This window comes from Corynebacterium sp. HMSC076C10 (assembly GCF_001812455.1).
Lineage (GTDB): Bacteria > Actinomycetota > Actinomycetes > Mycobacteriales > Mycobacteriaceae > Corynebacterium > Corynebacterium jeikeium_D.
In genome coordinates this window covers 48,109-105,779 of record NZ_KV809090.1, presented here as the reverse complement: position 1 = coordinate 105,779, position 57,671 = coordinate 48,109, and the positions used below count along the sequence as shown (strand labels likewise).

The following is a 57,671-nucleotide window of genomic DNA, read 5'->3' as shown; positions in this document are numbered from 1 at the left end:
GTCGCTGAGACACCTTCCTTCGCTAAGGCTGCAAAGGGCGAGGACTCCCTGCCGCGTGAGTGCCAGATTGTTGCCGGCCCGAAGTCCGTCATCGATCCGCTGGCTAAGACCGCCAAGGACAACACCGGCTGCATCGCGTACTACACCAACGAGCTGGACCCAGCCACCCTGGTTGGCGACAAGAGCAGCGCTGCTGGCCAGAACCGCGAGGCCACCTTCGAGTTCACCGACCCGCAGGGCCAGACCAACACCTACGACCTGGACATCACCATCTCCGCTGACATTCTGGAAGCTGGCGCACCGAACCGCGGTGCTGACGGCATGATTGAATCCAAGTAATCGCAGCACAGTGGTGTTCCTGCGCTGTTCGCGCGCAGCGCACTTTTAGGCGCTGGTACAGCGCAGTCCTGTCCCGCAAATAACGCGAGGCGCTTCATCGAGCGGGCATGGGCGATTGGTCGCTTGATACGGGTCACGGCAGTACAGTCATCCTTGACACAAGTCATTGACACTGCCCTGGCCCGCTCTCGCGTATCTGGGGTAAATTTTCTCGCGACATTCACCGCAGACCGCACAACACACGTTGTGGAGTCTGTCGTGTCCCCCTCTCTTGAAGCAAAGGTGGTTGCACCGTGGCCAAGACCAAAGACGAAGCCTACGAATGCTCAGCATGCGGCTGGCAGGTGTCGAAATGGGTCGGCCAATGTCCCAACTGCAAAGAGTGGGGCACGCTAGAGAAGGTCACTATCCGCTCCAGCGGTGGGAAGTCCGCCTCCACGCTGGAGGACAAAATTGCCGCACGGGCAGCCAAGCAACGTCGCCGTAGCGCTGCCGCAACGGAGCCCGGCGCGCGGGGTGGTCGTCGTAAAGCATCTTCCACTTCCGTCGCGGCTGAAAGCCAGCGTCTAGCACAGCGCGCGCTTGACGACGAGGCGGAGGAACGTTTCCTCGCCGAGACTTCCGCAACAGATCGAATCCCCACTTCATCTTCCGAGTTGACCGCGATTACGGGGATTTCCGCCAAGGCTGCGCACGCGGTGCGCACGGGCATCGGTGAGCTGGATCGAGTGCTCGGTTCCGGTATTGTGCCGGGTTCGTTGGTGCTCTTGGCAGGCGAACCGGGGGTTGGTAAGTCGACACTGCTACTTGAAGTGGCCTACCGCTGCGCGGACGGCAATTTGGGGCCGACGCTTTACGTCACCGGCGAGGAATCGGTCGGTCAGGTGCGGCTGCGTGCCGAGCGCACTGGCGCACTGTCGGACTCGCTGTACCTGTCGGCAGTGTCGAATATCGAGGACGTCATCGATCTGACGCTGGAGCTCTCCCCCGGTCTGCTCATTGTGGACTCTGTGCAGACGATGCGTGCCGACGTCGAAGGTGCTCGCGGTGGCGTTGCTCAGGCCCGCGCCGTAACCTCCGCCCTGGCGGCGTTGGCGAAGGAGACCGGGACTGCGATTTTCTTGGTAGGGCACGTGACCAAGGACGGCAATGTGGCCGGCCCGCGCACGATGGAGCACCTGGTTGATGTGGTGCTCAACTTCGAAGGCGATAGGCACTCGGGGCTACGCTTCTTGCGGGGTCTGAAAAACCGCTTCGGCAGCACCGATGAGGTGGGCTGCTTCGAGCAGACCGCGGGCGGTATTGCGGAAGTTGAGGATCCCTCGGGGCTGTTTTTGCATCACCGAACGCCGACCTCGGGAACTGCAATTACCGTGGCTATGGATGGCCGCAGACCGCTGCTGGCGGAGGTGCAGGGTCTGGTAATCAACACTGAGGCACATAATCCACGACGCAATGTCTCTGGTCTCGACCCGAGGCGCGTGCCGATGGTCGCGGCCGTGCTGACTGAACACGGTAACTTCAAGCAGTTGGCCCGCATGGAGATGTACGTGTCCACCGTCGGCGGAATGACGCTGTCGGAGCCTGCCGCGGACCTGGCGATTGCGCTGGCACTGGCCTCATCCATGACTAAGCGGACCTTCCAGGACAAAACCATTGCACTCGGCGAACTGGGGTTGGCCGGCGAAGTGCGGCGAGTGACCGATTTGGAGTGGCGCCTTAAAGAAGCTCATCGAATGGGCTTCGACACGGCAATTGTGCCCAGAGGCGCAAAAGGCCCGGCAGGGATGCGGCTGCTGGAAGCAGGCACCGTTGCCGAGGCCATTGAGCTTGGGTTAGGAGCTAAGCGCTAGCGCATGTTGAACGTGTAGGCGTCAGAGTTGTTGTCACCAATCACGCCGTAGAAGATGTACGACCCGGAGGGAACTGGGACCCGGTCTTCTTCGGAGCACTTGTTCGGCGCCGAGGTCAGACGCGACCAGGTGGCGGCATAGTTGACTTCCTCGCCCGGTGCCAATACCAGTTCACCGTGGCCTTCGGATTCATTACAGTCCACATCCGACCAGACTCGCTCATACGTTGCCAGGTCGTACACCTCGAAGCGCAACTGCTGCTCATCGAGGTTCACGCGGCATTCACCGCCGGTGGGGTTGTGGACGGTGATCGCCAGAGTCGGCTGCTCATCGCCGTAGTTCGGCTGATCCGAGGTGGCTGTCACCTGCAGGTCTGCAAGGCTACAGTCCTTTTTGTTCGCAAGCGCCGCCTGAGCGTCATCCTTCGCGGAGTCTTCGCCTTCCTTGCCGCCCTTCTTGGCGTCCTTGTCAGACTTGTCAGACTTGTCGTTCTTCGAGTCCTTGTCAGACTTAGGCGCGTAAGGTTCCTTAGGCTGTTCCGGAGGGGTCACCTCTTTCCCGTCATCCCTGGTGACATTCACCGGTTCAGAATCCTCGCTGTCCCTGTTTACCAGTGCGGAAATACCCCAGCCCAGGAGAACGAGGATGATAACGAGCAACACCGCCGCGGCGATACGCCGACGCCGGTAGATTTCTGGAGGCAGCTTATTGGTCACACATTTAGGTTAGCGGGTTCTCACTGACTCCATGGGTAACGACGGTCTCAGCGCGTCCGTCCTCCAAGCGGTACCGCATACCGACAACGCCTACCTCGCCGGTCTCCAGTCGCGACGAAATCTCCGGGGAGCGATCAATAATGTGATTAACAATCTCGCGCACGTGGCGACGCTCAAATTCGTCGATTTCAGTCTCGCCATCCTTGCGAGCCGCAAGCAACGACGGGGTGACCTTCTCAATCAGCACACGCTGGAAACCACCCGGCAGTTCGCCACCATCCAGTGCATTCTTCGCCGCAGCCACAGCGCCGCAGGACTCGTGACCGAGAACAATCACCAGCGAAACTCCAAGACCATCAACTGCGAACTCCAGCGAAGCCAGCACCGACAGGTCAGTAATCTCACCGGCGGTACGGATCACAAATACATCGCCCAAACCCTGATCGAAAATGATCTCCACCGGAGCGCGGGAATCCGAGCAAGCCAGCACAACGGCCTTCGGCTTCTGCCCCTGCGTCAGCTGCTTACGACGAACCAAGTCCTGGCGAGGATGCGCCGTCTTGCTCTCGCAGAAGCGGAGGTTTCCGCGCACCATCGATTGCCATACACTCTCAGGAGTCCTCTCAGAATTGCTCATAGTTATATTGTGCAACGACTCCGCTGTTTATGGGAAAGCGAGAATGTAGATTGACCTCTGCAATTAACCAATCCGACGACTTCGACGAACACGTCGATGCCGCCTTACGCGATTGGTATCGCGCCAATATGCGGCCACTTCCCTGGCGTGAAAAAGGCACTTCACCATGGGCTGTGCTCGTCAGCGAAGTGATGAGTCAACAGACTCCCGTCGCCCGGGTAATCCCCTCGTGGCGCGCCTGGCTGGAAAAATGGCCCACCCCAGCCGATTTGGCAGTCGCACCCAAGGATGAAGTCCTGCGTATGTGGGGAAAACTCGGCTATCCCCGACGTGCACTCCGGCTGCGTGAATGCGCAGAAAAGATCGTCGAAAGGCACGACGGCGAAGTGCCGAGTGACGTGGACACGCTGTTAGCCCTTCCGGGGGTAGGAGACTACACCGCTCGGGCGGTAGCGGCGTTTGCTTTTGGCGCGCGCACGCCGGTGGTGGACATCAACGTGCGCCGCGTACTCCGGCGACACCGCCAGGGCACGTACCTTCCCGGCATCGCCAAACGCGCCGACATGGCGCTCGTCGAAGAGTTGCTACCGCTCGACCCCACGACTGCAGCCGAGACTTCCGTCGCGCTCATGGAACTCGGCGCTACCGTCTGCCGAACGACACCCGAGTGCGAGGCCTGCCCCATCGCCACCAGTTGCGCCTGGATCGCCGCCGGTCGCCCCGAACCCGAAGACCACGAAATCGCCGCTGCTAAACGGCGTGTGCAGAAGTTCGAAGGCACCGACCGCCAAGTCCGGGGCTTGCTTCTCGACGTGCTCCGCGCCGCCGACTCCCCCGTCGAACAGGCCGCTCTCGATGCGGTCTGGGATGATGCACATCAGCGTTCCCGCGCACTGTTTTCCCTGCTTGACGACGGACTTGCAGAGCAAACTCCCGATGGCCGCTTCCAGTTGCCCCGTTAAAGCCGAGGCAATGCTCCGGTAAAGACCAGATTCGAACAAGTGCGTTGCCTAGAATTAGGAGCATGAATGCCTCGCTCCATCGATCTCAGCGCCAACGCTGTCTCTTTGGGGCTAGTAAGCGCAGAATTGCGCTGAGCATGGTGCTCGGAATTTCTCTGATTGGCGCTAGCGCGGGTGTGCTCAGTGGTTGCTCAGCGGTCGATGGGCTAGGTTCGATTGACTTCGGCTCCTCAGATTCTGACTCTTCTACGGTGAAGCGATTGCCTCCGGGGCAGGTAATTACGCAGACGCCATTCCCGGTCAATGCGCCCGCACGCGCACAGCGGGTCGTGTTTTCCTCCACAGGTGCACGCGACCACCGCCAAACAGCGGTATCTGGTACCGTACTGCAGCCCTATGCCCGCTGGTCGGAGAAGTCCCCACGGCCGCTGGCGGTGATTGCGCCGGGGACTCTCGGGATGGGCGATAACTGCGCCAGTTCGGTTGCGCTGCGCTACGAAGCACCTCCGACGCCTCCGGCACCTCAGCTGCTGGCACAGGGATGGAATGTTGCCATCGTGGATTACCAGGGGCTCGGCACGCCCGGGGTACATCCGTACCTCAACCGTGAGGTTGCCGGGAATAACACGCTCGATATGGCACGAGCGACTATTGAAGCTTTACAACTACCTGCAGATACTCCCATTGCGCTCTTCGGCTACTCACAGGGCGGAGGCGCCACCGCTGCAGCCGCCGAGCTAGCCGATGAGTACGCCTCGGAGCTGAACATCCGCGCTGTCTACGCCGGGGCTATTCCGGCCGATCTCACCGACACTGCGCTTCATATTCGCGGCTCGGCGCTGGCGGGACTCGTCGGTTACTTCATGAACGGCTTGATTGCAGAGTACCCAGAGTCCAAAGAACCAATCGAGCGCATGCTCAGCCCACTGGGGCAGGACTTCCTGAAGCTCACCGCCGATGAATGCATTGGCGCCACTGTCGAACGTTGGCCTCGCAATGACACCAAGGCATTTACTGCCAATGACTTGGGGATAGCGGAGAATCTGCGCTCGCCCGAGCTCTCCCCCGTCGTTCGACGCCACGTGGACGAGCAGGCTCTGGGCACAAAGACTCCCAGTATGCCCGTGTTCGTTACCCATAATGCATTGGATGATGTGTTACCCGTGACGTCGGCACGCGAGCTTGTGCAGAAGTGGCAAAAGGCCGGCGCCGACATCACCTACGTGGAGGTCGATACTGACCTCGGTGATGGGACGCACGGCCTTGCCTACGTGCTCACCCACGAAGAGATGCTTGCGTGGGTGAATCAGAAAATGGGGTACTAGCGGCGACAACCGCCGCTTTCCTCCATCTAGCAAGTACAGCTACTTTTTCTTCCAGCGACCACGGAAGGTCAAGCCCTTGCCCAGTCGGACGGTGTAACCGCCACGGCTGTTAATGGTCACCGGACCGATACGCTTCGAACCAGAGACTCCCGAACCCGAGTAGTTCAGCCACGTGTCCTTGTCCAGGTTCTGCTTCTTGCGAAATTGGATCCCCATTTAGTTCTCTCCCTCGGAGTTATCAGATTCGGTCTCTGCCTCGGCAGTGGCCTGATCGACAGTAGCTTTGATGTCGCCAGATCCAAACGCTCAGGATACCGTCAGCACTGCCGAGAACGCCCGTCATCTTCCTCAGAATCGGCCAAGGCACCGCTCATCGGCATCAACGTTACCGACCTTGCCTCATATTGGTGAAGGTAACTTCGCCTTGCAGATGTCCTTGAACTCGCCGTCCCTGCGCCATAGATGCCTCAATCCGTTATTTGTGACCGCCCCTAGTGAGCTCATGAAACCGGCCACCGCCACAGCGCGCCGAACAATGACGACAGCTAGTTAGTGCAAACCGCCCAGGGATGCGAATGGCTCCTCGGCCTGGATGTCGTGCAAGGGCACGCGCACCCAAGGCGAATCACTGTGTGCGAGCAGCTCGGTGAGCCGTTGCGATTGATCCTTCATCGCAGCGGTGACGTCGGGCTCACCATCACTCGCCCAGATCATTCGACCCCACCAGAAACTTGCGGCTACGTCAGCCCACGACACGAAGTAGCGCTGCAGCGCCGCCACGGCCTTGTCTGAAATCTGAAGGAACTCTTCTGGAGAGATCCACCCCAGCTCCGTTGCCGCGCCACCAACGCTGTGAACACGGATTATGTCCCATGCGCGAGTAGTGGCGGGCAGTGCCGGGGCCGCTGCTTTGGCAAAGCCCTCCGAGCGCAACATCCGTACAAGGTAACGGAACTTATGTTCTGCACCACGCGGATCCACGCCTTGGACAACAAAGAAGTCTTTCAGAAACTCGATTCGCTCCTCCATCTCTGCCTCGAGCTCGTTCTCAGAGATGTCCTTCACTGCATATGCGAGCGGTAAAAGCAGGTCATTTTCCACGTGCTGGCCACCTTCGAGCAGAGCATCAATAACCTGATACGCTTCCTGTGCACCAGTGACCCCCCAGTTTTGCTCGAGAGATGTTTTGTAGTACTTGGCCGCCCTTGCGTTGATGGCCTCAACCCCTAGCGGGGTCGCAAACGCCTTATTGCTCTTGTACACCATTCCCCAAGAGTGGCGGCGCACCTCATCTTTGCTCGGCGCCGGTTCCGGCCATGGGAACTTTGTAAGGCGGTAGATCCAAGTATCATCAAACTTTGCTGGCGTGAACGTTGAGCTCATACCCACAGAACGTACCGAGGTTTCGGGGTTGAGTCAGCGTTACTTCACACACCACCCCACACCTGGGGTGAGTTATGTCATAGCACTGAACGGCAGGCGCGGTTTTTATTGTGTTGCTAGTCTCGTGTGCATGACAGGACCCCAAATTGCATTGACCGACCGGCCAGATCTCGGTGCCGCACTTGAACGTACCGGTAATTCCGGGATTGTGCGCACTGCCGCCGTCGCTGTTGTAGAAGGTCTTGGTGTCGACGAGATTGTGCTCGAGGCCGCCGCCACGAAAGCAAGTGGGGTGGATGGTGCCGCGTTTGTCACCAACCGCAGGATCCTCGTGACCGCCGATAAGAAGGATCCATCCCATTTTGAGTTCCTTGAACTTGACAACCTGGGCAACGTCACAGTTCTGCCTTACAAGGGCGGCTGGGCCGTCGTGGCCCAGCTCTACAACACATATAAAGTGTGGAGCGGTTTCACAGAAAAGGCTGCGAAACGTGTGCAATTTGCCGCCCAGTGGGCTCTGACCGCAGGCCGAGAGGCACGAACTGAGGCCTCGCGTGCAGTGTCGTCAACTGAGCTGTTTGAGCGATGGAAAGAAAACAAGCACCGTCTCAATCGCAATAGCTTGGAAGAGTTTGCAGAGTCGATGCGCTCCCTGTACTCCGACATTGATTCACGGTGGTGGACTGAAAAATGATTCGACTTGCATACCCGGGTTCGCCCGACCGCTTAAATGGGCCAGAAGACACATCACACATCGAGCAAAACCTGGCTATTGCGCAAAATGGCTATCGCCATTACATCAAGCATGGTTCGTTACTAGAAACTGGAGCGTCTCCAGCAAATACGACGGCCGCCTCAAGGTCGAACGCCAGCGCGGGCACGACAGGTGCCCAGACCAGCGGCGCATCGAAAGGTCTCAGTGTAAAGAAGCAGCTATTACTCCTTCCCTTAGTGATAGCGGGCATCGTGGTGCTAGCGATTGCCTACGTTGCAGCTAAAGACGCGCTCTTTAGTGACAAGTCAGACGAGTCCGCTGCTCCCGCACAGTCCGCCGCTGAAGCACCTGCCGATCCCGGCGCTTCCAACGGTGGCGCTACCGGTGCCACTGGTGGGGATACCGCTGGCGGCCTCACCCCTGCCGACCACGCACCCGAACCGATTGCTAGTTTCGTGCGGGCCTGCACAGACTATGAAGTGGTGTTTAGCTACTATGGTGCGGATAGCGCCCCTGCCCCACAGGCAATGGGTACCAACTGTTCCGTGGATACTACGAAGGCACCCGACGTTGGTTACGTAGTCTTCACCGATGACCCTGCCGCCACCGCCGCCGTTCGTGACGGCAAGCCCGTCTTGGATGCCGTTGAGATTCCGGCAGAATCAACGCGCGGTTCCACATTCAAGGCGCAGAGAGTGGAGTCCCTCATCACAGTTGCGGAAATCCTCCCAGAGGACCAGGGAATCGTTGAGTACATGATCAAAAATGATGACCCCGAAGTGGCAAAGAAAGCATTGGTCGACCTCGGCGTGGCCAAGTAGAACTACAACTATCCGCGCTTTTAGGAAAGACCGCATATAGACACACTGCCGCCCCAGTTCCTCCCATAATGGAGTCGGAACTGGGGCGGCAGTGTTCGTTGGTACTGCTAGCGGCTAAACCTCTTAGAGCGGCTGGCCAGCACCCGCACCAGCCGGTGGCGGGTTGTGGCCGTCGTTATCGGAGTCGACCTCTGCCTCGGCAGCGGCTTGGTCAGCAGCACCTTCGATGTCGTCGGCTTCAACGCTCAGGGTGCCGTCAGCATTTCCGAGAACGTCCTTGTCTTCCTCGGAGTCAGCCAGAGCACCGCCGTCGGCATCAACGTTACCGGCCTTGCCCTTGTTGGTGAAGGTGAACTTCGCCTTGTCGACGTCCTTGGACTCGCCATCCCAGCCTTCGACATCGATGAAGACGGTCTCGCCGAGACCAACCTCACCGTAGAGAATCTTCTCGGAGAGCTGATCCTCAATCTCGCGCTGGATCGTGCGACGCAGCGGACGGGCACCGAGCACTGGATCAAAGCCACGCTTGGCCAGCAGGTTCTTGGCGCGGTCGGAAATCTCCATGGTGATGCGCTTCTCGTCGAGCTGGTCGCTGACGCGGGCCAGCATGAGGTCGACCATCTGGACAATCTCAGCCTGGCTCAGCTGCTTGAAGACCACAATCTCGTCGATACGGTTCAGGAACTCCGGACGGAAGTGCTTCTTCAGCTCGTCGTGGACCTTGTCCTTCATCCGCTCGTACTTGCCATCTTCATCGGCCTCGCCGACACCCGAGAAGCCCATACCAACAGCCTTGGAAATGTCGCTGGTACCCAGGTTCGAGGTGAAGATCAGAACCGTGTTCTTGAAGTCCACCACTCGACCCTGCGAGTCAGTCAGACGACCGTCTTCCAGGACCTGCAGCAAGGTGTTGTAAATCTCCTTGTGGGCCTTCTCAATCTCGTCGAAAAGCACGACGGAGAACGGCTTGCGGCGCACCTTCTCGGTGAGCTGGCCGCCCTCTTCGTAGCCGACGTATCCGGGAGGAGCACCGAAGAGACGAGAAGCAGTGAAGCGGTCGTGGAACTCACCCATATCAATCTGAATGAGTGCGTCTTCCTCACCAAAGAGGAACTCGGCCAGAGCCTTCGACAGCTCGGTCTTACCAACACCGGACGGACCAGCGAAGATGAACGAACCGGACGGACGCTTCGGGTCCTTCAGGCCAGCACGGGTACGACGAATAGCGCGGGAGACAGCACTGACAGCCTCTTCCTGACCGATGATGCGCTTGTGCAGCTCATCCTCCATGCGCAGCAGACGCGAGGACTCTTCCTCGGTGAGCTTGAACACCGGAATGCCAGTCCAGGAAGCCAGGACCTCCGCAATCTGCTCCTCACCAATCTCAGCGATGGTGTCGGACTCGCCCGCACGCCACTTCTTCTCGCGCTCGCGGCGCTCTTCGCCCAGCTTGCGCTCCTTGTCGCGCAGACCAGCGGCCTTCTCAAAGTCCTGCTCGTCGATGGCGGCTTCCTTCTGGCGACGCACATCGGCAATCTTGGAGTCAATCTCCTGCAGGTCAGCCGGGGCAGTCATGCGCTTGATGCGCATACGAGCACCGGCCTCATCGATCAGGTCAACAGCCTTATCCGGAAGGAAGCGGTCGTTGATGTAGCGATCCGAGAGGGTAGCTGCGGCAACCAGTGCCTTATCCGAGATGGAGACACGGTGGTGAGCCTCGTACTTATCGCGGACACCGCGCAGAATCTCGATAGTGAGATCCACGCCCGGCTCCGGCACGTTCACCGGCTGGAAACGACGCTCAAGAGCGGCGTCCTTCTCGATGTGCTTACGGTACTCATCCAAAGTGGTAGCACCGATGGTCTGCAGCTCACCGCGAGCCAGCTTCGGCTTCAGAATCGAGGCCGCGTCAATTGCGCCCTCTGCAGCACCGGCACCGACCAGCGTGTGAATCTCGTCAATAAACAGGATGATGTCACCGCGCTGGTTAATCTCCTTGAGCACCTTCTTCAGACGCTCCTCGAAGTCACCGCGGTAACGGGAGCCCGCAACCAGCGAGCCCAGGTCGAGGGAGTAAAGCTGCTTATCCCTCAGCGTCTCCGGCACACGGCCGTTGACAATGTCCAGTGCAAGACCCTCCACGACGGCGGTCTTACCAACACCAGGCTCACCAATCAGCACAGGGTTGTTCTTGGTACGGCGAGAAAGGACCTGCATAATGCGCTCGATTTCCTTCTCGCGGCCAATAACCGGATCCAGCTTGCCCTCGCGCGCAGCCACGGTCAGGTTCCGACCAAACTGATCGAGCACCAGCGAACCGGACTGGTGGTTGCCTTCCTGCACACGAGCGCCGGAGGTGGCGCCGACCGGACGCTGCTCCGGAGAACCATCGGACTCATCGCCCTGGAAACCGCTGAGCAGCTGAATAACCTGCTGACGTACGCGCGGCAGGTCAGCGCCGAGCTTAACCAGGACCTGAGCGGCAACGCCCTCGCCCTCGCGAATCAGGCCGAGCAGCAGGTGCTCAGTACCGATGTACTTGTGACCCAGCTGCAGAGCCTCGCGCAGAGAGTACTCCAGCACCTTCTTTGCACGCGGGGTAAACGGCACGTGGCCGCTCGGCGGCTGCGAGCCACGACCAATAATGTCGACCACCTCAGAGCGCACAGCGTCCAGGGAAATACCCATGGACTCCAGCGCCTTGGCAGCCACACCGTCGCCTTCACTAATCAGGCCGAGCAGGATGTGCTCCGTGCCGATGTAATTGTGATTGAGCTCGCGTGCCTCATCCTGTGCCAGGACGACAACGCGACGTGCTCGGTCCGTAAACCTCTCGAACATCACTGCCCTTTCAAGTGTCTATTTTTGCCGTAATTCAATAAAGGTTGTTTCACCTAGCTTAAACGCGACGCGACACAGATTAATCCCTATAGCCGTACGCCAGTAGCGAACAGACTGGTCAAAAGAGGTACAACGGCGGTTTCATCCTGGAACGGACACCTAGTTGTTCACGCGGTCGTCGTGGCCGTCATCTTGGTCGTCGTCATCCCGGTCGTCGTCATCATCGTCGTGGTCATCATCATGATCGTCGTCATCGCGATCATTGCGATTGTCGTCCACGCTCTCGGTCGAAGTCACCGTAGTGGTCTCGACAGGTGCCGGATCGACGTCATCGCTATCGCCACATGCTGCAAGACCGAAAGCCGCACCGGTTGCGGCTGCTCCGACCACGGCAACTCGGGCTGCCGAAATGCGTAGGAAAGTTTGACTCTTGAGAGTGGACTTTCATGGGTTCCCCTAGGACATATCGAATGGCTTCACCCTCCGCTACGGCGACGAGGGCGAAGTTGAATTGGAACATCTCTCAAGAACTTTTTCTAGAGAAATTACCTCAAAACGGAGCCTCTAAGTGCGGCGACAACATCGCTCGAGATAAAAAAGCCCCACACCTTTGAACGTATTCCCTAGTCACGCAACATATCTTCACAATCATTCGTTTCTGATAAAAAAATTTTGCAAAAAGCTACACAAAAGTGACCTAGGACACTTATTCTTACTGTAAAAGAAACTAAATCGGCGGTCCTACCGATGAGGTTTCGCCTGATTAGGCCTCTCCGAAGACCACAGGACATGAACCACGGAAGATGAGTGACTATGACATCTGATCCACAGACCTCGATTCTCAATAAGGTGCGCAAAGCTTCGCGAGCTACCTCGGACCTCGTTCTCGGTCTCGCACCGGTGACGCAAGCTGGTGTCCTCGGCTCGATGGGACCCGGCGCGGCTGGTAAGGCATTAAATTCCATCTACCGCTGGGACTTCCTGCCAGCTGGTCTCCTCGGCATCGCAGCCGGCCGCGATCCGCACCACACCGCGATTATTGATGACGGCGGCTCGCTGACCTACGAGGAGCTGCACGAGCGCTCCACTGCCCTGGCGCGGGCACTCCGCCACGGCGATATTCAGCAGCGCAACCGCATCGGTGTGCTGGCTCGCAATCACCGCGGTTTCATTATGGCTCTGTGCGCCCACGGTCGCCTCGGCACCGACCTGGTGCTGCTCAATACTGGCGCCGCTGCCGAGCAGACTCTAGCTGTAATTCGCGAGCAGAAGATTGACTTCCTGTTCATTGATGAGGAATTCACTCACATGCTGCCGGAGGACTTCGATGAATGCCCGGTCGCAGTGTCGTGGTTTGAAAACTACGGTGATACCTCCTGTGTTCGCGAGGGCTGGACCTCCATGCAGGAGATGCTGAAGACTGCACCGCCGGCAAAGTGGCCGACCGCCGAGCTGCCAAGCCGCCCGCGCCGTGGCCGCGTTATTATTCTGACTTCCGGAACCACCGGCACTCCAAAGGGTGCCAAGCGTCCGGAGCCGCGCAGCTGGATGCCGGCATCTTCCATCATGAGTCGAATTCCGCTGCGTCAGCGCCGCCCGGCTTACCTTGCGGCTCCGCTGTTCCACACTTGGGGCTTCGCAACCGCACAGCTGTGCATCGCACTGCGTTCCACCATGATTATGCGCCGCAAGTTCGATCCAGCCGACAGCCTCCGCATTATCGAACAGCACTCTCCGCACACCATCTTCCTGGTGCCGACCATGCTGCAGCGCATGATTGAGATTCTCCCAGACAACTACGACATCGGCGCGACATCACTGAAGGTCATCGCATCCTGTGGTTCGGCCATTCCGGAGGGAATTGTCACCAAGACCCTCGAGCGCTTCGGACCGGTTCTCTACAACCAGTACGGCTCCACCGAGGTCAGCTGGGCAACCATTGCTACCCCGGATGAGCTCAAGGCAAATCCGACCACGGCAGGTCGCGCACCGCTGGGCACTCGTGTCCAGATTCTCGACGAAGACGGCAACCGCGTCGCCGACGGCGAGACCGGTCGTATCTTCGTGGGCAACAACATGCTATACGAGGGCTACACCCGCCCGGGTGCGGACAAGCAGGTCATCGACGGCATGGTCTGCACCGGTGACCTGGGTCGAATGGAAAACGGCCTGCTCTACATCTCCGGTCGCGAGGACGACATGATTGTCTCCGGCGGTGAGAACGTCTTCCCACGTCAGACCGAAGATGCACTCAGCCAGCTCGAGGGTATCCGCGAGTGCGCAGTCGCAGGTGTTCCGGATGAGCGCTTCGGTCAGGCTCTGGTCGCCTGGGTTGTCCGCGACGATTCACCTGAGGGCCGCGCCCTGACCAATGAACAGATTCGCACATACGTCAAGCAGCGCCTCAGCCGCTTCGCTGTTCCGCGCGAGACCGTGTTCCTCGATGAACTGCCACGCAACGCAGTCGGCAAGGTGGTTCCTCGCCACCTGCCGAAGCCGTGGGAGAATGCCGCCGAGGAGAAGGCTGCTTAGGGCGCAGGGACCGTCGTAAAGCGAGCGGCAGACACGAAAAGGACGCGGTAGAAACTTCCATTGTGGAAGTTACCGCGTCCTTTTTGCGTGTCCTAGAAAGAACCAGTGCTGATTAGCCTGCGTTCAAAACACCGTAGTCCGTGACGGGTTCACGGAAAATTTCTTCGCCGTCCTGGGTCACGGTTACCGCATTTGGAGTGACGGTATACGTGTAGCCACCATTCTTTGCGACAGCACGGTTCCCGGAGAAACTATCTACTGTGTATGCATCCGGACTATCCGAAATCTCACCGAAGTCACCGATGTAATGGCGCTGCTGGCGGTTATTGGAATTCTCGCAAATCACGGCCTTACCCGACGACGTCTCCGCCAGCACACGCGCGTAATACCCACCCGAGCAGCGAGCGGTACTGCCAACCCAACCTTTGGCGTCGATATCATCGCGATCCATACCGAACGCGCGGAGACCAAAATTTCCCCTCTGCGTAGTGGTAGGAGCGCTGCTCTCCGGCTGCTTCGTCGTTTCTGGCTCGACGGTCTGGGTATAGGTTTCCGTGTGCGTCTCCACCGGCGCCGGGGACGCAGTGCTTGACGACGAGTCCCCTGCCGCAACCGTATCGGGAGACTGCGGGGAATTATCGGAGGAATTATTCAGGTAGTACGCGCCACCGATACCGGCGACCGCTGCAAGTGCGACACCGACGATGCCCAAGACCACGTACAGACCGTTGTTGCTCTTCTGCTCAGGTGCCGGAGCCTGCTGATAAGCCGGATACTGCTGGGGGTAACCGCCCTGGTTCGGCCCCTGCGTTTGGTACTGGTACTGAGGCTGGTACTGGCCCTGGGCCCCGCCCTGCGGCTGCTCCCAGGCAGATGTTGCATAACCGTCCTGCTCCCAATCCTGCGGGGAGGACGAACGCGGGTTGTACTGGTCGGTCATCGCTAAATTCCTTATTACTTCAGAGCCACACTTGTGCTCGGCCAATAACGTGGCGGCTTGCGACTACGCCCACAGCGGAACTTGCCACTACGTATTTTCCATTAACACTATGCGTTGCCCAGCGTACCCTGCTTGAAGCTAGCACTAGCTCAGAGCGGCACTTTGTTCTTGAAGAAATTGACGTAGTTCCGATCGGAGATCTTTCCCAGCATAAACTCTGGCTCCAACCCGAACATCGACCAACGAGTCTTCGTGGACCAGGACAGAGACTGAGGTGTCGTAGTGCGGTGGTAGCTAATTTGGTAACCGTCAGTGTGAACTCGGATCTGCGTGTATCCACCCGGATAGCCGAGTGCCGCGCCCCGCTCACAGAAGTCCGTATCCCCGTAGTCAGCGATACCACGGCGGCTGCGGTGCGTATGACCAGCGAACACGCCTTTGGCACCCGGCGTGGCGGCCAGAATCTCCTGGAAAATCTTGGCCTGCTGCGCCTCGACCATGAATGCCTCACCACCGAAATGCGAACGCACCGCATCCTGAGTAAACGGGTGATGCGCAAACAAAATTGTCGGACGCTCTGGATCGTCTGCGAGTTCGGCACGCAATGCACGCATCTGACGCTCATTAATACGTCCACCTGCATAACCAAACTCGGCGGTATCAACACCGATGAGGCGCACTTCGCCGACGCGAGTCGACCAGTGCTGCTGCGTCGGCACAAGACGCTGGCTGAAGTAATCCGGAACCGCGGTCTTGCCCTTGCGGATTCCGCGTCCACGGAAACCATTGATATTGGGTAGCCCGGGCGGGTGCACATCGTGATTACCACGGGTGACAAACCAGTTTTTCCCAAACTCACCGAAAGTATCCAAAACCCTGATGAGTTCGTCATACTCCTCAGGGCGGTTGCTATCCGTGCAATCGCCATTGATGACGAGAGTGTCTAACCCGGCAGCCTTTACCGTGTCCACCAGACCCTGCAATTGCATAGAGGCAAAAGGCTGCTCTCCCGGACCGGAGGAAAGACCGAGGTTGCCAATGCGAATGCCGTCATGATTGGGCTTACCAATGTGTGTGTCATTCGTCAGCGCGAACGTCGCCAAATGTGCACCCTCCAGCGCTGGCAGAGTGCTTACGACGCCTGTCTTCTCCGGTGCCGTTTTGCTCATGGTGATATTCAGCGACGGAACCGCGCGACAGTTGTGTGACCAGCACTCAAAGCGATACTCCCGTCCCGGCTCCAACCCGTCAATGACCACATGGTGGTAGCCCGACTCTGAGTACCCCTCGTGCACGAGCTCTAACTGCGTTGAATCCGCAGGACCAAGCAGCACCCGCTCATCCGAAGGAACGGTCGGCTTAATGAAGCCATACGCTGTCTGCACTCCCGGAGCATATGTTGCCCATGTAAATGCCACTGACGTGTCTGTGACAGTGATGACCTCCAAGTCGCTAGCCAGTACCTGCCACGACTTGGAATCCGACTGGGTAAGCCCCAGACCCGACGTGACGTACTCCAGGCCGTACGCTCCCGAGGTTTTCGCGACGGCCATTGAACTTGCAGCAAGAGTTGCAACAGATAGGTAGGCCCGGCGGGAAATGCTCATGTCCAATAAGCCTAGAACCTAAAGATGAAAATTAGATGAACTCTCCCTCTAATCTCAGAAAAATAGGAACGCAACGACAAGAGACACACGGCCAAAACAGCGCAAAATAAAACACCGCCCTACCAAGTCATGGCAGGACGGTGTTTTAAGAAATGTGGCTTGAGCATCTTTGTGAGCTTTTACCGGCTCACCAGTATGTAGATTGCTCTGAAACTGTAACTACTTCAGTTCCTTGGAGGACAGGCCCAGGGTGCGGCGAGCAACGACCAGCTGCTGAATCTGCTGGGTACCTTCGAAGATGTCCAGGATCTTGACGTCGCGGGACCACTTCTCCAGCAGGTTACGCTCAGAGTAACCGAAGGTACCTGCCAGCTGAACGGCACGGAGGCAAATCTCGGTGCCTGCACGGCCGGCCTTGGCCTTACACTCGGAAGCTTCCAGAGTGTTCGGCTGCTTGTTGTCAGCCATCCACGCAGCGCGCAGAGCCAGGAGGTATGCAGCCTCCCAATCGGACTCCAGCTTCAGGTACTCAGCTGCAGCAGCGCTCTGGGTGTGTGCCGGTGCATCGTAGTCAATCTCGATGCCAGCCTCTTCCAGGATGCGACGCAGCTCTTCCAGCGAAGCACGGGAGACACCGATGGCCATACCCGCAACCAGCGGACGAGTGTTGTCGAAGGTCGCCATTGCGCCGGCGAAGGACTTCTTAACATCAATGTCCGGGGAACCCAGCAGGTTCTCCTTCGGAACGCGGACGTTGTCCAGGCGGAGCACTGCAGTATCCGAGGAACGAATACCCAGCTTCTCTTCCAGACGCTCCACGGTGAAGCCCGGAGTGCCCTTCTTCACCAGGAAGGATTTGATGGCAGCACGGCCCTTGGACTTGTCCAGGGTCGCCCACACAACGACGGAGTCGGAACGCTCACCAGCAGTGACGAAGATCTTCTCACCGTTGATGACGTACTCATCACCATCGAGCTTGGCGGTGGTGGAAACTGCGGAGGAGTCAGAACCAAAGGACGGCTCGGTAATTGCCATGGAAGCCCAGGTCTTACCGAAAGCCTCCAGCTGCTCATCAGTAGCAACAGCTGCGATGGCTGCGTTACCCAGACCCTGGTACGGCAGAGACAGGGTCAGACCCACGTCACCCCAGCAGGTCTCAATAACGTTGAGCAGCGAAGCCATGTTGCCACCGTTCTTTACACCGGTGCGCTTCGGCTTCTTATCGTCGCCACGTCCACCAGAAGCACCGGAGAAGCCACGGCCACCATCTGCCATGCCGTCCATCATGGAGGCAAGGGTGTCGAGTTCCTTCGGGTACTCGTGCTCAGCGAGATCGTACTTACGGGAAATCGGTCGGAAGATCTCAGCGGCGGCCTGATGCGACTGGGACGCGCCCGCCTTGAGGAACTTCGGCAGTTCGAGGTTAATCATTTTCTTTCCTCTTAATTCTTTTCGGCTGAAGTATCTAGCGGTTTACAGAACGACGATGCCTTCGGCGACACCAATTGCGCGGAGGTCACGGTACCAACGCTCAACCGGGTGCTCCTTGGTGAAGCCGTGTCCACCGAGCAGCTGCACACCGTCGGAACCAATCTTCATGCCCTTTTCCGTGGCGAAGGTCTTAGCCAGAGCTGCCTCGCGAGCGAAGCCGCGACCCTGGTCAGCGCGGGAAGCACCGCGGAGGGTGATCATACGGAGACCATCGAGCTCAATCTTGATGTCGGCGACCATGAATGCCACTGCCTGACGGTGGGAAATCGGCTCGCCGAATGCCTGACGCTCGTTGACGTAAGGAATGACGTAGTCGAGAACTGCCTGAGAAGTACCCATTGCAAGCGCGGCCCAGCCGAGGCGGGAACGACGCAGAATGTCGAGGTATGCCTCTTCACGATCTGCAGCCGAGGTGCTAGCACCGCCGAGAATGTTCTCAGCCGGAACCTTGACATCCTTCAGGATGACACGGCCCATTGCGGCACCGCGCAGACCCATGGACGGGTCAGCCTCAACGTGGAGGCCCTCAGTGTCGGACTCAACGATAACCAGAGCTGGCTTACCCTCGAGCTCAACACCGATGATGAACAGCTCAGCTGCGCCGGCGTTCGGAACGAAGGACTTCACACCGTTGAGTACCAGCGAATCGCCTTCGCGCTTCGCGGTGGTTTCAGGCTTGCGCGCGTCGAAAAGCGGACGCGGCTCTGCGAGAACAACAGCGGCAGCCGGGACGTTCTCGCCAGCGAATGCCGGCAGGTAGGTCTTCTGCTGCGAGTCAGAGCCGTGAGCGGTCAGGGTGGCAGCGACACCGGCCGGAGCCAGCACAGCCAGAGCCAGACCCATGTCTCCGTAGGACAGAGCCTCTGCGACCAGCGCGTTGGTGGTGACGTCCTCACCTGTAGCGATGCCCTCGAAAGCCTCCGGGACGTTGATCATGGTGACGCCCAGCTCAGAAGCCTCAGAGACGAGGTTCTCCGGCGGAGTTGCCTCGTGGTCGGACTTGTAAGCAGCCTCGCGCAGACGAGACTCAGCGAACTCCTTCACCGTCTCGACGATCATCTGCTGATCCTCGGTCGGGGTGAGGTCGAAGAGCTTCTTTGCCTTCTCCTCGGCTGCGGCCTCCTGTGCAGCCTGGGCTTCCTCAGCCGGACGCTCCGGCTTACCGGAACCGGAAATCTTCTTAAACTGACGGTTCGCGGCACCAAGGGTCTTAAAACCGGACTTGGTGGACTGGTACACCACGCGGTCGATCTTTGGCTGAAGGTCGTACTTCTGGGCGAAGTCCGAACCAGTAATCGACGTGATGAACCGCATTGCCGCTCCGATAGCGTCGCGACCAGGGTTATTGCGGCCGACAGTCGAATCTTCGCGGTTCTTCTTCTCGCTCATGTGATCATGGCCTTTCGAGTCAGAACTATTACTGGCATAACAATAAAACAATCACGTGACCGTTGTCACAAGAATTGAAAAAACATTGCCAAGTAACAGAAAACTTTCAGGCTTCTAACTTGTCAGGCGATAACGCGGTTAACAACGTAGTTGCGATCAGAGAGCTCACCAAGCAGAGCCTCGGGCTCGAAACCGTACATCGCCCAACGGGCACGCGCAGTCCACGCAAGCGCATCTTCGCTGCTCAAACGGTGAAAGTTAACCTGGTAGCCACCGGAGTAGACATGCAGCAGTGTGTAGCCACCGGGGTATGCTTTGCACGCGCCGGTCTCCAAATAATCAACGCCGGCCCCAACATCACCGCGAGTACGCTTTGCACGGTGGGTGTGACCTGCCCCCGCGAAGAATACACCCGGAGCGTCGTTAAGCATCTGCTGCAAGCGTCGTGCATCAACGCTGTTGAGAATGAAGGTGGGCCCGGCAGCATGTGTCCAACCAGCCTCGGAGGTAATTGGGTGATGAGCCAGCACAACTGTCGGCTTACTGGGGTCACGCTGCAATTCCCGCTCCAGTGCATCGAACTGTTCCGGGCTAATTTCGCCGCCGGACTCATCCAACTTCGATGAATCCAGCCCTATGACACGGACCGGCCCCTGCTGAGTCACCCACAGTTCCTGTCGCGGACGCCCCAGGAGAACACCGAAGGGATCGCGATGATTCTCGGTACCCTCCAAAACCGGGAATTCGTCGTAGCCAGCAGATGGATCGGCATCCGGCTTATGCGGACGATCATGATTGCCGCGGGTGACAAACCACTGCCGCTCCTGAGCACCAAAGGTATTCATAATCTCGGCAAATCGACGCACCTCCGCCGGACGTGCTTCCGACGTGGCATCACCGTTGACGAAAACCTTTTCAATCCCCATCCCGCGCAGCTCGGCGAGAGCAGCTGTCAGCATGACCTCGGGGTACGGTCCGGCACCCGGTTCAGAAAAGATAGGCGCGGGGAAATTGCCGGTGATAATACCATGCCCATTTTCGCCAATATGCGTGTCATTGAGGATGGCAATCGTGGTCAGGTACTCCCCTTCCGGAGCGACCAACGTCGTGAACTGTCCAGTTTGCTCGGGTGTATTGGGGAGGTTTCGGGTAATTAATCCCGGCTCGGCGACCAGCCCATTCGATCGGCATTCGAAACGGTACGTGGTTCCAGGGCGCAGCTTATCGACGGTCACAAAGTGGTAGCCAACCTGCGTCTCGTCCTTATGTACCACGGGTAGCTCGCCGCCCTCATCGGCATCGACTGGCACTAGCGCAACTTCAGTGTCGGCCGGCGCCAGTGGAGCCAGCTTCCCCCACGCTGGATGTGGGCCTGCATACGTCGCCCACGAAAATGTCACCGACGTATCGGTCACGGTCACGACTTCCAGGTCCGTCACAACAAGGCCGCTGGTCAACCCGGTGAATGGAAACGGCGCCTGGTTCGGGGCCGCCGATGCAACTGCTCGCGTCCCGACGCTATTGACGGCCACCGTTACGGCCCCTGCACTCGCTGCTGCTCCCGCTGCTGCTCCCAAGCGCAATACGGATCGCCGATCAATTTTCTTATTCCCATTTACCGAATTCACGGGTGAAGAAATTACGGGATAAAAATAATCCCGGTGATAACACCGGGGATAACTACACATGAATTCAGTCGCTTACGCTTCCGGCTTCACGATCGGGAACAGCACGGTTTCGCGAATGCCAAGGCCGGTCAGGGCCATCAGCAGGCGGTCAATGCCCATGCCCACACCGGTCGTCGGCGGCATGCCCTGCTCCATTGCGTGCAGGAAGTCCTCATCCAGAACCATGGCCTCGTCGTCGCCACCGGCGGCCAGTCGCGCCTGATCCTCAAAGCGCTCACGCTGGACAACCGGGTCAACCAGCTCGGAGTAGCCGGTAGCCAGCTCGAAGCCACGGACGTAAAGATCCCACTTCTCGGTCACGCCAGGCTTGGAGCGGTGCTGACGAGTCAGCGGAGAGGTCTCGACCGGGAAGTCGCGGACAAAGATAGGACCGTCGAGCTGGTCTTCACAGAGCAGCTCCCAGATTTCCTCAACCAGCTTGCCGTGGCCCCAGCCGCCCTTTTCCGGAACCTCAAGTCCAATCACATCGGCGATTGCCTTTAGCTCCTCGACGGTCGAGTCAATAGTGACTTCCGGCTGACCAGGGAACTTGCGAGCAAGTGCCTCGTTCAGCGACGGGTACATCTCAATCTGCTTCCACTCGCCGCCAAAGTCGAACTCCGTACCGTCGGCAAGCGTAACAGTCGTCGAACCGAAGACCGCGACGCAGATTTCCTGAATGACCTCGCGGACGGTGCGGGCGGAGTCATCGTAGGTGCCGAATGCCTCGTAGTACTCCAGCATCGCGAACTCCGGGCTGTGCGAGGAGTCGATACCCTCGTTGCGGAAGTTACGGTTGATCTCAAAGACTCGCTCCATACCGCCGACGACGCAGCGCTTGAGGAAAAGCTCCGGCGCGATACGCAGGTAGAGATCGATGTCCAAAGCGTTGGAATGAGTCACGAACGGACGTGCAGCTGCACCGCCGTGCAGAGTCTGCAGCATCGGGGTTTCGACCTCGAGGAAACCGCGACGCTCAAGGGCGTGGCGCAGCTCGCGGATGACCTTGATACGAGTCAGTGCGTTAGTACGCGCCTGCTCACGCATAATCAGGTCCGTGTAGCGGTGACGCACGCGACTGTCCTCGGACAGATCAGCGAACGACACCGGCAGCGGACGCAGAGCCTTCGAGGCCATCTGCCACTTGGTAGCCATCACGGACAACTCGCCGCGGCGCGAAGAAATTACGCGGCCAGTAATGAGGACGAAGTCGCCCATATCTACGTCCGACTTCCAAGCAGCCAGGGCGTCCTCGCCGACCTCAGCCTTGGAAAGCATGGCCTGCAGGGTCGTGCCGTCACCCTCCTGCAGAGCGGCAAAGCAGAGCTTGCCGGTGTTACGAATAAACATGACACGACCAATGACGGTCACGACATCCTGAGTCTCCTCGCCAGCCTCGAGGTGGCCCCACTCTTCACGGACATCCTTGAGGGAATGAGTACGGGGAACCTCAACCGGGTACGGCTGAATTCCAGCCTCGAGCAGGCGGTCACGCTTCTCGCGGCGAATGCGCAGCTGCTCAGGAACGGTGGCGGTGTTTTCAGGGGTCTTCTTCGCGTCAGTCACGGCTATAAAGGTTAGCCGACTACACCGCCGACCTGCTACTCGCCCGCCCCTTTGCGAAATACTCGGCGGGCTACTCCCCCGCCTGCCGCCAACCTCGACGAATATCCTCCACAATTCGAGGATGAGCAAGTGTCGACGGTTCCAATTGTTGCGGACCGTTATCGGCACCGAACACGGTCGCAGCCCGGGCCACGTCAGGAGTGAGGAATTTCAGCGGCGGGGCGTCGTCGTAAAGCTCGAGCGTAGGAGGCTCAGGCTCGGCCTGCGCGAGTACAAACCCCCAGTCCCCGAAGGTGGGAACATGCACGTGGTACGGAGTGGTCGACCAGCCTGCGGCGCGAATCGAACTGTCGGTGCGCCAGAAGGCCTGCGGCGTCGAAAACGGCGAACCCGACTGCACCACCAGCTTTGCGCCCGGCGCGGCCACCGTGCGGATCAACCCGTAGAACTCCTGAGAGTAGAGCTTGGCCAGCACTGCGTTGTCGGGATCGGGAAGGTCTGCATAGATGGCGTCGAACTTCTGCACCTGCGCCTTACCACGTGCCTGCTCGTGGAGCCATGCGAAAGCATCCGCAGCAATCTTCTCCACTCGGGGATTGTCCAGGCTGCCACGGTTATCTTCCCGCAGCACAGTGCGGGCGACCTCGATGACGTCCGGATCCAAATCGACCTGAACAATGCGCTCGATGTTGGGCATCCGCAGCAGCTCCCGGGCAGCCAACCCATCGCCTCCGCCGAGGATCAACGCCGACTTCGTTTCTTTACCCACCGCCGGGTAGACCAGCGACTCGGTGTAGCGGTACTCGTCACGACTGGAGTACTGCAATCCCCCGTCGAGATAAAGCCGCCGGTCCCCGCCAAATCGAGTGACGACGATGTCCTGATACTTCGAGTGCTTGGCGAAAACAATGGGCTGGGCGTAGAGCGACTGCCGGGCGGTCGCCTCAATGTCCCGGATTCCGGCCAGTAACGCTACCAACCCAACAAGTGCCGCGACGAGGGCGGCGACAGATGCGACCAGTGCCCGGCGGGTCAACATCTGCTTCAGTAGCAGCGCGGCGATTATCAATGCCGCGGTGACATTGATCAGTCCAGCGATGGCAGTGGCCTTCAGCATGCCCACCGTAGGCAGGAGCACAAATGGCCAGATTAAACCGCCGACCAAGGCTCCGAAGTAGTCCGCAGCGTTGAGATTCGCCAGCACGCGACCGGTGTCCTCGGCGGAGGACGTCCGGCCGGTCTGCAGAAGTGTCATGAGTAACGGCACCTCGGCACCAACCAGCGTTCCGATTATGAAAGTGGCGGCGACTAATGCTCCGAGGCTCTCACCTGTAACCGAAAATACCCAGTACAGAGCGGTTGCGGACACACCGCCGAGCAAACCCAAAGCACACTCGATACCGAGGAAAGACACCGCGGCACGGCGCACAAACGGCTTCGCCGCCACGGCGCCAAAACCCAGCGCTGCGACATAACCGGCCACAATCAGGGAATTCGCAACGACGTCGCCGCGGCCAAGAGAAGCCGACAGCGCCAGTAGTGCCAGCTCATAGACCAGGCCGCAAGCAGCACAGGCCGCCACAGAGCCCAGCAGGAGAGCCCGCCAGCGCCGGGAAGTCGTGGTGGTCTCCATCTATGACAGCGCCACCGCGTTAATCACACCGATAACAATGAAGGTGGTCGCAGCCAAAATCGCTCGGGGGCGTACCTTCGCGTCCATTACGACATCGCGGAAGCGCCCCGGAATCAGAGCTTCCAGCACCAGCAGCGATGCTGCCTGCAACACAATGCCGAGTGCACCGTAAACGAGGGTCTCCCCCAGGCCAATCATCAGAGCGTCGTCGGATGCGCGGATTACCGAAACGACAATGCAGGCCAGCGCAATCTGCTGTGAGCCCGCTATCATCGCGGCGCCCGCACGGTTTTCGAGAAACACCAGGTCGCGCAGTTTCCCAGGAGTAATCAGATCAAGGACAATGAATCCAACTACGAGCACTAGGGCACCCGCAAGGAAGTAACCGACGGTGGCCGGCACTCCGACGGCCAGATGCTCGCCCACAGTTGAGGCCACGACCGACTGCGCTGGCTCCGATGTCTCCGACTGCGCCGTGAGGATAGCCGTCCCGGTGGTGTCCATGTACGTTACTGGTCCCATGTTTATTTCGCTCCTCCGAATGATCCGGCCGATCCACCCGAACCGCCGGAGGGGGCGGAGGGACCGAAACCGGGGCCGAGATAGATGAAGTGCCCACCCGAATAGCGGCCACTAAGTGATTCTCTGGTTATCAGGCACGTGTCCTTTGACCCTGCCTCAGGGGTCTGACGCGAAACGATGAACAGGTGCTTCTTCGTCCTCAGGTACGCTGCCCCGCCATCTTCGTTGTAAGCCTGTGGCTTAATCTCTTCTTTCAGCTCACGCCCCACCTCAATGGGGTCGCGGTCGCCACAGGTCCAACGTCGATCAATTCCGCTGCTGACCTGCGTCGCAGATGCTGCGCCGGGCGCGGACTGATAGCGCTCGCTAATCCTCTCTTCCGCAGATTTCCCGCCGACGAAGAAACCGGCCAGAGTGACCACAATGCCGACAACGATCAGTGCGTAACCAATACTTCCGCGTCCCATAGACTCAGGAACCTCCCTTTACGCGGTCTGCCTCGGCCCCATGGTTACCAGCGACGGCAGTCCAAGTATTCGACGTCCACACGAGCTGCCCCGGCGGGTAGCCGTGCCACGTATCCCAGCGATACCCCTGCTCAATCGGCTCTGCAGCCAACACAGTCAGCGCGCCGGGCGAACCGGGGAACTCCGCGACAACCGAATGAGGATGCCCTGTACCGAACTCGCGACGTAAAGCATCTGCGCGCTGAACGAAGGCTTCTGGCGAGAGGTTCTCCACACGAGCTTTCACCATCACTCCCGCCTCACTCAGGGGCACGCCGTGTGCCGCGGTACAGGAAATCTCCTCGGTAAAGCACGGGTTCTCCCGCTTACCGACGAAAACCACATGCGACGCTCCGAGGACTCCGAGCGTCAGCGGCGGTGTTGTGCCGTCGGGGTGAGAGATAACCGCCTCGCAGAGGGTGTCCGGGACTTGGCCGTCAAAAGCAATGCGGAGTTGCTCCGCAGCAGTGTCTTTGAACGGCACATCTAGAATTGCCAGCGACATAGCGACCGCCACTAGCGATTGTCCGCGTCCGGATTATGGTCCGGCGCTGCCATGACATCAATCTCACCGGGGAGAATCCTAATACCGGTGGACGCTTCCCACATCGAGTCACCGTAGCGTTCCAGTCCGAGCAAGCGACCGTCACCGGATTTGTAGTCGACGAAGTCCGTAGCCCCCTCCGGCGGCAGCCCAGTGGTGCCAATCGCGGTGTAGCGGGCGGTTCCCCGCTCCTCCTCCCAGTACTCCACACCGTCGACAACGACGGGATTAGTTGGTTCGAAGCTACCCGGAAGCTTGCGCCACCAGGTGAGGATGACTTCACCTTCATCTTCCTCAACGCCGAACCAAGAACCATCCGCCCCACCATCGACGAGATGTTCCCACCAGCGGAACGGCCCCTGAGAGAGCTCAAGGGATCCGCGCACAACATGGGAGGCACCACCGTAGTTCAGGATTGCGCCCGGCGCGACAGAGGTTGGACCGTACTTACGGTACTCATCAGTCATCAGCGGGTCGACGAAGCGCTCCCGATCAGAACCCGGAACCTGAGTATTCCGACGCGCTACAACAACGACGATGACCCCGATGACAACGAGGATGATGCCGATTATGACAATGCTGTTCACTAGGATTAATCCCATCGATAGTGTGGTGACGCTAAGTAAACGCCCGATTACTAACTTTCTACCGAATACAGTCGCGGCGCGCCGTCGAACATTATTTTCGTTCGAGACGCGCCGCGATAGGTCTACGCGCTAATCCGCGCGTTTCTGCTTAGCTCCTTGCCAAGGGCAACCTACACACCAATCTTCTTGCCATCAGTGCGTACAACCTGAACGACGGCCGGGCGTGGCTGCTCCTTGCCACCGTCCGGCCAGTGCGAGGTCGGGTTGGTGGTCGGGTCCGGGTTGTCGCCGACTGGATGACCCTGATCCGTCTCGATTTCGCCCGGGTGCTGGACGTTGACCATCACGCGGTTGGAGAAGATCTGCGGACCGCAGGTCTCTGCAGCAACCGGAACAGTCAGGAAGCACTTGGTCTCACCACGACGCTCGCCTTCGACAGCAACGGCGAACAGGCCGTCGTTGGAGTCCAGGGCGTTGCCGTCGGTGGAAACCCACAGGTTGCCGTACTCGTCAAAGGCGACGTTGTCCGGGCAGGAAATTGGCGAGACCGATTCCTTGTCGAAGCCACCGAAGTAGGTGTAAGCCTCGTTCGGGTCACCACAGACCAGCAGGAGGTTCCACTTGCCCTTGGTGCCGGCGTGGTCATCTTCCATCTCCAGAACAAGGCCATTCTTGTTCTCGGTGATTGGTGCGACCTCGACGGCGTCGGCAAGCGGGCGCCCTGCACCATCCTTGCGTTCCTTGCCCTTGTCGTCCTTCGCGCCCGCCTTACCGCGGTACTTGTTGTTGGTCAGCGCCGCGTAGACCTTACCGGTCTTCGGAGACGGCTCGATATCCTCCGGGCGGTCCATACGGGTCGCACCAACCTTGTCACCGGCGATGCGGGTGTAGATGCAGACCTCTTCGGCGGTCATGCCATCAACGTGGGACTCGTGCTTGCCGTCTGCCTTGGCGGTCATCAGCGGAAGCCACTCAATGTCACCGTCGAAACGGCCGTCCTTCGGCAGCTCACCGGAGCCGTCAATCTCGGACTCGGAATTACCGTTGAACTTACCGACGTAGAGAGTGCCCTCGGACAGAATGCCCATGTTGTGCTTGAGGTCCCCCTCCTTAATCTTGCGGGAGGAGACGAACTTGTAGATGTATTCGAAACGCTCGTCGTCGCCGGAGTAGCACACGACCGTGCCGTCGTCGGTGACGTAAATCTGACCGGCTTCATGCTTGAAACGGCCCACTGCGGTGTGCTTGACCGGGGTGGAGTTCGGGTCAGATGGGTCAATCTCTACCAGCCAGAAGAAGCGGTTCGGCTCATTCGGCTCCTTGGAGACATCGAAGCGGTCGTAGTACTTCTCCCACGCGCGGTCGGACAGCTCTTCATTCTTGACCGAGTAGCGCTTGAGCTTCTTAACTGCGTCCTCGTCCTTGAGCTTGCCAACGTTACCGAAGTACTGGTCAACGTTCTCCTCACCGGACAGGTAGGTACCCCACGGAGTAACACCACCGGAGCAGTTGTTCAAAGTTCCCTCGACCTTCATACCGGTCGGGTCGGCCTTGGTCTTCAGCAGATCGTGACCAGCAGCCGGGCCGTCAACTGTGAACTCGGTGAAGCCAGTGATGCGACGGTTACGCTTGTCGCTGAGAATTGGCTTCAAGAATCCCTTGTCATCCTCTTCCACAGCAAGGATGGTCTGGCCGTGGGCAGCCAGTCCGATGTCGACCTGCTCCTTAGTGGCATCTTCTTTCTTGTAGGCACGGAACATCATCGGCTCGGTGGTGTACTCGTGCGAGCAGACGTACAGCAGTGTGCCGTCTTCAGCCTTAATCAGGCCAGCGAAGTCATTGTTGAAGCCGAACTGCTTCAGCTGGTTTTCCGGAGTCTGCTTGTCAAAGTCGAACTCCGGGCCACCCTCGTGGATTGGGTCGCCCCAGCGAATCAGAACATTCTGCTCGTAGCCGTCCGGGATAACGACTGCGTCTTCCGTGTTCGGCTTGACGGCGTCGAAACGCATACCCTCCGGCGATTCACCCTTGCTACCGTCACCGGCAGCAGCGGTACCGGAGGCGTCGGAGCCACCTGCGGCGCTGCCCGAATCATCAGAGGAGCAAGCGGCCAGCACGGCGCCACCGCCGACCGCAAGAGCACTAGCACCAGTGACCTTCAGTGCCGCGCGACGGGAGAATGCGCGCTGGGAGAACGCCTCCTTCGCAACATCACCGAAGTACTGGTTGTCCGAGAACTCGTTCGGAGCATCGTCAGCACAGGCATTACCACACTTGTAAGTGCAGGTCAGAGAGCTGCGAGAGGTAGCAAAAGGATTTGTCAGCAGATTCTTGCCAATACGAACCACGGGGAGACCGCCTTTGTATAGCTTCGACTAGGTGAGGAAATGGAAAACTAAAACTTTTAGATCCTCTAAGAAGCTAAGGACGTTGCGTTACCTTTCGGTTTCTAAAAATCAACTCACCGATGAGCTTTAGCTGACGGTCTAATGGCTTGTGGTTTAACGCAAAGTAAACACTCTGGTGTTGCGGTTTTCCCGCTCGTCTTTTCTCTCCAACTACGCAGTCGAGCCCCAGCTCTGCGGGCTACGTGGACTAGCCCTGGTTCTCCGGGCTACGCGGATTCTTCAAATCAGAACCCTCCGGCACATCCGCCGGGTCATTGCCACTTTCCAGAATCTTGTTGTCCTCATCGACGAAGATGACATTCGGCTTGTACGTACGCGCCTCGGCGTCATCCATCATTCCGTAGCCGATGATAATAACCAGATCACCCGGCGATATCAGACGAGCGGCGGCACCATTGATGGAAATGATGCCCGAGCCGCGCTCTCCGGTAATGCAGTAAGTAGTAAGCCGGTTGCCATTATTGATATCGACGATGTCGACGGCTTCACCTTCAAGCAGGTCGGCCGCTTCCATCAAATCAGCGTCAATCGTGCACGATCCAACGTAGTGAAGATCAGCCTGAGTCACCGTGGCGCGGTGAATCTTGGACTTCAACATAGTGCGAAACATGAAAAAGGTAGGTCCCTTCCTGGATTCGTCCCCTGGATGCTTGCCTACCGCGGCACCCCTTAGCGTGGCAGGTTATTAGTCGGCACACTATAATACGACAACTTCCCAGCCACGAGAAACTACTTCTAAAAGCCGTCCTACTCGCTGTCCTGCTCAACGCCAAAGCCAGCGTTCTTCAGAGTTTCTCTGCTGGACTCATCTTTCAGACGAGCATCTCGAGCAGCACGAACCTTTTCCTGCAGCTCAGCCAGCTCAGCGGCCTCTTCCTCAGTCAGCTCGCCGTCCAGCCCCGCAGCCGACAGAGCCGCCGACGCAATTTCGGCGTCCTTCTGGCCGAGCTGACCGAAACCGTTTGCCGAATCCGGGCGCGGCGCACCAAGAATCAAGCCAACATTATCAATGAGACGAGTAGTGCCGACCTTCGCAGCAACCAGCAGGCGAGCTTCAGTCTCCTGGCCGTCGCCGCGCAACGCCTCGTCGGAAAGCGGGGCGAGCGCAGCGTCACGCAGCTCCAAGTAATCCAACTCGACTTCAGGCTGGCTGGCGAGCACACCACGCGCGGTTTCCAGCACAGCATCCGCACCACGGTCCGCGACAAAAGCACCGGCAGTCAGCGCAGCGGACAGGGTTACTGCGAGATTGCGCTGCTCCTCGGACAGATAGCGGTTGCGGGAGCTCATAGCCAACCCGTCGGCCTCGCGAATCACCGGTACACCGTGTAACTGCACCGGCATATTCAGGTCAGTGACCATCTGCTGCATCAGGCACAGCTGCTGGTAGTCCTTCTCACCAAAAACGGCATCAGTGCAGTTGGTGATGTTGAAAAGCTTGTTGACCACCGTCAACGCACCGGCAAAGTGCCCCGGGCGAGTAGCACCTTCGAGCTCCGAAGCCAGCGGCCCCGGCTGCACGGTCGTGCGGAAACCGTTGGGGTACATCTCCTTCGCGTTCGGCGCAAATACCAGCTCAGCACCGACAGCGCGGAGCTTCTCAACGTCTTCCTCCAGAGTCCGCGGGTAGGCGTCAAAGTCCTCCCCCTCACCGAACTGCAGCGGATTGACGAAAATCGACACCACCACAACAGCGCGCGGCAGCGTCTTCGCGGCCTGTACTAGTTCAAGGTGCCCCTGGTGTAGCGCACCCATCGTAGGTACGAGCACCACCGGCCGCCCGGTCTTCCGCAACGCACGGGTGACCTGCGCGATTCCCGCAATAGTCTTGTGAACAGTTGTCTCTCCGGCGGTATAACCCGTCATGTTTCCTCCGCGTTCAGATCTACCGGACCAAACTTTTCGCCCGACGGCAATACCTTACGCCACATCCCGGATGACCAGAACAGCCAGTCCGCTCAGCTCATCGGCGTAGGTACCGCAAAACCTCGTTGGCGCCGCGCAGCTCGGCGATGCGCTCGGCAAGGGCCAGGTAGGCGGTTCCCATTTCCGGTGCCACCGCTTCAATTTCACGTTCGTGCTTGACGACGGTCCCAAGGTCGTCCCGCGTCACCGGGCCAGTCAGCCCCCGGGAACCCCACCTCAAGGCATTGTCCAATGAAGCTTCCAGCAGTGGGCGGAGCAGCTCGGCGGCCTGGCCTCGACGCAGCTCAGCTAGGTCGGTGTCTTCGGCTGCTGTGTCTCCGCCGATAGTGGTTGCCAGCATTTCTACTGCATCGACCACAACTGCGCCCAGACCGTTTGAGCCATGGGCCATAGCCGCGTGATAGAGACCGCGGTGACGTTCGTTGATGAACACCGGACGACCGCCGAGTTCACCAATGAGCAGTTCACTGACTGTTTTCGCGAGCTCATCCCCGACCGTGATGCCCCATGGGCAGCCGGTCAGGAGCTCGGAGTCGTCGTCAAGCCCTGCGAATGTCATTGCGGGATGGGCGGCGATGGTCAGCGCGCCGGTGAGTGCGACCGGATCGAGCACGGCACGCCCGAGGGAACCAGAAGTATGCATGACGATGCGTCCGGGGCCGACATGGCGGGCGACGTCCTCGGCGACCTCTGCGATGGCGCGATCCGGCACGGCGATGACGATGAGCTCGCAGGTGGAAGCTGTGTCGGCAATGCTACTAACCTGTGCGTTCGGGAGACGTAGATGCGCTCGTGTGACAGATTCTGGTGAGCGCGCGACCACGTGAGTGACACGATGCCCACAGCGCTCTAACGCCTGGCCGAGCGCGACCCCGACTTTTCCGGCAGAAATAATCCCCACCGCCAACCGCGGAGCGGTTGTCCGATGGGGATGGGAATCATGCTGGCTTTGCGTCATGACTGACTAGGTTAGACCAAACCAGCTATGTGCGGTGAGTAGGCCGCGCACACTCGGTAAGCGACTAGGCCTCTTCGTCCTCGCGCTGCTCCCTCTTCTTGCGCATCTGCGCCATCAGCTCGGCAACCGTCAGGCTGCCCTTGTTGTCCTCAGCACGGCGCCGACCGTGGCTTGCAGGCTCCTGCGCCGTAGCCTGAGCCGGTTTCTGAGCTGGCTCTTCTGCGAGGTTCTCATCGCGAATGGCCTGCAGCTGGCGAGTCGGAGAGTCCGAGGCGTCGTCCGATTCCGGCGCAGCGAATGGGTGCCGTGCACCGTGTGCCTCGTGAGCACCGCCCTGAGAATCATCCTCTGCAGCGTCCTCGGCCGGGGTTTCCTGCCAGTTGATGGCGCGGAAAGAGTTAGTGGAGAACTTCTCCTTGGAAACGGTTTCGTCACCCTTGGAATCGGCGACTTCGTGGACGTCAACCGGCTGGCCAGACGGCGAGAATGTACGGCGCATGTCGGTAGCCTCGGCGTCTTCAACCGGCGAAGCGGAGGAAGCGGAGCCCGTGCCGCCGTGCTGGGTATGAGCGCCAACAGTGCCGTTAGCGGTCATCTCAGCGCGGTGGGAAGTCGCGCGTGGTGTCGGCCGGTCGTGACCGGTCGGATCCTTCATCGGCGAGGCCTGCTGTGGCGAGTCGAGCTCACGCAGACGCTCGGCCTGGGCGCGAAGAGCAACCTGCTCGTCGTCGAAATCCTCCCCCATGAACTCAGCAAGCTGGGCACGCAGTGCAAAGACCTCAGCGCGCAGCGCCGCAATGTTGTCATCGTTGTTGCCCTCAAGCGAGTCCAGGTAGTTCTGCTCGAGAATCAGCTCCTGCTCACGGTGAGTAGCCAGCTCGCGGTCAAGCTCCACCTTGTGCAGTTCCTCGATTGTCTCCAACCGCTTGCGCTCCAGCGCAATGGTCTTGCGGTATCGAGTCACCAGCACAGCCCCGATAACTGCCGACCACAACGCCAGCAGCACGGCAACCTTCATCCACCCGGCAGAGGTGGCAAAGAGCATGACGATACTGGCAATCACCGCGAGCACCAGCAGCACGACCATGAGAATAACGGCGGTTTTCTCCGTCATACCATCGGTAGAACTGAATTTCGTCACATCATTGCTCTGCTCATCTGCATATGCCGCATCAGCCCCGGAGTTAGCCCCAGCGGAGTAGCTTTCGAAAGCTGAAGAAGGCGACGGAGACGGAGACTCGGCCATATCCGACGAAGTAGCTGCCGCGTCGCCCTGAAAATATGCGGCATCACCCGAGCGCTTCAGGTCATTACCGGCGTTGGAGAGGTCAGTCATAACTCCCACCCTACCGAGTTAGTTCCCATTTCCCCGCTAGGAGGCGAAGAATTTTCGCCATCAGTTGGCAATTGGCAAACTTTTTCCAGCCACAGCCCCGCCGCAGCGAGCAAAATTCCGGATACTGTGCCGACAATCATGATCGGTCCGTCGGCCTGTGCAGCCGCAAGTTCCGTCCACTTCGGCAAGGCCCACAGCACGCCACCGGCGTACAGTCCTCCGAGAATCGCACCCAACCACGCGGATGCCGTACCGACCACCAGCCATCGCGACAACGTTAACGGCTGCACCTGGCTGCGATCCTGCCCGACCTTCCCTTCTTTCAATACCGACTTAATCCACCGCGCTGCTGCCACACAGACGGCTGTGAGCAACCAGGGAAACCCCAGGTCCCACCAACTTCGCGGCCCGAGCGCACCGAAAAACTGTGCCAGGATCATCCATGACGCCAGCGCGAGAACCAGCGCAGATGCAGCCAACGTAATCGGTGAGGTCGGTTTCATCTCTAGGCCTCTTCTCCATCCGCGCTGTCTGCTAGACGCACTGCGTTTACGTCTTCAGGTGCCAGCTTATCGACGAGTTCCGCGACCCGAACTCCCTCCAATTCGGCATCCGGGTCGGCATCGAGCCACGGCACCAGTACGAAGGCACGCTCGGTTGCCCACGGATGTGGCAGGGTCAGAGTCGAATCGTCAGAGATGATCTCCTCGCCGGAGTTCTTGTCAATGACCTGCACAATGTCCACGTCGAGCGCCCGTGGTCCCCAGTGAATTTCGCGCACTCGACCAGCGTCATTTTCCAGTTTCCAACCAGCTTCCAGCAGCTCCATTGGTGTCCGGGACGTATCGACAATGAGCACGGCATTGAGGAAGTCACCCTGCTCTACCCCACCCCAAGGTGGGGTGGCATAAATTTTTGAGGCTGCGACCAATTCATCGGCGAAGAAGGCCTGCACACCAGTTAGGTTTTCTCGCGCGCGGTCCATGTTCGCGCCGATAGAAAGAACGGCGCGAATCATGCCAACCGCTTCTTCCGCGAACGGCGGGCTGTTACCGCAGCGTCATCAAAGTCGAGCGGAATGGGCGCATGCGGTTTGTGAATGGTTACTTCCACCGCATGTAACAGTGGGGACAATCCGCGTTCGGCGCGGCCATCGTCGTCGGCAAGCACTGCTTCGGCAATCTCGGTCGCGACGGTTTCGATGAGGTTGCGCGGAGTGCCGGTCAAAATTCCGTGCGCTGTGGCTGCGATGTCGGCGTAGTTGACGGTGTCGTCCAGCTCGTCGCTGGCAGCGGCACCGGAGAAATCCAACCACAGGGTGACATCACAGATGAAGTCCTGGCCATCGCGGCGCTCGAAGTCGAGACAGCCGTGGTAGCCGCGGGCTTTCAGACCTTTGAGTTCAATGCGATCAGCCACTGTTTCTACTCGTCTCCTTCCAGAGCCGCCTCGGCTGGCGATTCAGCAGGAGACTCATCGTGCTGTGCAGCGCGGTTAGAGCCACCTTCCGGATAGTCGCCGGCCGCGGTGTAACCGGTCAGTGAGCGGCCAAGGTTCCATGCCTGCGCCACCCGCACTGCGTCGAGGTTGTCGGCCACATTGTGAACTCGAACCGCCCATGCGCCCGCCGCTGCGGACAGCGCGGAAATTGCGGTAGTCGCAGCATCAGCCTGCTTTGGCGCGCGAGCCTCACTGCCGACGGCGGCGGCGAAACGCTTGCGGGAGGCACCGACCAATACGGGGAAACCGAGGTCAATAAGCTCCGGCAGGCCGTGGAGGAGCGCCCAATTGTCATCGGCGTTTTTGGCAAAGCCCAGGCCTGGATCCAGGACAATATTTTCCTCGACGATGCCGGCGCCCATGGCACCGTCGACAAGCTGAAGCAGGTGCTCACGGACATCGGCGACAATGCCGTCCGGGTGAGTTTCGGCGCGTCCAGAAGCGGAGCCGAAGCGATCGGTCTTCCAGTGCATCAGGCAGATGGGCACATCGGCATCGGCGCAGGCTGCGTACATGTTGGGGTCTGCGAGACCGCCGGAGACATCGTTGATGAACACCGCGCCCTCGGCGATTGCTGCCTCTGCGACACTTGCGCGCATAGTATCGACGCTGATCAGGTGCCCGTCTGCCGCGAGCTCACGGACCACCGGCACGACTCGGGCAATTTCCTCATCCTCGGAAACGCGGTGTGCGCCGGGGCGAGTAGACTCGCCACCGATGTCGAGAATATGTGCGCCTTCAGCGAGCAGCTCGTGCGCATGGGCAATCGCCGCGTCGAAGGTCTTGTACAGGCCGCCATCGGAAAAGCTGTCCTCGGTGACGTTGACAATGCCCATCACTTTGCAGAGCTGATTCTCGATACCCATCTCCGCCGGCTGTCCTGCCTGCGCTTGCAAGGGGGATTCAGTCACCTTGTTGTCCAGCCTTTCCAATCGACCATTTAACTGTTGCGTTAGCTCTTGCGGATGAGCGCCATTGCCTCTGCGCGCGAACGGGCATCCGTCTTGAAGCCACCGCGGACGGCTGAGGTCACCGTGCGCGCACCCGGCTTGCGGATACCGCGCATGGCCATGCAGAGATGCTCCGCTTCAATGACGACGATCGCCGAGGCCGGATCCAGCCGCTCCACCAAGGCATCCGCAACCTGACTGGTCAGCCGCTCCTGCACCTGCGGGCGCTTCGCATAGCCATCGACCAGACGAGCGAGCTTGGACAAGCCCGTCACACGACCGTCCTTGCCCGGGATGTAACCAATGTGGGCAACGCCGAAGAACGGCACCAAATGGTGCTCACAGGTGGAGTAAATCGGGATGTCCTTGACCAAAACGAGTTCCTGGTGATCCTCATTGAAGGTCTTTGCCAGCACCTCAGACGGATCTTCAAACAGGCCCGCGAAAACCTCACGGTAGGCTCGCGCCACTCGCGCCGGTGTCTCCTTCAGGCCTTCCCTGTCGGGATCCTCACCGACGGCAATCAACAGTTCACGAACCGCAGCCTCGGCCCGCCCCTGATCGAATTCGCGCTCCATGATGTGTACTTATCGCTCCTCGTTGGTGTCCGGCTTGTCCTGCCAGGCGCTGTTGTCTTCGTTTCGCTTGACGACGCCGTCCTTATCCGAATCGTGCATCTGTGCACCCTTGTCATCGGAGTTGTCGGCGTTCTTCGCGTTTTCCGGACGTTCTGTGTGTTCCGGCTGCTCGTTATCCGGCAGGCGGAATCCGCGCAGCTCCTGATGCTGTCCCGCCGATGGCATCACCGTAGTCGGGGTGGCATCGCTGCCAGAGTTGTCCTGGCGGTGACGTCCGCCCTGCCTGTCCCACGGCATCTTCGGAGGGGCAGGGATATTCGCGGGGCCGTTGCCACCGTTGCTACCAATACCGGTTGCCTTCGAGCCGAAGTCCGGCGCACCTGCCGGGTAGTTAGCAGTGCCCGGGTGCTGGCCACGCGCGTTGCCCTGGCCTTCCTGCGAACCCGGCTGGTTCTGCCCCTCCGGGCGAGGAGTCGGCGCAGGCGCCGGTGCCGGTGCGGGAGCCGAACCGTGCGTGCTGCCGGTATCCTTCGGCGGCCAACCTGGAGCGGTCCAACCAGCCGGCGGTGGGGTGCCACCGTAAACCGGAACATTCGGTCGGTCCTGCTGGGCGCCCGGCAGACCCGGGGCACTAGCATTCCCGACACCAGCGGAGCCTGCCGGCCCCCGACCATTGCCGTTGTTGCCTGCGTCCTGGTTCTCCGGTTCGCGGCGGCGCACCGGCGCGAAGATGTTGACACGCTTCGGCGGTTCCTCGCCGCGCTCGATTGCCAACTCCACCGGAGTCTTCACCGGCTCGCGGCCATCGGCCGGGTGCTTAGTGTCGCTATCGAAGAAGTTCAGGCGCTCACGCGGAACGACATCGGTGAAGATAACTTCCAGATCCGGACGACGCAGAGTCTCCTTCTCCAGCAGTTTCTCAGCCAGAACATCGAGAGTGTCGCGGTTTTCCTTCAAGATGGCGTAGGCCTCGTCATGAGCCTTATTGATCAGCAAACGAACCTGCTGATCAATGGTTGCTGCCACCTCCGGAGAGTAGTCCAGAGAGCCGCTGCCACCGCGGCCAACGAACGGGTCGCCCTGCTCCTCCCCGTACTTCACCGGGCCGAGCTCCGGCGACATGCCGTACTCGGTCACCATGGCGCGAGCAATCTTGGTGGCCTGCTCAATATCGGCAGAAGCACCGGTAGTCGGCAGTCCGAAAACCAGCTCCTCGGCAGCGCGACCACCCATGGCGAAGACCAGACGGGCAAAGAGCTCTGGCAGGTTATACATGCCCTTGTCGTCCTCGGGGACGGTCAGCGCATGTCCACCAGTGCGACCGCGAGCCAAGATGGTGACCTTGTAAACACGCTCGATGTCCTTCAGCGCCCACGCAGCCAGGGTGTGGCCACCCTCGTGGTAGGCGGTGACCTTCTTCTCCTGCTCGGAGATCACCTTGGAGGTACGGCGCGGACCGCCGATAACTCGGTCGACTGCCTCTTCCAGCGCATCCGCAGTAATGATGTTGCCGTTGACGCGAGCGGTCAGCAGCGCAGCTTCATTCAGCACGTTCTGCAGATCAGCACCGCTCATACCGGCGGTGCGCTTCGCCAGCGACGTCAGATCCGCATCCGGCCCAAGCGGCTTGTTCCGGGCGTGGACCTTCAGAATTGCCTCGCGGCCCTTCAGGTCTGGTGCGCCCACCGGAATCTGTCGGTCAAAACGGCCCGGACGCAGCAGCGCCGGGTCGAGAATATCCGGACGGTTGGTCGCAGCCATGATGATTACGCCCTGACGATCACCAAAACCATCCATCTCCACCAGCAGCTGGTTCAGGGTTTGCTCACGCTCATCATGGCCGCCGCCCATACCGGCACCACGCTGGCGACCGACGGCGTCAATCTCGTCGATGAAGATAATGCACGGGCTGTTTTCCTTGGCCTGATTAAACAGGTCACGGACACGAGAGGCACCGACACCGACGAACATTTCAACGAAGTCCGAACCCGAGATGGTGTAGAAAGGCACTCCTGCCTCACCAGCGACGGCGCGGGCCAGCAAGGTCTTACCGGTACCGGGAGGACCGTAGAGCAGAACACCACGCGGAATCTTCGCGCCGAGCTCCTCGTAGCGAGCTGGGTGCTGCAGGAAATCCCTAATCTCGTCGAGCTCCTGGACGGCCTCATCGGCACCAGCAACATCCTCGAACGTATTGGTCGGAGTCTCCTTGTTCAGCAGCTTGGCACGGTTGCCACCAAAGCCGAACATGCCGTTCTTGCCGCCTTGCATGCGGCTGAAGAAGTACATGATGACGAAGAAGAAGATCACCATCGGCAGCAGGAAGCCCAAGGTGGACATCAGGAAGGAATCCTGCGTGACCTTGGTATCGAACTTCTCCATACCCTTGGCGGCGGTGACCTTGTCAAAGACTTGGTCGGTCGCACGCGCTGGGTACTTGGTCATCACCTTCGTGACGTCCTCAGTACCCTCGACCTCCACGCCCTTCTTCAGGGTGAGGCGAATTCGCTGTTCACGATCGTCAATCTGAGCTTCCGTGACATTGCCCTTATCCAACTGGGTCAGGGCAACGGACGTATCCACCTCGCGGTATTCCCGGGAATCATCCGCCAGCTGAGTAATAGCAAAGAGGATAATCAGGATGATGCCGGCAACGGTGGCAAACCGGAACACCTTTTTCTTGTCCATACAGTGGGTTCGCTTTTCGCTCTCTACATCTATTAGTTGCTTTTATTAATTGTACGCATCAACGAGTTCTTCTCGAAGACACATCAATGTCACAACGTGGGGCCAGGGCTCATGGCACCTGACCCCACAGTAGGCATAACGCATCGCAACCGAAAAAAGTTTCCAACTCCCACTTTTCATAGCTAGAAGACAGCTAGAACTGCGGGAGGGTACGCGCGCAATGCCCGTCGTAAAGCATCGGCACTGTGCAATAAGCGCCGAAGACAGACCTAGCCCTGGTAAACGCGCGGGTGAAGCGTGCCGACGTACGGCAGGTCGCGGTAGCGCTCGGCGTAATCCAGGCCGTAACCGATGACGAACTCGTTCGGAATGTCGAAGCCAACATCCGCAACATCCAGGCTGGTGCGCACAGCCTCTGGCTTACGCAACAGCGTAATGACCTCCAGGGAGCGCGGATTACGGTTGCGCAGGTTCTTCATCAACCAGGACAGGGTCAGGCCGGAGTCAATGATGTCCTCGACGATCACAACATCGCGTCCCTCAATATCGCGATCCAGGTCCTTCAAAATACGCACCACGCCTGACGACGAGGTGGAGTTTCCGTAACTGGAAACCGCCATGAACTCCATCTGGCTGGGAATGCTGAGCTGACGAGCGAAGTCAGTCAGGAAGAACACCGCACCCTTGAGCACTGCGACCAGAATCAGATCGCTGTCGGCATCCTTGTACTTCTCATTCACACGATGCGCCATCTCGGCAATGCGAGCATGCAGCTCCTCTTCGCCAATGAGAACTGCCTCTACCTCATCGCCGTAGGGGTTTGCGGGGACGTTGAAATCCTTCACATCATGCATCGCATTTCCTTTCCGCACTTCTATGGCGGCGTGTCGATGGAGCGTAACTGCCCCAGTGCAAGTTCAGGGTTATGGCAACCGATTGTTCTCAGCCGCCGGAAGTTGGATTGCGGCACCCTTCTTAAGGCACCGCGGGACGATTCATTACCAATTGTAGAGTGCCATCTTTTCGCTCAACGACCAACCTGGCATTTCTGTCGGCACCATCGCGACCGCGGGTCACCGGCACTTCGCCCTGTCCGTGATAGCGGTGCACCAGCGCCATCACCATGTCGATCTGTTTACTACTGGGCTCCGCACCCGCCTGCCTCAACCAACGTGCGAGGACGCGCACCGCGATGGCGTCGTCGAGCTCAGCCACCCCTCGCACAGACAGGCTCCCGCTTGCCGACGCCTCTTCCTCCCCCAGCAGCGCATGCAGAGCTGACTCGGCGTGAGCGTCCAAAAAGTCATTGTCGACTGCTGCAATCGCCGCAGTCTTAGCGAGATTTTCCGCAACTCCCGGACCCAGCCCCTGCTCCAGCAGCGGCAAAATCGTCTTTCGAACCCGGACGCGGGCGTAATGGTCGTCATGGTTGTGCGGGTCGTGCCAGGCCTTCAAGCCCAGCTCTTCGCAGCAGAGCTGAGTATCTGAGCGTCGCACACCGAGCAGCGGGCGCAGAATCCGAGTCCCGTCAGACCACGTGAGGTTGTCGCGGATGGCGGACAGCGCCTGCGGACCGCCGCCCCTGGCCAGCCGCAGCAAAACTGTTTCCGCCTGGTCGTCCAAGGTGTGGGCGAGCATCAGCGCCGCACCTCGAGATTGGGCGACTTCCCGTAGCACTGCGTGTCGTGCCAAACGTGCCTCGTATTCGGGACCACGGTCGGAATTGTTGTTGATATCGACCGCGATAACCTCGGCCGTAGCCCCCATCCCCCGAGCTATGTGGGCGGCGCGCTCGGCGACTTCAGCAGAGCCCTGCTGAAGCTGATGATCCACGACGACGGCGTGGACTTTACGCCCGGCCAGCGCACCCTTCGGCCCGAGAGCTTCCGCACAGGCCCCGGCGGTCAGGGCCAGCGAATCCGCACCACCGGAAAGCCCAATGACGACACCGCTGCCCAATTCCTGCCCCACCTGCTGCACTATCGCGCGGACAGCTTGCCGAATGATGAGGAAATGAGGGCTGCGGTCCGGCCAAAAAGGTCTAGCCAACGCGCCCACCACTTGCGATGGTTTCCATCGCGGTAAGCAGAATTCGCTCCTGGGTCGGGCGCGCAATCAGTTGCACCGGCAACCCAGAGGTCGGTTCCACAACGATGCCAGCCGGGAATCCCAGGTAATTCCACGTCGAGACGTAGGGAGTGAAGCGCAGATTGGACAGCAGGTTCACAATCCAGGGCATGCGATGCCACGCGCGAATTCGCGGTGGGTTCTTGGCCAGAGCCGGGGTAATCAAGATGGTGTCACCCGGTAGCTCACGCTCGATGCGAGCGCCATCGCGTGCCACTTGGCGGCCATTGATTGTGAAACGCAGCAAGCGACCAATGCCGGCGTGGACTCGATTGCGCCACTCCAGGTGATCAGGGCGCGGCTCGTCGCGAAGCTGATCCGCCACCCCCGCAGTCCAGCGCGCGAGCATCGGCAGTGGGTTCAGCGGGTACGGCATGTTCTTTTCCGAGACGGCAAAGCCCTTGTCCGCGAATACTCTCGCCGCCTGTTGTGCCGCATCGACGTACTCCGGTGCAGCTTTCAAACCGAATACGGGCGCAGTGGTGTCCACGCTGACTGCGAAGTTTTCAGGCAGGGTCTTCGCCGGGTCCTCCGCATCCACCATGCCATTTGTGAGGATCTTGGTGATCAGGCGCAAGTCATCGTTATTGACTGTGAGCACCCCTTGGACAGACATTCCGTACCAGTCATTGCCGCCCACGCGCCCCGGCATTGTTCCCGGGGTCGCCTTCAGGGTCGAAAGCCCGCAGCACGCTGCAGGGATGCGCAGTGACCCCATGCCGTCGTTGCCCTGCGCAAACGGAACCATCCCAGCAGCGACAGCCGCTGCGGATCCACCGGAGGACCCACCCGGAGTGTGCCCCGGCAGAATCGGATTGTCGACGGCCAGTCCCGGCAGCGTCGTCGTCCCCCACGTACAAAACTGCGGATTCACCGTAGTTCCCACCGCGATTGCACCGGCGCTAGTCAACTGCTGGACAAACGGGTTCTCTAGAGCGGTGTTTTCCTTCAGCGCGAATGGCACACCTGCGAGCGGCAACTCCGAGAGTTTCTCGCTTTGCTCGAGTTCCCGGGCAGCCTGCAGAGCCCTATCCGTCCACACTTCACGGAAGGCATGAATCCCTCCATCCAGTCTGGCGATAGCGTCGAGACTGCGCTGCACGCTGTCCACCGGGCTTAGCTTTCCCTCGCGAACCTGTGCGGCAATCTCGTGAACGGTTGGCAAGTTCCTAATCGCGGAAGTGTGAGAGGCCATTGCGGATTCATCTCCTCAAATTATTTTCAGTGGCAAATGAATCTCAGTTTAGATATCCGCAAGGGCGCTCGCTGCCTTATCGGACGCAGCTCTTGCCGGCAACAGGCTCGCCTCGTTGGAAATCAGTGCGAACGTCAGTACCTGTCCCGACTTCGTCACCACATATCCCGCCAACGCCGAGGCTTTATTCAGCGTGCCTGTCTTCGCACGGACGATGCCCGCCCCGGACTGACCAGCAAAGCGCGTCGCCAGAGTGCCGGACACTGCCGCCACCGGCAGGCTGTCCAACAGTGGGCGCAACCGCAACGCAGTGCTTTCCGACGACTCCTGCGACTCCGCCAATCCCCCCTGCTCGGCCGATTCCACCGGACCCGCGGCCGAATTGAGCACCTCGGAGAGATGCTGCGGAGAAATACGGTTATCCGTGCTCAGGCCGCTGGAGTCCGACAGCACCGCGCCATCGAGAGGAAAACCGTGCTCCGAGAGAGTGTCACGCACGGCACGTGCGGCCCCCTCAAAGGTCGGCGGCAGGCCGCGAGAGATAGCCACCTCACGGGCAATGGACTCGGCAAGCACGTTGTCGCTATAGTTCATCATCTCGTGCACACGGGTAACCAGCGGTGCCGACTGCACGAGCGCGACGGGGTCTGGATCCAGAGGCAGTGACTGACCATCCTTGGCCGCATCCCTCAGGCTGCCTCCGTTTTCCGCACCAAGCGCCTTGGCCAGTGCATCAGCGGCATCCGCGGCGGGCGTGGCGCTGCGCTGCGATTCTTCATTCGTCGAATCGATACGACCGGCGTCCATCATCACCGACTCCACCGGTGCGATGTAGCCGTCCTCCAGCCCCGCACGCTCCCAGGTCTCGTGGAAACTCTCGGTGAATAGAGAGTTGTCGAGATAAACCTTGCCGACCCCCTCCGGAATGACCACGGAAATCTTTTTCGCCAACTCAGCGATTGAAGCCGAGTCCTGGAAGAACCCTTCCCCGTCCTTGCTTAAGGTGGGGTCACCCCCGCCGTGCAAAACGATGTCGTTAGTCCCCGTAACCCGGGAGACGCGGGTGGAAACCCGATGATCTTCACCTAAGTCCAACAGTGCGGCAGCCGCAGTGAGAATCTTCATGCTGGACGCCGGCATGGCCACCGCGGTGTCATTGACCCCCCACAGCTTCTGGCCGGTCGAAGCATCGCTGACAATTCCATGCAGCTCACCGAAGGCTGGATCGGCCGCAGCAGCGTCCATGATGGCGCTGACTTTTTGGGCCAGAGCGCCGTCGTCAAGCGAAGACTGCGCCGCCGTCACAGGAGCAGAGACATGACTGACCGCGGGCGGTGCATCGACAACAATCTGACGATTGTTATTGACGACAACCGCTACGCCGCTGCCCGCTGCGATAACGAGAACACCGGCGATGGCACCGCCGATTTTCAGTCCGCGCGACTTCTTGGATTTGCCGGATTTTACGGAACTGGGCGATTTTTGCGTGCCCTTAGCGGCGGTTTTGGAGCTGTCAGAGTCGGTACTACCCACGGTCACAAACACCTTCTTCCTGAAAACAAAACCTCACTTAAGGTGCACAAATAAACGGTTTTGAGCGGGTTTCGCATAAGATAGCCGTCAGAGAAGTGTACACCGATTATAAGGAGTCATCGCCGTGAGCGTTGAGGTCACTATTGAGATCCCGAAGGGTCAGCGCAACAAGTACGAAGTCGACCACGAGACCGGCAAGGTCTACCTCGACCGCTACCTGTTCACCCCAATGGCCTACCCGGCCGACTACGGCTTCATCGATGAAACCCTCGGCGAAGATGGCGACCCGTTGGACGCTCTCGTGATCCTGCCGGAGCCGGTTTTCCCGGGCGTTATTGTCAAGGCTCGTCCGCTCGGCGTTTTCAAGATGACCGACGAGGCCGGCGGCGACGACAAGCTGCTGTGCGTCCTGGATGATGTCCGCTTCGATCACTACCAGGACATCGACGATGTTTCCCAGTTCACCAAGGACGAGATCGAGCACTTCTTCGTCCACTACAAGGACCTGGAGCCGGGCAAGGAAGTTTCCGGTTCGGGCTGGGGCGACAAGGCTGAGGCTGAGCGCATCCTGGCTGAGGCTATCGAGCGCCACAAGTAAGAGCCACAAGTAAAAATTGCGCTAGCCAATCTCCCTTTCTGGGGCTCGCACCTTTGACGCAGTTCCCGTGATTCAGCGCTACGGCCGTCGGAGTTTTCCTCCGGCGGCCTTTGTGCTTCCGGCGATAAGGCCAGATTGCGTATAGTGCGCACTATGGAAACCGTAAACGTATCCGAAGTACCCGAAGACGCACAGATCATTGACGTCCGCTCACAGATGGAGTGGGATGACGGCCACGCCACCGGCGCCGTTCACATCCCCATGGAAGAGATTCCGTCCCGCTACGGCGAGCTGGATTTGGATTCCGACATTTACCTGATGTGCCGCTCCGGTGGACGTGCCGCTCAGGTTTCTTCCTGGTTGGAGAAGAACGGTATCGACACCATCGTCATCACCGGCGGCATGATCGACTGGGAGCACTTCGGCCGCCCAATGGAGAAGGCCAACTAAACCAACTACAACTGCCCTGCCTACCCGCAGGGCAGTTTTTCTTTTATCTACCCACCCCAAAGCACAGACCTTCTAACAATCCGCAGGCAAACAGGGACATTATTAGTTGGCCATGTCCCATTATTGATGGTTCCCCAGATTGTCTAGTATGGGAAGTATGTCTGATTCATCCGTACTTTCCTCGGCGGACTCAGCCGACACCAGCGGTGGTGTGGCACCCGACGTAGACGCGAAGGTGCCTGCTGTCGACGCACAGAGCAGCACCAAGGCGAAGAAGGCTCGCAAGGGAGCGAAAGCCAAAAACAAGGCCAGCGCTAAGTCCAAGTGCAAGCCCGGCTCCGCAAGCGAACCCGCCGTCGCACCGGCCGCCCTGCGCAAATCCGCGTCCTGGTGCCTGGCACAGCTCGATGCGGCTGTCCGTGCCAGCGTCAACGCGACTCTTGGCCGCACTCAGATTGAGTCGATTTCCATCCGCGGTTATTGGGTTCTGGAGGCCATCGCCGATGGCGGCGACATGGCTCAAACCGAGCTGAGCGCGCTGCTCGGCATGGACCGCTCGGACATGGTTCGCCTGATTGACTCTCTGGAGTCGGCAAATCTAGTCGAGCGCACCCGAGACTCCAAGGATCGTCGCCGCCAGCTCATCGCACTGACAGAAACGGGCAACACCACCCGCGCATCTCTGCGACGCTCACTCCGCAGAGCCGAACGCGCCGCCGTCGCCGAATGCGCACCCGAGGTACGCGCGCTGCTTGCATCGCTTGCCGACGACTCCGCTGCAAGCCCCGAAACCGATGCCGGCGCGAAGAACCCCGAGACCACTACCCCAGAGGTCACGGCCACTGAGACAGACACCAAGGACATGGCGGAGAATAAGACGCAGGCGACGTCGTCAAGCGATGCCCCGCGTCCTAAACGTAAGAAGTCGAAGAAGAAAAAGCGCAAGAAGAAGAATAAGAAGGGGGCTCTCAAGTGACAACCACTGAAGCGAAGTTCCTACGCGCTACGGAACAGCCGCTTGAGCGCACACTCATTGACATTGTCCGGGCGACCGCGCGAAGGTTCCCCGAGGCTGAGGCCATCGATGACGGCGAGGTTGTCGTCACGTATGCGGAGTTGATCAACGAGATTGATTCCACAGCTACGTGGCTGTACGAACAGGGCATCCGTCGCGGCGACCGCATTGGTGTGCGGATGCCGTCGGGAAGCCGCGAGCTCTACCTGGCAATTTTGTCCATCATGGCCGCCGGTGCCGCCTACGTTCCGGTGGACGCGGATGACCCCGACGAGCGTGCAGAAATAGTCTTCGGCGAGGCCGGTATCGCCGGTTACTTCGATGCTGAAGGCCTGCATTTGGCTGGCTCCACGGCACGTAATCGCCCCCGCCCGCTGGACTCCGACGCCGACTCCGACGAGGAAGAGACGGAACCGACGCCGCCGAGCGCACGCGAGATCATCTCGCAGGAGCCCACTCCTGACGATGACTGCTGGATTATTTTCACCTCTGGCTCCACCGGCAAGCCCAAGGGCGTGGCGGTCACCCACCGCAGCGCCGCCGCTTTTGTCGATGCGGAGGCCCGCTGGTTCTTGGCCAACCACCCGGAAGGACCGCTCGGCCCGGATGACCGCGTTCTCGCCGGCTTATCCGTCGCCTTCGACGCCTCCTGTGAGGAAATGTGGCTGGCCTGGCGAAATGGTGCCTGCCTGGTGCCGGCTCCGCGTTCGCTGGTGCGCTCCGGCGTGGACCTGGGCCCATGGCTGATTTCCCGCCACATCACCGCTGTTTCCACAGTTCCGACGCTGGCCGGCCTGTGGCCCGCCGAGGCGCTCGACAGCGTGCGCCTGCTCATCGTCGGCGGCGAGGCCTGCCCGCAAGAGCTGGTCGAGCGCCTGTCCACCCCAGAGCGCGAAATGTGGAACACCTACGGCCCCACCGAGGCCACCGTGGTGGCGTCCGGCATCGAGCTGAAGCCCGGCAAGCCCGTGACCATCGGTTTTCCTCTGGACGGCTGGGACCTCACCGTCATCGACGAGGAGGGCAACCCCGTCCCACCGGGCACCAAGGGCGAGCTGGTCATCGGCGGCGTGGGACTCGCACGCTACCTGGATCCGGAGAAGGACGCCGAGAAGTACGCACCGCTGCCAGCCCTCGGCTGGGAGCGTGCGTATCGCACCGGCGACCACGTCATCATGGACGAGGCCGGACTGTACTTCACCGGCCGCGTCGACGATCAGGTGAAAATCGGCGGTCGGCGAATTGAGCTCGGCGAGGTCGAGGCGCACCTGGCTGCCCTCCCTGGCGCTACTCAGGCGACTGTCGTGGTGCAGAAGACCGGTGCTGGCGACTCCATCCTGGTCGGCTACGTCGGCGCCGGTGGCGACGCCGCAGCCATGGACTACGACAAGTGCATGGATACTCTCCGCGATGCCATGCCAGCCGCGATGGTGCCACGCCTGCACATCATGGATGAGCTGCCGGTTCGCACCTCCGGCAAGGTCGACAAGGCGGCGTTGCCGTGGCCACTGCCTGCACGTGCGGGTGAGGGCGACGTCGACAAGCTGAGCCCTGTAGAGAAGTGGCTGTCCGACATCTGGGCGGACGTGCTGTCCGTACCTGCGCCCGGCGCGGACTCGGACTTCTTCGCCCTGGGCGGCACGTCCTTGGCGGCGGCGAGCGTCATTGCGCGCATTCGCCAGCGCGCCCCGCAGGTCGCCGTGCGCGATCTCTACGACCACCCGCGCCTGGGCAATCTCGCTGAAGAGCTGGTCGCGCGCGGTTTCATCAGCGACGACATGCTTGCCGACGACACCAGCGACCCCACCGCGCACCTGGAAAAGGTACCCGAGCCGACGCCTGTCTCCCGTAAGACCCGTTGGGCCCAGGTGGGCCTCATGGTGCCATTGCAGTGGGCACGTGGCATGCGCTGGGTAACGTGGCTTGCGATTATCAACTGGGTTATCGGCGGACCGCTGGCGCTACCAGGCTGGTTGGTGGCCGTACTGGCCGTGCTGTTCCTGACCCCACTGGGGGTCATGCCCATCAACGCGGCGACGACACGCCTGCTCACGCGCAACATCACCCCGGGTGATTACCCGCGTGGCGGTTCGGTACATCTGCGACTATGGGCGGCCGAACGTCTGGCAGAGAGCTCCGGTGCCCACTCAGTAGCGGGTGCTCCGTTCGTGCTGTGGTACGCCCGCATGCTGGGCGCCCGCATTGGTAAGGGTGTGAATCTGCACGCGCTGCCGCCGGTGACGGGCCTGGTCAAACTGGATGATTACTGCTCGATCGAGCCGGAGGTAGACCTGTCCGGATACTGGGTCGATGGCGATGTCGTCCACGTCGGCGAGGTCACTATTGGCAAGCACGCCCGCATCGGTGCCCGTTCAACGCTGCTGCCCGGCGCGCGTATTGGCAATGACGCTCACATCGAGGCGGGTTCCACCGTCACCGGTGAGAAGAAGGTCAAGGCTGGCGCGCGCTGGTCGGGTTCCCCGGCTCGCAAGGTCGGTCGGTCCAAGCACCGCTTCCCGGAGGAAGTTCCGCCGGCTCGCCGCCACTGGGTGGCTATCTACGGTCTCACCGCTGTCTTGCTGACACTGGTGCCGCTGTCCGCTGCGGTCGCGATGGCTGCTGTCATCGGTTGGGGCACGGGGCTTATCGACGGCACCACCGAGCTAGCCACCTCGAATCTCTGGTCAACGCTGGGCAGTGCCGTGCTGTGGACTATTCCCGCCACCTTCGTCGGTGTTGCGGTGTATGCCCTGCTGACGCTGATTCTCGTGCGCCTGTTCAGCATCGGTCTGAAGCCGGGAGTGTTCCCGGTGCGTTCGCGCGTGGGTTGGCAGTCCTGGGCGACAATTCGCCTGATGGACGCTGCCCGTCACGACCTATTTTTCATCTACGCCTCCATGCTGACGCCGCTGTGGCTGCGTGCACTGGGCGCCCAAATTGGTCACGACAGCGAAGTCTCCACCGCGATCGGTATTCCGAAGTTCTTGCACGTCAAGGACGAGTCCTTCTTGGCTGACGACACCATGGTCGGCAGCTACGAGCTCGGCGGTGGTTGGCTGCTGGTGGGCGACTCCCGCATCGGCAAGCGCGCCTTCCTGGGCAACTCCGGCATCACGCTTCCGGAACGCAAGCTGGCGAAGAACTCGCTGGTGGCCGTGCTGTCCTCTACCCCGAAGAAGACCAAGTCCGGCTCCAACTGGTGGGGTTCGCCGCCAGAGCGCATGCGCCGCGTGGGCACCGTCTCCAGCGATGAGTCAGCGCAGACCTACCGTCCGACTACGGGATTGAAGGTCGCCCGCGGCATTGTCGAAACGCTGCGCATCCTGGCGCCGATGGTCTCTCTCATGCTGGCAACAATCACGTTGTTGAGTCTGCAGGGAATTGGCATGTTCACCGCGGAGTTGGTCACTGCAGGTGGCGTCAACGCTGCCCTGCTCGGCCTGGTGGTCGCGTGGCTGCTCTCCCCTGCCGTGCTGCTGATTGTTGGTGTGCTGGGGCTGTTGGTCACGGTCGTGGCCAAGTGGGTGTGCGTCGGCAAGCACAAGCCCGGTGATCACCCATTGTGGAGCAAGTTCGTCTGGCTCAACGAGCTGCAGGATGCATTCGTCGAAATGGTCGCCGCGCCGTGGTACCTGAACCCGGCGATGGCCACCGGCGGTATCGCACGCGCGATGCGTCTGCTCGGCGCAAACGTCGGCCACGGCGTGTGGCTGGAGACGTACTGGCTGCCCGAGACCGACCTGGTCACCATCGCGCGGGGTGCCTCTGTCGGCCGTGGTTGTGTCGTTCAGACGCACCTGTTCACCGACCGCGTGATGACGCTCGACACCGTCCACATCGGACACGGCTCCGTCCTAGGACCGCACTCAGTCGCACTGCCGGCATCTGTGCTTGACGACGGCTGCCGCGTCGAACCCGGTTCTCTCGTCATGCGCGGTGACCATGTTCCTGCGCACACCTCCTGGCGAGGTAACCCAATTGAGCCAGTGGTGGCCAAGAAGTAGCCCGGATTGAGTGGGGGGCTTAGGTAGGAGCCTGGTAGGCACAACGGGCTGCAAATGTGAAACTGTGAGAGTTTATGACACTTTCAAGCCATTTTTCGGACAATTTTTGCTATAAACGCGGTCAGTAACTCCATTGGCCCGCTGCCAGCCATAACCGAGGTCACTAACTCGCATTGGGGCTAAGTAGGGCTAAGTAGCAAAAGGTGCCCACCCGGCGACACGCCGAGCGGACACACTTTTTGCTACTTAACCCACTATTTATTTTGCGGCTATGCAGTTCGCGACTTACTCTGCTAGCTGCAACCGAGCCTGCTGAGCTGCGGCTACCAATACTTTCAGTGAAGCCGTAACCTCTTCCCAACCTCGGGTCTTTAGACCACAGTCCGGATTAATCCACAGCAGGTTGGGGTCAACGCTTTCAAGCGCATCTTCCACGAGCTGGTTGACTTCTCCGTCCGTCGGCACGCGAGGCGAGTGGATGTCCCAGACACCTGGACCAATCCCGCGAACGTATCCCTCATCTTTCAGCGCTGCGAGCACCTGCATACCGTTGCGAGCTGCTTCGATGGACGTGACATCGGCGTTGAGCTCATCGACGGTGTCAATGAGCTCATTGAAGTCCGAGTAGCACATATGCGTGTGAATCTGAATGTCGTCAGTCACGCCAGAGGTAGCCAGGCGGAAGGACCCCACAGCCCACTTCAGGTAGGCGGGCTGGTCCGCTTCATTCAGGGGCAACAACTCGCGAATGGCAGGCTCGTCGACCTGTACGATCTGCGCTCCAGCGGCCACGAGATCTGCAATCTCATCGCGCAAAACCAGCGCAACATTATCCGCAGTGTCACCGATTGGCTGGTCATCACGGACAAACGACCATGCCAACATAGTCACTGGCCCGGTGAGCATTCCCTTGACGGGAAGGTCAGTCATGTCTGCCGCTGCCTTGTACCACTGCACCGTCATCGGCTCTGGCCTGGTGATATCACCGTAGAGAATCGGCGGCCGCACGCAGCGGGAACCATAGCTTTGGACCCAGCCATTGGTGGTGGCAAGGTAGCCGTCCAGCTGCTCCGAGAAGTACTGCACCATGTCGTTGCGCTCAGGTTCACCGTGAACCAGCACATCGAGCCCCAGTTCTTCCTGCTGTTCAATGGCAGATCGAATTTCAGCGAGCATTGCCGACTCGTAGTCAGCTGGGGTCAGCTCTCCCGTGCGCAGCTGCGCACGTGCACGACGAATACTATTGGTCTGCGGGAAGGAACCGATTGTGGTGGTCGGCAGCGGAGGCAGGTTAAGGGCCTCAGCCTGAGCCGCCTGGCGAGCTGCAAACGGGGAACGAGTCCGGTCGCTGGCCTCGATTGCCGCCAAAGCTTCACGAACTTCAGGCTTAACAATCCGCTTCGACTCTGCCCTCGATGCCAGTGCGGCCCGGGACTCACTCAACGCCTTCAAATCCGCGGCATCGAGTTGGTGGTCATTCAACCTGGCATCAAGCGCTCTCGCCAAGAGGGTCACCTCGGCGATTTTCTCATCCCCGAAGGCCAGCCACTGCAGCACCTCGGCATCCTCTTCGCTCGGGTCTTCCGCTGTCAGGGAATACGGCACGTGTAGCAGCGAACAGCTAGTCGACACCGCGATGGGGCCTCGGGCTGCCAGCTTCTCCAGCGTCGCCAGAGCTGCATCCAAGTCGGTGCGCCACACATTACGACCATCGACAATGCCCGCAACCAGCAGTTCCTTGCCAGTCCAATGCGGCAACTCGGAGCTACCTGCTACCAGGTCGCAACCAATGGCCTGCACGCCTGTGCCAGAAAGGGTTTCCAGCGCCTGATCACCATCACCAAAGTAGGTCTGCACCCACAACTTGGTATTCGCAGACTCCGCCACGTCGGCCAACTTCTCGTAGACCTGGCGAGTCCTAGCAAGAGTCACTTCATCGAGGTCAGTGACCAATACTGGCTCATCGAGCTGAATCCACTCAAAGCCCTTATCCCCCAGTTGAGCGATGATTTCCGCGTACGCATCGGTCAACTTTTCCAGCAGGCCGAGTGGGTTCGAACCATCGTCGGTACGCGACAGGCTCAAGTAGGTCACAGGACCAATCAAATTAGGGCGCAGCATCGTTGTGGCGCCATTGTTCAAGCTGCAGGAATCATCCAACCAGTCAGTGAGGTCAGAGGTAAATTCAGTATCGGCTGACAGCTCCGGAACGATGTAGTGGTAATTAGTGTCGAACCACTTGGTCATTGCGGATGCCGGTTGCGTCTTCGTACCGCGAGCGGTGGCGAAGTAGTGGTTGATCCATTCCGGCAGGTTGGAACCGTCCGTTTTCGGGACATCCTGAAAGCGAGCTGGAAGCACTCCGAGCAGCGCCGATGTATCCAGCATGGAGTCGTAGAACGAGCGCCCAATTGTCGGAACCGAGTCGATTCCTACCTTCAACGCTGCGCCAATGTAGCTATTGACAGTGTTGCGCGCCGTCGCGGCCAACAGGCCGCCGGTCGCCGGGTCGCGCCAGTAGTTTTCCAGAGCTTTTTTGAGCTCACGATTACGCCCTATCCGCGGAATGCCCGCGAGGGTTGCGTGAATTGCCATGATCTCGTGATTTCCTCGTCAGTCGTGATCAGCATCGGATATGAAATTGCACAACCGGCAGGCATTCGGACTTGTCATCACTGCAAGATTGGTTATCAACTCGTCGGATAAACCAAAGCTCTGGCAGTGATGCTTACCGTTGCGGGACAGTTCCGGACTTGCACCGGGATTCCCCTGCATAACTCGAGGGCCTCATGCGCGCTAGGCTCAAAACACACCTTGCGCGGAAAACGTGCGATATGCAGCACTTTCCTTTATGAACACCTTCGAGGCGGCTGTGGATGTGAAGTATATCGCAATATACAAATATGTCATTCACTTAGCCCCTCCCCGAGCCTTCGCTTTAGTGCTCTCCTGCTGGGGCCAATGCGATTAAGCTCGTAGTCATAAAAGCTATTCATTCCACCGCTTTCAAGGAGTGACCTCGATTGACACAGGCTTCCGAAACTTCCCTGAGGGGCGCCAAGATTCCGTTCGATGGCCCGGTCCAGTCAGGCGTTGAACAGCCCGGCCAAGCACATCTCCGCCTCGTCGCATTCGATTTGAAGGACGGCGTCGACGCAGCAGATCTGAAGGCACTGTTCTCCTCGCTTACCGACGTTGCCCGCCGCCTCACCCAAGGCCAGGACATCGAGGGGTATCTGGAACCGGAAATGGTTGCAGCCACTGCAAACCTGACCATTACCGCAGGTTTCGGTGAGCGCATCTTCGATGTGCTCGGCAAGCCAGAGCGCAAGCCGGCTGGTCTGCACGATATCCCGTCATTCCAGCATGACATGCTCCGCCCTGAGTGGGGCCAGTCTGACTTCGCTCTGCAGTTGTGCGGTGATGATCTCGTCACCGTTTCGGCCGCGTCCCGTCTACTGGAAAAGAAGGCGGCTCCGTGGGCTCGCGTGAAGTGGTTCCAGAAGGGCTTTTCCTACGCCTGGGGTTCGCAGCCTCACGGCGCTACCCCACGCAACCCGCTGGGTCAGCTCGACGGCACCGTCAACCCGTCCACTCCGGAGGAATGGTCCGAACAGGTGTGGATTGACTCCAAGGACAAGGCGATTAACAACTCCTGCGTGATGGTTGTTCGCCGTATTGCCCTCGACTTGAACAATTGGGATGAGCTCAGCACCGACGAACGCTCCATCGTTATCGGTCGTGACTTCCACACCGGCGCTCCTCTTTCCGGCGGCAATGACGAGTTCGATGAAGAGGACATGGACGCCGTCGATGACCAGGGCGAGTATCTCATCCACCGCCAGTCTCACTTGGCGCTTTCCCGTGAGCAGGATGGTCAGCCTGACGACGCCCTGCGTCGCCGCGCCTATGCCTACGAAGACCAGCCCGGTGAGCCGGCCTTCCCGTTCGAAGGACCGAACGTTGGCCTGGTCTGGGTTGCATTCCAGAAGAACCCGGACAACCAATTCAGTGCAATCCAGGCCCGTTTGGATCGCGGCGATTTGCTCAATGAGTGGAACCGTCACATCGGCTCCGCTGTGTATTGGATCGCCCCTGGCACTACCCCTGATTCTTACTGGGGACAGGAGTTGATTGAGGGGTAGCGGCTGCAAGCTGGCGGACTAAAACCTGGCGGGCTGCAAATGTGAAACTGTCCTAGTTTATGACACTTTCGGGCAAAATTTCTGGCCGTTTTTGACATAACCTCAGTCACTAACTCGCACTGGCCCGCCGTCGTCAGCCATAAGGGCATCGCCCCGGCGTCGTCACACACCGCCGCCAGCCATAAGAAAACGCCCGCCGAGTGCCTGAGCACTCCTGCGGGCGTTTCTTCTAGACAAGAACTTTGTCAGTCACGGACCACCGAACTAGTCACCAATCTGGTCACGGCCACGCTTAACAATCTTCGGGTCCGGAGTACCAACCAGCTCGTGGTCCTTCTCCGTGTACTCGAACTTGCTCAGCACATAACGCATTGCGTTGATGCGGGCACGCTTCTTGTCGTTGGACTTAATGGTAATCCACGGGGACTCATCCGTATCCGTGTAGCGGAACTGCTCTTCCTTTGCGCGGGTATAGTCACCCCAACGGTCCAGCGATGCGAGGTCCATCGGAGAGAGCTTCCACTGACGTACCGGGTCAACCTGGCGAATAGCGAAGCGAGTGCGCTGCTCCTTCTGGGTCACAGAGAACCACAGCTTGGTCAGCGAAATACCGGAGCCCAGAATCATGTTCTCCAGCATCGGGACCTCACGCAGGAACTCTGCGTGCTGCGACTCAGTACAGAAACCCATCACGCGCTCAACGCCCGAACGGTTGTACCAAGAACGGTCGAAGAAGACGATTTCACCAGCGCACGGGAAGTGCTCAATGTAGCGCTGGAAGTACCACGATGTGGACTCACGCGGAGACGGCTTTTCCAGAGCCACAGTACGAGCACCACGCGGATTCAGGTGCTCGTTAAAACGCTTAATGGTACCGCCCTTACCAGCGGCGTCACGGCCTTCGAAGAGGATGATGTGCTTCTGACCAGTTTCCTTGGTCCAGTTCTGCCACTTCAGAAGCTCAATCTGCAGCTTCCTCTTAATAGACTCATATTCCTTACGAGTCATGCGCTCCTCGTACGGGTAGCCATCGCGCCAGGTATCAACCCGCTCACCGTCTGGAGTGACCAGTACCGGATCGTCCTCATCAGAATCATCGACGACGTAACCTTCGGTCTTCGCCAAATCGACGATGTGGAATTCCTCTTCATTCTTGTCAGCCATACCCCTTATCCTACTGAATTTCTCTGCCACGCGTCCCCCATGCGGGTGCCCTTACCTGCAATTTCCCAGTAGTTAACGTTCCGTCTTACCGAAATTGAGGGGTGGGACTGCACGCATCGACCGTCGATAAGCACTGCGCGTACAATAAATGCCATGTTGTTATCCGAAGCTCTTGCCGCACGATCCGAAGTTTCCGACCGGCTGGCTGAGATTAATCGCCGTCTTTCGCTAGTAGCGCAGGTGCAGGAAGGCGATACGCCTGATGAAGATCCGCAAGCGCTTATTGCCGAAGCCGAGCGTCTGATGGCGCGCTTCGAATGGCTGGTGCGCTCGATTAACGCAACGAATTCCGCTACTGCCTTCGAGGACGGAACGCTTAGCGACGCACTTGCGAAGCGCGACCACCTGCTAACACGGCGGCGGTTCTACACCTCCGCAGCCGATCAGGGCTCGGGTCGGCGGGATCGATACTCAGCTTCGGAGATTCGCTATGTCGCCACTGTGGATATCCGGTCGCTGCGCCAGAAAGCCGACAAGGCGGCGAAGGAATACCGGGACTTGGATACCCGTATTCAGCAGGCGAACTGGTCAACCGAGCTTATCGAGGCCGCGGATAAGCCGGCCGAATAGCAAGCAGGGTTCGGTAGCGAGACCAGAAGAATTTCACACTTTGATAAGTCGGTAGTTGCATCCAGATTGTCGGCGAGCGCGACGGCCTGTCTCTGGCCTTAAAGGGACACCTAAAGATCTCACCTGTACTGAGGCAGCAGGATTAATAACAGACAGTCCTCGGCATTGCGTACATGGGTACAGATCATCGGTTATTTTTCACTACCAAGCGCTGAGGCATCTGATGCGACGAGGGTGGGTTCGGGGACTTAAACTTTCTCAAGTTACAGAGCAAAATCGCCGCTGAGGGACACCCCTCAGCGGCGATTTTTAAGGCTAACTCAAGCAGTTGGGACCTCTTTTAGAAGCCCATGCCGCCCATCTCGTCGCCACCCGGCATTGCCGGCATAGCCGGTTCCGGCTTGTCAGCGACAACAGCCTCGGTGGTCAGGAACAGAGCCGCAATGGAAGCAGCGTTCTGCAGTGCGGAGCGGGTAACCTTCACCGGGTCGTTGATTCCGGCTTCCATCAGGTCGATGTACTCACCGGTAGCAGCGTTCAGACCCTCGCCCTGCGGCAGGGAAGCAACCTTCTCGGTGACGACGCCAGCCTCGAGACCAGCGTTCAGAGCAATCTGGCGCAGCGGAGCTGCGAGAGCCGCACGCACGATGCGGACACCAGTTGCCTCGTCGCCGGTCAGACCCAGCTCGTCGTCAAGCACGTGCGAGACCTGCAGCAGTGCGGAACCGCCACCAGCGACGATGCCCTCTTCCACAGCAGCCTTTGCGTTGCGGACGGCATCCTCGATGCGGTGCTTGCGCTCCTTGAGCTCGACCTCGGTTGCGGCGCCAGCCTTGATGACTGCGACACCGCCGGCGAGCTTAGCCAGGCGCTCCTGCAGCTTCTCCTTGTCGTAATCGGAGTCGGAGTTCTCGATCTCAGCGCGAATCTGGTTGACACGGCCCTCGATAGCGGACTGTTCGCCAGCGCCCTCGACGATGGTGGTCTCGTCCTTGGTGACGACGACCTTGCGAGCGCGACCCAGCAGCGGCAGGTCAGCGGTCTCGAGCGACAGGCCGACCTCCTCAGAGATGACCTGGCCATCGGTCAGGATAGCCATGTCCTGCAGCATTGCCTTACGGCGGTCGCCGAAGCCCGGAGCCTTCACAGCGACAGACTTGAAGGTGCCGCGGATCTTGTTGACGACCAGGGTGGACAGAGCCTCACCCTCGACGTCCTCAGCAATAATCAGCAGCGGCTTGCCGGACTGCATGACCTTCTCCAGCAACGGCAGCAGGTCCTTGATGTTGGAGATCTTGCCGGAAACCAGGAGGATGTACGGATCCTCCAGAACGGCCTCCTGGCGCTCCATGTCCGTGGCGAAGTAACCGGAGATGTAGCCCTTGTCGAAGCGCATACCCTCGGTCAGCTCCAGGTCGAGACCAAAGGTGTTGGCCTCTTCCACGGTAATGACGCCTTCCTTGCCGACCTTGTCCATAGCGGTGGCAATCAGCTCACCGATAGCCGGGTCAGCAGCGGAGATACCAGCGGTAGCAGCAATCTGCTCCTTGGTCTCGATGTCCTTAGCGGACTCCAGCAGCTTCTCGGTAACAGCCGCGACAGCCTTCTCGATGCCGCGCTTGATGCCCATCGGGTTGGAGCCAGCAGCAACGTTGCGCAGACCCTCGGAAACCAGAGCCTGAGCCAGAACGGTAGCGGTAGTAGTACCGTCACCAGCGACGTCGTCGGTCTTCTTGGCAACTTCCTTGACCAGCTCAGCGCCGATCTTCTCGTAAGGATCCTCAAGTTCGATTTCACGTGCAATGGAGACACCGTCATTGGTGATCAGCGGTGCGCCCCACTTGCGCTCGAGGACTACGTTGCGACCCTTCGGGCCCAGCGTGACCTTGA

The 57,671-nt window shown here is 59.6% G+C and carries 47 protein-coding genes, 1 pseudogene and 1 riboswitch (1 of these 49 running past the window's edge); of the genes and pseudogenes, 13 read left to right on the top strand and 35 right to left on the bottom strand.

The window, feature by feature from the left end; translation table 11 throughout:
• Positions 1-339 carry the end of a hypothetical protein gene (locus HMPREF2857_RS01520; RefSeq protein WP_070642349.1) on the top strand. 348 nt of this gene lie to the left of the window's left edge, so the window shows 339 of its 687 coding nt (coding positions 349-687); its start codon lies beyond the left edge, outside the window; its stop codon occupies positions 337-339.
• 293 nt (positions 340-632) lie between these two features.
• Positions 633-2,192, top strand: a complete 1,560-nt coding sequence (radA, locus tag HMPREF2857_RS01515) for a DNA repair protein RadA (RefSeq protein WP_070642346.1) — start codon at positions 633-635, stop codon at positions 2,190-2,192.
• Here the strand turns inward: radA and HMPREF2857_RS01510 are convergent.
• Positions 2,189-2,908 (bottom strand): hypothetical protein, encoded by a 720-nt coding sequence (locus HMPREF2857_RS01510; RefSeq protein WP_070642344.1) that lies wholly within the window; start codon positions 2,906-2,908, stop codon positions 2,189-2,191. The two genes, radA and HMPREF2857_RS01510, sit on opposite strands and share 4 nt — an antisense overlap.
• Positions 2,909-2,912: 4 nt before the next feature.
• The gene (locus HMPREF2857_RS01505) at positions 2,913-3,545 is read right to left on the bottom strand and encodes a carbonic anhydrase (protein ID WP_070601110.1); all 633 of its coding nucleotides are present in this window, start codon (positions 3,543-3,545) and stop codon (positions 2,913-2,915) included.
• A gap of 29 nt (positions 3,546-3,574) precedes the next feature.
• Here HMPREF2857_RS01505 and HMPREF2857_RS01500 point away from each other — a divergent pair, with 29 nt between their 5' ends.
• Both HMPREF2857_RS01500 and HMPREF2857_RS01495 read left to right on the top strand, forming a co-directional pair.
• Positions 3,575-4,507, top strand: a complete 933-nt coding sequence (locus HMPREF2857_RS01500; RefSeq protein ID WP_070642341.1) for an HhH-GPD family protein — start codon at positions 3,575-3,577, stop codon at positions 4,505-4,507.
• 137 nt (positions 4,508-4,644) lie between these two features.
• Entirely contained in the window at positions 4,645-5,832 is a 1,188-nt protein-coding gene (locus tag HMPREF2857_RS01495) for a lipase family protein (RefSeq protein WP_070642339.1), read from the top strand.
• Between the two features lie 39 nt (positions 5,833-5,871).
• Here HMPREF2857_RS01495 and HMPREF2857_RS11170 read toward each other — a convergent pair whose 3' ends face one another.
• Positions 5,872-6,048: a hypothetical protein gene (locus tag HMPREF2857_RS11170; RefSeq protein WP_005510144.1), complete on the bottom strand. Its 177-nt coding sequence runs from the start codon at positions 6,046-6,048 to the stop codon at positions 5,872-5,874.
• A gap of 333 nt (positions 6,049-6,381) precedes the next feature.
• Entirely contained in the window at positions 6,382-7,215 is an 834-nt protein-coding gene (locus HMPREF2857_RS01490; protein ID WP_016421456.1) for a DUF1266 domain-containing protein, read from the bottom strand.
• Positions 7,216-7,345: 130 nt separating this feature from the next.
• Between HMPREF2857_RS01490 and HMPREF2857_RS01485 the strand changes: the two genes are divergently transcribed.
• Together HMPREF2857_RS01485 and HMPREF2857_RS01480 are read left to right on the top strand one after the other, a co-directional pair.
• Entirely contained in the window at positions 7,346-7,909 is a 564-nt protein-coding gene (locus HMPREF2857_RS01485) for a hypothetical protein (protein ID WP_042388222.1), read from the top strand.
• Between the two features lie 257 nt (positions 7,910-8,166).
• Entirely contained in the window at positions 8,167-8,751 is a 585-nt protein-coding gene (locus tag HMPREF2857_RS01480; RefSeq protein WP_231367153.1) for a hypothetical protein, read from the top strand.
• Between the two features lie 123 nt (positions 8,752-8,874).
• Here the strand turns inward: HMPREF2857_RS01480 and HMPREF2857_RS01475 are convergent, their stop codons facing one another.
• Both HMPREF2857_RS01475 and HMPREF2857_RS01470 read right to left on the bottom strand, forming a co-directional pair.
• Positions 8,875-11,592, bottom strand: coding sequence for an ATP-dependent Clp protease ATP-binding subunit (locus HMPREF2857_RS01475; protein WP_070642336.1), 2,718 nt, complete (start codon positions 11,590-11,592; stop codon positions 8,875-8,877).
• Between the two features lie 159 nt (positions 11,593-11,751).
• On the bottom strand, positions 11,752-11,982 hold the full coding sequence (locus HMPREF2857_RS01470) for a hypothetical protein (protein ID WP_210384766.1): 231 nt from the start codon (positions 11,980-11,982) through the stop codon (positions 11,752-11,754).
• A 423-nt stretch (positions 11,983-12,405) separates the two neighbouring features.
• On the opposite strand from HMPREF2857_RS01470, the gene HMPREF2857_RS01465 reads away from it, so the two are divergent.
• A complete protein-coding gene (locus HMPREF2857_RS01465) occupies positions 12,406-14,124 on the top strand; it encodes an AMP-binding protein (protein ID WP_016421472.1) in 1,719 nt (572 codons plus the stop codon).
• 112 nt (positions 14,125-14,236) lie between these two features.
• Here HMPREF2857_RS01465 and HMPREF2857_RS11235 read toward each other — a convergent pair whose 3' ends face one another.
• From HMPREF2857_RS11235 to dacB, 26 genes and pseudogenes are all read right to left on the bottom strand, one after another.
• Positions 14,237-15,064, bottom strand: coding sequence for a hypothetical protein (locus HMPREF2857_RS11235; RefSeq protein ID WP_070604885.1), 828 nt, complete (start codon positions 15,062-15,064; stop codon positions 14,237-14,239).
• Positions 15,065-15,213: 149 nt separating this feature from the next.
• On the bottom strand, positions 15,214-16,671 hold the full coding sequence (locus HMPREF2857_RS01455; protein WP_048731772.1) for a purple acid phosphatase family protein: 1,458 nt from the start codon (positions 16,669-16,671) through the stop codon (positions 15,214-15,216).
• A gap of 219 nt (positions 16,672-16,890) precedes the next feature.
• Positions 16,891-18,102, bottom strand: coding sequence for an acyl-CoA dehydrogenase family protein (locus tag HMPREF2857_RS01450; protein WP_016421475.1), 1,212 nt, complete (start codon positions 18,100-18,102; stop codon positions 16,891-16,893).
• Between the two features lie 42 nt (positions 18,103-18,144).
• Complete coding sequence (locus HMPREF2857_RS01445) at positions 18,145-19,551, bottom strand: acyl-CoA dehydrogenase family protein (RefSeq protein WP_048731769.1); 1,407 nt, start codon at positions 19,549-19,551, stop codon at positions 18,145-18,147.
• Between the two features lie 122 nt (positions 19,552-19,673).
• A complete protein-coding gene (locus tag HMPREF2857_RS01440; protein WP_246819574.1) occupies positions 19,674-21,083 on the bottom strand; it encodes a metallophosphoesterase family protein in 1,410 nt (469 codons plus the stop codon).
• Positions 21,084-21,251: 168 nt separating this feature from the next.
• Positions 21,252-22,784, bottom strand: coding sequence for a lysine--tRNA ligase (gene lysS, locus HMPREF2857_RS01435; protein ID WP_038626637.1), 1,533 nt, complete (start codon positions 22,782-22,784; stop codon positions 21,252-21,254).
• Positions 22,785-22,854: 70 nt separating this feature from the next.
• The gene (locus HMPREF2857_RS01430; protein WP_070642329.1) at positions 22,855-24,417 is read right to left on the bottom strand and encodes a polyamine aminopropyltransferase; all 1,563 of its coding nucleotides are present in this window, start codon (positions 24,415-24,417) and stop codon (positions 22,855-22,857) included.
• Complete coding sequence (locus HMPREF2857_RS01425) at positions 24,418-24,939, bottom strand: DUF350 domain-containing protein (RefSeq protein ID WP_083229188.1); 522 nt, start codon at positions 24,937-24,939, stop codon at positions 24,418-24,420.
• A gap of 2 nt (positions 24,940-24,941) precedes the next feature.
• Entirely contained in the window at positions 24,942-25,406 is a 465-nt protein-coding gene (locus HMPREF2857_RS01420) for a DUF4247 domain-containing protein (RefSeq protein WP_069358987.1), read from the bottom strand.
• 4 nt (positions 25,407-25,410) lie between these two features.
• A complete protein-coding gene (locus HMPREF2857_RS01415) occupies positions 25,411-25,950 on the bottom strand; it encodes a DUF2617 family protein (protein WP_083280594.1) in 540 nt (179 codons plus the stop codon).
• Positions 25,951-25,961: 11 nt separating this feature from the next.
• Positions 25,962-26,576, bottom strand: coding sequence for a DUF4178 domain-containing protein (locus HMPREF2857_RS01410; protein ID WP_168165018.1), 615 nt, complete (start codon positions 26,574-26,576; stop codon positions 25,962-25,964).
• A 170-nt stretch (positions 26,577-26,746) separates the two neighbouring features.
• Positions 26,747-28,924 (bottom strand): PhoX family protein, encoded by a 2,178-nt coding sequence (locus HMPREF2857_RS01405; RefSeq protein ID WP_070546615.1) that lies wholly within the window; start codon positions 28,922-28,924, stop codon positions 26,747-26,749.
• Positions 28,925-29,171: 247 nt separating this feature from the next.
• Positions 29,172-29,594, bottom strand: coding sequence for an aspartate 1-decarboxylase (panD, locus tag HMPREF2857_RS01400; protein WP_016421480.1), 423 nt, complete (start codon positions 29,592-29,594; stop codon positions 29,172-29,174).
• A 314-nt stretch (positions 29,595-29,908) separates the two neighbouring features.
• Positions 29,909-30,850, bottom strand: a pseudogene (gene panC / locus HMPREF2857_RS01395) (pantoate--beta-alanine ligase); the annotation flags it as partial.
• Between the two features lie 97 nt (positions 30,851-30,947).
• A complete protein-coding gene (locus HMPREF2857_RS01390) occupies positions 30,948-31,868 on the bottom strand; it encodes a Rossmann-like and DUF2520 domain-containing protein (protein ID WP_049194053.1) in 921 nt (306 codons plus the stop codon).
• 64 nt (positions 31,869-31,932) lie between these two features.
• Positions 31,933-33,204, bottom strand: coding sequence for a DUF6779 domain-containing protein (locus tag HMPREF2857_RS01385; protein WP_070642323.1), 1,272 nt, complete (start codon positions 33,202-33,204; stop codon positions 31,933-31,935).
• Entirely contained in the window at positions 33,201-33,707 is a 507-nt protein-coding gene (locus tag HMPREF2857_RS01380; protein WP_049171898.1) for a DUF3180 domain-containing protein, read from the bottom strand. Before HMPREF2857_RS01380 ends, HMPREF2857_RS01385 begins: the two co-directional genes overlap by 4 nt.
• 2 nt (positions 33,708-33,709) lie before the next feature.
• Positions 33,710-34,222, bottom strand: a complete 513-nt coding sequence (folK, locus tag HMPREF2857_RS01375) for a 2-amino-4-hydroxy-6-hydroxymethyldihydropteridine diphosphokinase (protein WP_070642320.1) — start codon at positions 34,220-34,222, stop codon at positions 33,710-33,712.
• Complete coding sequence (gene folB, locus HMPREF2857_RS01370) at positions 34,219-34,623, bottom strand: dihydroneopterin aldolase (protein ID WP_016421486.1); 405 nt, start codon at positions 34,621-34,623, stop codon at positions 34,219-34,221. The genes folK and folB overlap by 4 nt, the downstream gene beginning before the upstream one ends.
• A 5-nt stretch (positions 34,624-34,628) precedes the next feature.
• Positions 34,629-35,570, bottom strand: a complete 942-nt coding sequence (folP, locus tag HMPREF2857_RS01365) for a dihydropteroate synthase (RefSeq protein WP_070642379.1) — start codon at positions 35,568-35,570, stop codon at positions 34,629-34,631.
• An 86-nt stretch (positions 35,571-35,656) separates the two neighbouring features.
• The gene (folE, locus tag HMPREF2857_RS01360; RefSeq protein ID WP_016421488.1) at positions 35,657-36,232 is read right to left on the bottom strand and encodes a GTP cyclohydrolase I FolE; all 576 of its coding nucleotides are present in this window, start codon (positions 36,230-36,232) and stop codon (positions 35,657-35,659) included.
• Positions 36,233-36,241: 9 nt separating this feature from the next.
• The gene (ftsH, locus tag HMPREF2857_RS01355; protein ID WP_070642317.1) at positions 36,242-38,920 is read right to left on the bottom strand and encodes an ATP-dependent zinc metalloprotease FtsH; all 2,679 of its coding nucleotides are present in this window, start codon (positions 38,918-38,920) and stop codon (positions 36,242-36,244) included.
• Positions 38,921-39,189: 269 nt separating this feature from the next.
• Entirely contained in the window at positions 39,190-39,774 is a 585-nt protein-coding gene (gene hpt, locus HMPREF2857_RS01350; RefSeq protein WP_005510094.1) for a hypoxanthine phosphoribosyltransferase, read from the bottom strand.
• 121 nt (positions 39,775-39,895) lie between these two features.
• Positions 39,896-40,969 carry a tRNA lysidine(34) synthetase TilS gene (tilS, locus tag HMPREF2857_RS01345; RefSeq protein WP_246819573.1) on the bottom strand — a complete coding sequence of 358 codons (1,074 nt, stop codon included), beginning with the start codon at positions 40,967-40,969 and terminating at the stop codon, positions 39,896-39,898.
• Positions 40,962-42,242 carry an amidase family protein gene (locus HMPREF2857_RS01340; RefSeq protein ID WP_070642315.1) on the bottom strand — a complete coding sequence of 427 codons (1,281 nt, stop codon included), beginning with the start codon at positions 42,240-42,242 and terminating at the stop codon, positions 40,962-40,964. Before HMPREF2857_RS01340 ends, tilS begins: the two co-directional genes overlap by 8 nt.
• Before the next feature lie 48 nt (positions 42,243-42,290).
• Entirely contained in the window at positions 42,291-43,775 is a 1,485-nt protein-coding gene (gene dacB, locus HMPREF2857_RS01335) for a D-alanyl-D-alanine carboxypeptidase/D-alanyl-D-alanine endopeptidase (RefSeq protein ID WP_246819572.1), read from the bottom strand.
• A gap of 124 nt (positions 43,776-43,899) precedes the next feature.
• Between dacB and HMPREF2857_RS01330 the strand changes: the two genes are divergently transcribed.
• The 4 genes from HMPREF2857_RS01330 to HMPREF2857_RS01315 all read left to right on the top strand — a co-directional run bounded on the left by HMPREF2857_RS01330 (position 43,900) and on the right by HMPREF2857_RS01315 (position 49,842).
• Positions 43,900-44,373, top strand: coding sequence for an inorganic diphosphatase (locus HMPREF2857_RS01330; protein WP_005510088.1), 474 nt, complete (start codon positions 43,900-43,902; stop codon positions 44,371-44,373).
• A 153-nt stretch (positions 44,374-44,526) separates the two neighbouring features.
• Positions 44,527-44,823, top strand: coding sequence for a rhodanese-like domain-containing protein (locus HMPREF2857_RS01325; RefSeq protein ID WP_016421494.1), 297 nt, complete (start codon positions 44,527-44,529; stop codon positions 44,821-44,823).
• Positions 44,824-44,980: 157 nt separating this feature from the next.
• Positions 44,981-45,799, top strand: coding sequence for a MarR family winged helix-turn-helix transcriptional regulator (locus HMPREF2857_RS01320; protein WP_070642310.1), 819 nt, complete (start codon positions 44,981-44,983; stop codon positions 45,797-45,799).
• Positions 45,796-49,842 (top strand): Pls/PosA family non-ribosomal peptide synthetase, encoded by a 4,047-nt coding sequence (locus HMPREF2857_RS01315; RefSeq protein ID WP_070642308.1) that lies wholly within the window; start codon positions 45,796-45,798, stop codon positions 49,840-49,842. Before HMPREF2857_RS01320 ends, HMPREF2857_RS01315 begins: the two co-directional genes overlap by 4 nt.
• Positions 49,843-50,127: 285 nt before the next feature.
• On the opposite strand, the gene metE is transcribed toward HMPREF2857_RS01315, so the two are convergent.
• Positions 50,128-52,437 (bottom strand): 5-methyltetrahydropteroyltriglutamate--homocysteine S-methyltransferase, encoded by a 2,310-nt coding sequence (gene metE / locus HMPREF2857_RS01310; protein WP_070642305.1) that lies wholly within the window; start codon positions 52,435-52,437, stop codon positions 50,128-50,130.
• Positions 52,438-52,475: 38 nt separating this feature from the next.
• Positions 52,476-52,658, bottom strand: a riboswitch (cobalamin riboswitch).
• Positions 52,659-52,865: 207 nt separating this feature from the next.
• On the opposite strand from metE, the gene HMPREF2857_RS01305 reads away from it, so the two are divergent.
• The gene (locus HMPREF2857_RS01305; RefSeq protein ID WP_070595433.1) at positions 52,866-53,987 is read left to right on the top strand and encodes a Dyp-type peroxidase; all 1,122 of its coding nucleotides are present in this window, start codon (positions 52,866-52,868) and stop codon (positions 53,985-53,987) included.
• A 264-nt stretch (positions 53,988-54,251) separates the two neighbouring features.
• Here the strand turns inward: HMPREF2857_RS01305 and ppk2 are convergent, their stop codons facing one another.
• Positions 54,252-55,151, bottom strand: a complete 900-nt coding sequence (gene ppk2 / locus HMPREF2857_RS01300; RefSeq protein WP_005510168.1) for a polyphosphate kinase 2 — start codon at positions 55,149-55,151, stop codon at positions 54,252-54,254.
• 153 nt (positions 55,152-55,304) lie between these two features.
• Here ppk2 and HMPREF2857_RS01295 point away from each other — a divergent pair, with 153 nt between their 5' ends.
• On the top strand, positions 55,305-55,781 hold the full coding sequence (locus HMPREF2857_RS01295) for a DIP1984 family protein (RefSeq protein WP_070437789.1): 477 nt from the start codon (positions 55,305-55,307) through the stop codon (positions 55,779-55,781).
• Between the two features lie 340 nt (positions 55,782-56,121).
• Here the strand turns inward: HMPREF2857_RS01295 and groL are convergent.
• The coding region (gene groL / locus HMPREF2857_RS01290) for a chaperonin GroEL (RefSeq protein ID WP_070642303.1) at positions 56,122-57,671 on the bottom strand (1,550 nt) is incomplete at its 5' end.

Bases quoted from the DNA above. Each gene is read 5' to 3' on its own strand.
- hpt (WP_005510094.1), bottom strand. From the start codon at position 39,774: ATGCATGATGTGAAGGATTTCAACGTCCCCGCAAACCCCTACGGCGAT.
- HMPREF2857_RS01340 (WP_070642315.1), bottom strand. From the start codon at position 42,242: ATGGCCTCTCACACTTCCGCGATTAGGAACTTGCCAACCGTTCACGAG.
- HMPREF2857_RS01390 (WP_049194053.1), bottom strand. From the start codon at position 31,868: ATGACGCAAAGCCAGCATGATTCCCATCCCCATCGGACAACCGCTCCG.
- folK (WP_070642320.1), bottom strand. From the start codon at position 34,222: ATGATTCGCGCCGTTCTTTCTATCGGCGCGAACATGGACCGCGCGCGA.
- HMPREF2857_RS01385 (WP_070642323.1), bottom strand. From the start codon at position 33,204: ATGACTGACCTCTCCAACGCCGGTAATGACCTGAAGCGCTCGGGTGAT.
- HMPREF2857_RS01320 (WP_070642310.1), top strand. From the start codon at position 44,981: ATGTCTGATTCATCCGTACTTTCCTCGGCGGACTCAGCCGACACCAGC.
- HMPREF2857_RS01485 (WP_042388222.1), top strand. From the start codon at position 7,346: ATGACAGGACCCCAAATTGCATTGACCGACCGGCCAGATCTCGGTGCC.
- HMPREF2857_RS01430 (WP_070642329.1), bottom strand. From the start codon at position 24,417: ATGGAGACCACCACGACTTCCCGGCGCTGGCGGGCTCTCCTGCTGGGC.
- HMPREF2857_RS01380 (WP_049171898.1), bottom strand. From the start codon at position 33,707: ATGAAACCGACCTCACCGATTACGTTGGCTGCATCTGCGCTGGTTCTC.
- HMPREF2857_RS01295 (WP_070437789.1), top strand. From the start codon at position 55,305: ATGTTGTTATCCGAAGCTCTTGCCGCACGATCCGAAGTTTCCGACCGG.
- HMPREF2857_RS01505 (WP_070601110.1), bottom strand. From the start codon at position 3,545: ATGAGCAATTCTGAGAGGACTCCTGAGAGTGTATGGCAATCGATGGTG.
- HMPREF2857_RS01445 (WP_048731769.1), bottom strand. From the start codon at position 19,551: ATGAGCGAGAAGAAGAACCGCGAAGATTCGACTGTCGGCCGCAATAAC.
- ppk2 (WP_005510168.1), bottom strand. From the start codon at position 55,151: ATGGCTGACAAGAATGAAGAGGAATTCCACATCGTCGATTTGGCGAAG.
- panD (WP_016421480.1), bottom strand. From the start codon at position 29,594: ATGTTTCGCACTATGTTGAAGTCCAAGATTCACCGCGCCACGGTGACT.
- HMPREF2857_RS11170 (WP_005510144.1), bottom strand. From the start codon at position 6,048: ATGGGGATCCAATTTCGCAAGAAGCAGAACCTGGACAAGGACACGTGG.
- HMPREF2857_RS01475 (WP_070642336.1), bottom strand. From the start codon at position 11,592: ATGTTCGAGAGGTTTACGGACCGAGCACGTCGCGTTGTCGTCCTGGCA.
- HMPREF2857_RS01425 (WP_083229188.1), bottom strand. From the start codon at position 24,939: ATGGGACCAGTAACGTACATGGACACCACCGGGACGGCTATCCTCACG.
- metE (WP_070642305.1), bottom strand. From the start codon at position 52,437: ATGGCAATTCACGCAACCCTCGCGGGCATTCCGCGGATAGGGCGTAAT.
- HMPREF2857_RS01465 (WP_016421472.1), top strand. From the start codon at position 12,406: ATGACATCTGATCCACAGACCTCGATTCTCAATAAGGTGCGCAAAGCT.
- HMPREF2857_RS01415 (WP_083280594.1), bottom strand. From the start codon at position 25,950: ATGTCGCTGGCAATTCTAGATGTGCCGTTCAAAGACACTGCTGCGGAG.
- folE (WP_016421488.1), bottom strand. From the start codon at position 36,232: ATGGAGCGCGAATTCGATCAGGGGCGGGCCGAGGCTGCGGTTCGTGAA.
- HMPREF2857_RS01500 (WP_070642341.1), top strand. From the start codon at position 3,575: ATGGGAAAGCGAGAATGTAGATTGACCTCTGCAATTAACCAATCCGAC.
- HMPREF2857_RS01450 (WP_016421475.1), bottom strand. From the start codon at position 18,102: ATGATTAACCTCGAACTGCCGAAGTTCCTCAAGGCGGGCGCGTCCCAG.
- HMPREF2857_RS01495 (WP_070642339.1), top strand. From the start codon at position 4,645: ATGGTGCTCGGAATTTCTCTGATTGGCGCTAGCGCGGGTGTGCTCAGT.
- HMPREF2857_RS01455 (WP_048731772.1), bottom strand. From the start codon at position 16,671: ATGAGCATTTCCCGCCGGGCCTACCTATCTGTTGCAACTCTTGCTGCA.
- HMPREF2857_RS01325 (WP_016421494.1), top strand. From the start codon at position 44,527: ATGGAAACCGTAAACGTATCCGAAGTACCCGAAGACGCACAGATCATT.
- folP (WP_070642379.1), bottom strand. From the start codon at position 35,570: ATGGGTATCGAGAATCAGCTCTGCAAAGTGATGGGCATTGTCAACGTC.
- ftsH (WP_070642317.1), bottom strand. From the start codon at position 38,920: ATGGACAAGAAAAAGGTGTTCCGGTTTGCCACCGTTGCCGGCATCATC.
- HMPREF2857_RS01420 (WP_069358987.1), bottom strand. From the start codon at position 25,406: ATGGGACGCGGAAGTATTGGTTACGCACTGATCGTTGTCGGCATTGTG.
- HMPREF2857_RS01490 (WP_016421456.1), bottom strand. From the start codon at position 7,215: ATGAGCTCAACGTTCACGCCAGCAAAGTTTGATGATACTTGGATCTAC.
- HMPREF2857_RS11235 (WP_070604885.1), bottom strand. From the start codon at position 15,064: ATGACCGACCAGTACAACCCGCGTTCGTCCTCCCCGCAGGATTGGGAG.